We start from the raw sequence: 41,416 nt of genomic DNA, 5'->3' as shown, positions 1-41,416 counted from the left end.
GACCGGCGCTGCAGGACCGGCAGGTGCCGCAGGTGCTGACGGCGCCACAGGACCTACCGGCGCTACAGGTGCTACCGGTGCCACAGGACCGACCGGCGCTGCGCCTCCATTTAATGGCCTGTATGCGACCAATGTTCCCAGCCAGTCACCGGCTTCCGACGGAACTGCCCTTACCTTCGATACAAACCAGTTAGAGGAGGGCACCGCCGTCACCCACACAGCCAGCAGCGGTGATTTTACCATCAATGAGGCCGGCGTATATCTGATTTCCTATTCGGTTATCGGAACCAACACAACCGCCACCGGCGAGGCGAAGGTGGAGCTTCGGGAAGACGGCACTCAGATTCCTGGAAGTGCAAAATCAGGAACTATCGCCGCTACCAGCAACACAACCACCCTGGCAGCCTCCGTACTCATCAGCGTAGCCGCAACTGCTACAATCACTCTGGTTATGATTGGAACCGGCTTCTCCTTTACGGATGCCGGACTTCTGATTCAGAAGATATCAGATACACCGTAAAAACTGGATATGTACCCAGCGGAGGGACAGCCGCAGTACGCGGCTGTCCCTCCGATTTGCTCACCTGTCTGCAATGAGATTTGGCCGAAAGCATCCCCGGGGCAATCCATATCCACGGGACTCCTTCTATTTGAGGAAAAGAAATTTTCCTGTAAACTGAAAAAACCCCCGCACCTTCCGGTGCAGGGGGCTCTTTCAGTTAGGATTTTGGAATTTCAAAAAGGTTAAAAGGTTTATTACTTTTGTATCGTGCATTTATTATGGTTTTAGTATAACACGGTTCTCCCAAAAATGTTTGTATAGTCTTTAAATAAATTATGAAGTTTTTCTTAAGATTCCACCGCCCCATGCAATAAAACGGCAGTTTTCTGCATTATAGGGACTTTCATCCTCTGCTTTTTACGCCCTCTTCTTTCCCGGCTATCTCCTACAGTACTTTATTAAAGAGATCACAGAAATCAAAGGTTGCATAGTAATCCCTGGGCGTCTCTGCCCGGCGGATCATCTGGACGCTTCCATCCTCCCTTAAAAGGAGCTCTGCAGAGCGCAGCTTTCCGTTGTAATTATATCCCATGGAAAATCCGTGGGCTCCTGTATCGTGGATCACCAGCAGATCTCCTAAGTCAATTTTCGGAAGCATTCTGTCAATGGCAAATTTATCATTATTTTCGCAGAGGGATCCCGTTATGTCATACTTATGGTCACATGGTTCCTTCTCCTTCCCCATCACTGTAATATGATGGTAGGCTCCGTACATGGCCGGGCGCATCAGGTTCACAGCGCAGGCATCCACACCGATATACTCCTTGTGCGTGTGCTTTTCGTGGATAGCCGTTGTCACCAGGCAGCCGTAAGGCCCCAGCATAAAGCGTCCCAACTCTGTGTAAATTGCCACATCGCCCATCCCTGCAGGAACCAGAACCTCCTCGTAAACCTTTCTTACTCCCTCTCCAATCATGAAAATATCGTTTGGCTCCTGATCCGGACGGTAGGGAATTCCGATTCCGCCGGAAAGGTTGATAAAGGCTATCTCTGCTCCGGTCTCCTCCTTCAGCTTGACTGCCAGCTCAAACAGCACCTTTGCAAGCATCGGATAATACTCATTGGTCACCGTATTGCTGGCCAGAAATGCGTGAATTCCAAACCGTTTCGCTCCCTTTGATTTCAGAATCTTAAATGCCTCGAAAATCTGCTCTGTGGTCATTCCGTATTTGGCATCCCCGGGGTTGTCCATGATGTCATTGCTGATCTTGAAAAGCCCGCCTGGATTGTAGCGGCAGCTTATGGTTTCCGGAATATGGCCGATGGCCTTCTCAAGAAATTCGATGTGGGTAATGTCATCGAGATTGATAATTGCCCCAAGGCTGTCTGCCTTCTGAAACTCCTCAAGGGGCGTATCGTTTGAAGAAAACATGATCTTTTCTCCGTCATATTCCATGGCCTCTGCCATCATAAGCTCCGTCAGGGAGGAACAGTCCACTCCGCAGTCCAGTTTCTTTAAAATATCGATGATAAACGGGTTCGGTGTTGCCTTGACTGCAAAGTACTCCCTAAACCCCTTGTTCCAGGAAAATGCCCTCTTTAAGCGCTCTGCATTCTCCCGAATTCCCTTTTCATCATAGAGATGAAAGGGTGTCGGATATGTCTTAGTAATCTCTTTTAACTGTTCCAGTGTCACAAACGGTTTCTTATCCATTCTCTTTCTCCTTATCCTGTTAAAATCCTCCGGCGTTTCTGCAGTCTTTGCCTTTTTCTGTTCTCTCCTGCGCCTTTTATCCGGCATCCGCAAAAACGGCGCGGACTTTCACTGGGAAATGCCGCGCCGCATAAGCCGTTTATCTGATTTCAAAAGTCCGGCTCAGCCTTCCCTCCGGCCTGGCCATCCTGAAGCTGCCTGACTCCGGCCTTTTTATCTGATTTCTGTTGATCTCTATTGACTCCTATTCATTCCTATCGATTTCTGTCTTTAGTCCACCTCAACCACGCGCATGATATTGGTATTAGCTGCCGGAGAATGCCGGCTTGCATAAGTCACAACTCCGGCAGTAGCCACAACCACATCTCCTGCCTTTACGATTCCCTTTTCCTTCAGAATCTCGATAGAAGAGTATACCAGAACGTCGGTGGAATCTGCCCTCTTTGCGTGGAACGGCTTCACCCCCCAGTAGAGCTGCATCTGACGGACCGTTGTCATGCTCGGTGAGAGTCCCACAATCGTCGCGTTGGGACGCCATTTGGAGAGCATTCTCGCTGTAAATCCGCTGACAGAAGGCGCCACAATCGCAGCTGCGCCCAGATCATGGGCTGTGGCTACGGATGAATAGCACACTGCGTTGGAGATATTTTTCTTATTTTCCACACTGACCCTTCTCTGACGATAGGACGAATAGTCCAGATACTTCTCGGAATCTTCCACGATCTGAGCCATCATCTTTACCGCCTCCACCGGGTAGCGTCCCATAGCTGTCTCCCCGGAGAGCATCACTGCGTCTGTTCCGTCATAAACGGCATTGGCCACGTCTGTCACTTCCGCACGGGTTGGACGGGGATTCCTGATCATGGAGTCCAGCATCTGGGTTGCTGTGATAACCGGCTTACAGGCCTCATTGCACTTTCGGATAATCAGCTTCTGTATATGAGGAACCTTCTCTGCCGGAATCTCAACTCCCATATCACCTCGGGCAACCATAATTCCATCGCAGGCTTCCAGGATGGAATCCAGATTTTTGATACCCTCTGCATTCTCAATCTTTGCAATAATAAGCATATTGGAACCATGCTTATCCAGAATCTCACGAATCTCACGGATTGCAGATGCATTTCTGACGAAGGAGGCCGCGATCATGTCAAATCCGGCCGTGATTCCAAAGAGGATATCCTCCTTGTCCTTGTCGGTCAGAGCCGGGAGCTTAATTTCCACATTTGGTACATTGACTCCCTTCTTCTCCCCAAGCTCACCTCCATTGATGATTCTGCAGACAATATCATTTCCCCTTACTTCTTCCACATCCAGCTCAATCAGTCCGTCGTCAATAAGGATCTGATTTCCCGGCACCACATCAGCGGGAAGCCCTGCATAGTTGATAAAGCCTCTCCTGTCGTCACCCACGATTTCATCTGTGGTGAGCGTATAAAGTTCTCCCGCCTTCAGAGTGACCTTCTTTCCGTCCTTCAGATTTCCCGTGCGAATCTCCGGACCCTTGGTGTCAAGCAGGGCTGCGATTGGAAGCCCCAGTTCTTCACGCACACTCTCGAGGATCTTATAGCGGCCCATATGCTCCTCGTAATCTCCGTGGGAAAAATTAAAACGCGCCACATCCATTCCATTTAAAGCAAGCTGTCTCATAATCTCTCTGTCATTGGTGTTCGGGCCCATGGTGCAGATAATTTTTGTCTTTTTCATCCTGTTATATTCCTCCTGTATCTGTTCTCAGCCCCCTCTGGCTGAGCGTTGCAAGTTTCCCCCGTTTTTCCCCATATCTGCTTCGGCAGAAAAGCCGGCGGCTCTGATACTCTCCCCGCTTTAGTCCTCCCTGCGTTTCTCCAAATCCTCCTTTGTCACATGTTTATGCGTATAAAGGTGATCCATACAGTATTCCAAGCCCCCTTCACACTTGGAACAGTAACGGAACTCCAGATTCGGATCGTCTTTTTCAGTCCTGCCGCAGACTGCACAGCGGTGATGCCCAATCTTAATTTTCTGTGCATTGGCAGCCTTCACATTGGATTTGAATTTCTGTTTTCTCCGAATCTCGGAGGGACTGATCTTCCGGTAATTTCTGGTCATAAGGAAGAATACGACAAAATTTAGCAGTGACAGGCCGATACATATTTTGGACACAAACCCGCCAAAAATAAAGTCATACAGAAATTCTGCCCCGATAAAAATACCCAGCCACGATGCCTTGATCGGAATGACAAAGTACAGGCGGAACATCAGATTCGGAAATGTCACCGCAAAGGCCAGAAACAGGGAATTATTCAGGTAATAAGTGGTCAGCGGAAATGACAGAGGCACCCCGATCAGTGCCCAGGTGGCAAAATAGAGGATAAATGCCGCTACGATATGACCCAGAATTCCCATCAGGAAATACAGGTTAAAGCGGAAGATTCCCCACACCTGCTCCAGCGTCCGGCCCAGGAAGTAGTAAAGGCTCATGGCAATCGCGCTGAGCAGCACGGAAGTCATGGGATCACTGCTCATAGAAGGCGGACAGATCAAAAAGGTGACAATTCTCCAAATCTGTCCCTGAAGAATCGCCCCCACATCTAACGACAGATACTGAAAATAAATATTGGGGTTTGCCACATAAATGATGAGTCCCATTCCGTACATTATAATAATGTAGTACATCAGGTTGGGAATGGCATATCTCCCGAATTTCTTTTCTAGTTTTCTCAAAAAATTCATATATTTTCCTGCTCTCTCTTTTCTGATCCCTCTGTTGGAATCTTTAGTTCCTTATTATAAATTTAGCCGCCCTCTTTGTCAAATAAATTGTTTTTCCTTCCATACACTTTACATATGCTGATCCCTCTTTTCTCTTTTTTTCGTCCGCTGCTGCCTTCAGGAACCCGCCGAGGCACGATAAAAACAGTTCCTCACATCGGAATTTTCCTCTAGTGCAAAATTAATGATTCTAACCTTTTTTTTACAGCATTTTAACGCAAATAATCAATTGTATTCTTTCTTATTCTATGTTAAAGTATAGCCGAATAAACGTGTACTACAAAGGAGGGACGGGGATTAGCCCCGGTTAATATATGAAATCCTGTAAAAGACTGGGAATCGATATCGGTTCCACTACCGTAAAAGTCGCGATTATCGACGATGACAACCGCATTCTGTTTGCCGATTACGAACGCCACTTTGCAAACATCCAGGAGACCCTGGCCCTGCTCCTTTCACGGGCAGTGGAGGTTCTCGGAGACATGGAACTCTATCCCATGATTACCGGCTCCGGCGGACTTACCCTCTCCAGTCATCTGGAAGTGCCGTTTGTCCAGGAAGTCGTTTCTGTGGCATCTGCCCTACAGGACTATGCTCCCCAGACGGACGTAGCCATTGAGCTCGGCGGAGAGGACGCGAAAATTATCTACTTTACCGGAGGCATTGATCAGAGAATGAACGGCATCTGTGCAGGAGGAACAGGCTCCTTCATCGATCAGATGGCTGCCCTTCTCCAGACTGACGCTTCCGGACTGAACGAATACGCAAAAAATTACAAGGCCATTTATCCCATCGCTGCCCGCTGCGGCGTGTTTGCGAAATCGGACATTCAGCCTCTCATCAACGAGGGCGCTACAAGGGAGGACCTTGCCGCCTCCATCTTCCAGGCCGTAGTCAACCAGACCATCAGCGGACTGGCCTGCGGAAAACCTATCCGCGGTACTGTCGCATTCTTAGGCGGACCGCTTCACTTCCTGTCCGAGCTTCGGGCAGCTTTTATCAGAACCCTAAACCTTGGACCGGACAGAATTGTTGCCCCTGATCACTCTCACCTGTTCGCAGCCGTCGGCGCTGCCATGAATTCAAAATGCGAAGTCAGCATGAATGCATCATCCATGATTGAGCGCCTCAAAAAGGGCATCAAGATGGATTTTGAGGTCAACCGTATGGAGCCTCTCTTCGAAAATGAGGCCGCCTATGAGGAATTTAAAACGCGCCACGAGAACCACTGCGTCAAAAAAGGTGACTTGTCAACTTATAAGGGAAACTGCTTCCTGGGAATCGACGCAGGATCCACCACCACCAAGGTAGCCCTCGTCGGCGAGGACGGAACTCTGCTCTACAATTTTTACAGCAACAACAACGGAAGTCCTCTGGCCACAGCTATACGCGCCATGAAGGAGATCGATGAGAAACTCCCTGAGGGCGCCCACATCGTCTACTCCTGTTCCACCGGATACGGCGAAGCGCTTTTAAAAGCTGCCTTCATGCTGGATGAGGGGGAGGTTGAAACCATCTCCCACTACTACGCTGCAGCCTTTTTTGAACCGGATGTGGACTGTATTTTAGACATCGGCGGCCAGGATATGAAGTGTATCAAGATCAAGGACGGAACAGTCGACAGCGTTCAGCTCAATGAGGCCTGCTCCTCCGGCTGCGGTTCCTTCATTGAAACCTTTGCGAAATCTCTGAACTACAGTGTCATCGATTTTGCAAAAGAAGCCCTGTTTGCGAAAAATCCGACGGATCTGGGAACCCGCTGCACGGTATTCATGAATTCCAACGTAAAGCAGGCCCAGAAGGAGGGCGCATCTGTAGCCGACATCTCTGCAGGTCTCGCCTACTCCGTTATCAAGAACGCGCTGTTTAAGGTAATCAAGATCACAAACGCCTCCGATCTGGGAAAGCATGTGGTAGTTCAGGGCGGAACCTTCTACAACGACGCAGTGCTCAGAAGCTTCGAGAAAATCGCGGGCTGTGAGGCTGTCCGCCCGGATATTGCCGGAATCATGGGAGCCTTCGGAGCCGCTCTCATTGCCAGGGAGCGCTATGACGCCTCCAGGGAAACCTCCATGCTGCCGATGGAGAAAATTTTAAATCTCTCCTACAAGACCAGCATGACAAGGTGCCAGGGCTGCACCAACCACTGCGTTCTGACGATCAACCGTTTCGACGGCGGACGCCAGTTCGTAACCGGCAACCGATGCGAGCGCGGCCTCGGACATTCAAAGAAAAAGGAGGATATTCCAAACCTCTTTGATTACAAATTTCACCGGATGTTCGACTACGAGCCTCTGACTGCCGATGTGGCAAAACGAGGAACAGTCGGCATTCCAAGAGTGCTGAACCTCTATGAGAACTATCCGTTCTGGGCCGTATTTTTTAAGAAGCTGGGCTTTCGGACTGTCCTGTCTCCCCAGTCTACGAGAAAGATTTACGAGCTGGGAATCGAATCTATCCCCAGCGAGTCTGAGTGTTATCCTGCCAAACTGGCCCACGGCCATGTAGAATGGCTGATAAAACAGGGCGTCAAATACATATTTTACCCCTGTATTCCTTATGAGCGAAACGAAATGCCGGAGGCCGGAAACCATTACAACTGCCCGATGGTTACTTCCTATGCAGAAAATATCAAGAACAACGTGGAGGAGCTCCACGGAAACGAGATTCTGTTCAGAAACCCATTCATGGCCTTCACCAATGAGGAGATCCTGACAGACGCTCTCGTAAAGGAGTTTACAGAGCAGTTCCAGATTCCGGAAAAAGAGATACGCGAGGCGGCCGGTGAAGCCTGGAAGGAGCTTCTCGCATCCAGGAAAGATATGGAGAAAAAGGGAGAAGAGGTTCTCAGGTGGCTTGTGGACAATAACCGCCACGGAATTGTCCTGGCCGGACGTCCCTACCATGTAGACCCTGAGATCAACCACGGAATTCCGGAGCTTATCACCTCCTACGGCTTTGCCGTGCTGACAGAGGACTCGGTATCTCATCTGGGAAATGTGGAGCGTCCCCTCATCGTCACCGACCAGTGGATGTACCACTCCCGCCTGTACGCAGCCGCAAACTTTGTTAAAACTCAGGAAAATCTGGATCTCATCCAGCTCAATTCCTTCGGCTGCGGGCTGGATGCAGTGACAACGGATCAGGTAAACGATATTCTGACTCACTCGGGAAAAATCTATACCTGTTTAAAAATCGACGAGGTAAATAATCTGGGAGCCGCCAGAATCCGAATCAGGTCTCTGATCTCGGCGATCCGTGTCAGGGAGAGAAAGCACTATCAGCATGATGTGGTCACAAGCGCCTACAGCCGCGTTTTCTTCACCAAGGAGATGAAGAAGGACTACACCATTCTCTGTCCCCAGATGTCTCCGATTCACTTTGATCTGATCGAACCGGCAGTCAGAAGCTGCGGATACAAGCTTGAGGTACTCCAGAATTCTGACCGGACTGCCATTGACACAGGCCTTAAGTTTGTAAACAACGACGCCTGCTATCCGTCGCTGATTGTGGTGGGACAGATCATGTCTGCCCTGCTGTCCGGAAAATACGATCTGAACCGTACGGCCATCATTATGAGCCAGACAGGAGGAGGCTGCCGTGCGTCCAACTATATTGGATTTATCCGCCGTGCCTTAGAGCGGGCAGGGATGCCGCAGATACCTGTTATTTCCCTGAATGCCAACGGCATGGAGACAAACCCGGGCTTCTCTTTTACACTGCCGATGGTAATCAAGGCTCTGCAGGCTGTAGTCTACGGAGACGTGTTCATGCGGGTTCTCTACGCCACAAGGCCCTATGAGGCAAAACCCGGAAGCGCAGACGCTCTCCATGAGCAGTGGAAGGAGAGATGCATTGCTTCCCTGACAAAGAAAAAGCCGTCCATGAAGGAATTCAGCAGAAACCTTCGTGGAATCATCTCTGACTTTGACACACTCGCCCGGAGGAATGCGGTGAAGCCGAAGGTGGGAATTGTAGGCGAGATCCTGGTTAAATTCTCCCCTCTGGCAAACAATCACGTAGTGGACTTGCTGGAGAGCGAGGGCGCAGAGGCCGTGATGCCGGATCTGCTTGACTTCCTCCTCTACTGCTTCTACAACTCCAACTTCAAGGCAGAAAACCTGGGAGGAAAGAAGTCCACTGCATGGCTCTGCAATGTGGGAATCCAGATGCTTGAGTATTTCCGCCGCACGGCCAGAAAAGAGCTGGAAAAGAGTACGCATTTTATTCCTCCGGCGCGAATTCACGATCTGGCTGCCATGGCAAAATCTTACGTTTCTCTGGGAAATCAGACGGGAGAGGGATGGTTCCTTACCGGAGAGATGCTGGAGCTGATACACAGCGGCACGAAGAATATTATCTGCACTCAGCCCTTTGGCTGTCTGCCCAACCATATTGTGGGAAAAGGCGTTATCAAGGAGCTGAGGGCCTCCCATCCTGAGGCGAATATTATCGCCGTGGATTACGATCCGGGAGCCAGCGAGGTAAATCAGCTGAACCGGATTAAGCTGATGCTAGCTACGGCGCAGAAGAATCTGAATGCGGAGGCGGCCGCTGAAGCTGCTGCCGCCGGGGAGAGGGCTTAAAAAGGGCTGGCGTCAGAAATCAGAAAAAGGTAAGTTTTCCAGTTCCAGGAAAGTCACTGGAAAACTTACCTTTTTCTTCTTTGCGGCTTTCTTTTCCGGTCGGAAAAATGCAGGAGAGATGTGTTTTGAAGAGCTGTGCCTGGAAAGGAGGATCCGAATAGAAAAACCGGGGCATTTTTCCCCCTTCCCATGGCAGTTTTTTAACAGAAATACTGAATGGAGGAATGGAACGGTGGAGCTTGTAGTAAAACGTTTCAATGAACTGACCCTTTCGGAGCTTTATGATATTTTAAAGCTCAGGGTAGATGTATTTGTGGTAGAGCAGCACTGCGCCTACGGGGAGATTGACGGGAATGATCCGGATGCTATCCATGTGTTTTTCAGGGACAGCGACGGGATTGCCGCATACCTGAGAGTCCTTAACCGGGGAGTATTCTTTCCGGAACCGGCTATCAGCCGGGTGATCTCTGCCAGAAGGAGATGTGGCATCGGAAGCAAACTTCTGCAGGAGGGAATCAAAACGGCTGTGGAAAAGTTTGGAGCGACTTCCATCCGCATTGAGGCTCAGACCTATGCCCGCCCCTTCTATGAGGCTCAGGGCTTTCGCAAGGTTTCCGACGAGTTTCTCGATGCTGGGATTTCCCATATTGAGATGCTGTGGGAAAAGCCTGACTCCTTTTAACAGACTGCAAAAGCCTCATTCAGGCTGAAAAACGGCTGCTTCTGAGGCCCTGTTTTTCGGGGCTGACAGAAACTTTGAAGATTCTATGAATAATTGTTTAACAGCCTTTTAATAAGTCATTACGATTTTTTTAATGACAAACCGCAATTCTTGTGATAAAATAAAGAAGGATTGGAGGTTCTTACAATGGGTTTCAGAAATTTTGCCTGTACGCTTGTACTGACGTTTTCATTTGCCGGCACAGCTTTTGGGGCTGATGCTGCGGCAGTTCCGCAGACACTTTCCGCTGACATGGTAACGACTGCTTCTAACGAGGCGGTTCCTTTGACCGGTTCTAAGGTTATCACAGATGAATTTTCCTTCGAGGTTCCCGAACGGTGGGCCGGAGAATGTGTAATTATTCAGAATGATGAGGGACTGGACATGTATGACAAGGAGTCCTATGAAGCTGACGGTTCAGGACTTATGTTCTCCATTGTCCGCTGCAGCGACGACAGTTATACATCACTGGAAAGCTACTCCATTCTCGGATTTTGCGGAAGCGACACCTTTATCCTGGACACATCGGAATCAGAAAACGACAATAAGAGCTTAAAAAAAGGCTTAAGAGAGCTGCAGAGCAGTTTCGTCGCCGTAGTGGGCGAAGGACAGTAACACTTTTCCTGAAACCAGTGAGATACTTTCCATCTGCTCCCAAAATTATCAACAACCCTTTCTAATTTACAAGAGAAAAGGCCGCAGGAGGCTTGATAGGTTCCCCCTGCGGTCTTTTCTTTTACTCTCCTTTTCTCTTTATTTTCTTTATTTCTGACGTTTTATATGCCTTTGATCTCCCACCTGTACGCGGAGATGGCCTGGCTGAGGGCAATGGACGCGGCCTCTCTGTCCGCTTTTTTCTCCTGGTAGGAAGCCACTCCCTGAAGGTAATCCTGTCTGGAAATCATTCCCGACTGATACTTGGTCTCAAGGGCATCCCGCTCCTTCTGGGCGCTCTGGAATGCCTGACCGGCAGCATCATACGCCTCACGTTTTGCGATCATATCGCTATAGAGCGCATCCATGGTGGAATTTTTTTCTCCCTTCGCCTCCTCTATCTGCTGGGTCCTGAGGCTGCTGGCCGCGCTTCCTCCCGCCTGGGATTTTCGCAGTGCCTGAATGGATTCATCTGAGGTTATGGCGGTCTTTTTATCTTCCTCCAGCTGAAAGGTATCAATGACAGACGGATCAGGCTCCGGGAGCGTTCCTATCTCCAATCCTTCTGCGTTTCGTCCAATCATGGCCGCCAGCTGCCGTTTCAGACTGTCCTCGCTGTCCCTGGCCGACTGCAGAGAAATCTGGGCGCTCAGCAGACTCTGCTCTGCTGTCAGCAGTTCCTGCTGGGTTGTCATTCCGGCTGCATACATTTTCTGTGTCTTTTCATAAGCTGCCCTGGCGCTTTCTTCCTGTTTTTCGGCGGTCTCTCTCTGGGCCCGCATCTGGTTATAGCTTGCCATAAGGGTCTGAGCTGTCTTCACCATGGTGTTGACAGACTGGTTCAGACTCTTCTGACCGCTCACTCCCGTAAGTCTGCGGATTGTCCGATTCATCTGAGCGATGGAGGTTCCAAGCTGATCTGCATTTGACTCATACTGGGCGATCAGAGCATCACTTCCGTCCTCCTCCTTCAGATCCCCGGCATTTTCTGTCATCTCCTGCTTTGCAGCCGCCAGAGACGAAAGGGCCTCCTGATAGATCTCCAGATCGGTGTCGTAGGAGCCGATGGCTGCTTTTACGGTAGGATTTCCCCTCCTTATAAGCTCCTCCAGCTCTCCGTATTCAATCTGGCTGTCCGCCAGTTCCTCCTCTGAAAAAGCAGCTTCTTCTGCCTGGGAGCCGCTTTCAGTCCCGGAGCCGGCGGACGCATCATCCCCTCCTTCTGCTGAGACTCCAGGGCCGACGGCCAAAGCTTCCTCCTCAGTCTGCCCGTCGGCTTCACCTGCCTTCCCTTCTCCCTCAGCCTGCCGCTCCAGCTGCGTCTGTGTCACCTCCAGAGATTTGGCGGCCTGAACGGGCAGTGTCCAGACCACAGACAGCAGAAGGATACTTCCAGCCAGCCATCCCCCTTTTCCTCTTCCCATCACTTTGCGCATATGGCATTTCCTCCTAATCTGCGTCTATGAAGCGCTGGCCAGACCGTTCACTGCCCATTCATAGGCAAGCTGCGCACTCAGCAGGCTGTAGGCCGCTGTCTGCTTTGCCGTTTTCGCATCCTCATAGGAATAGACCTGTTCCTGGTAGCTGTTGGCACTGATCGTGCCGGCCGCCTTTTTCCGTTCTGCTGTCTGCATCTGCTGTTCAGAAAGAGCCAGCTGGTTTACGGCCTGTTCATACTTGTTTTTGGCCAGAAGAAGACTCTGGTAGGCGCTTGTCACATTGGACTTTATGGTCTGTTCCCCGCTCTTTACCTGCTCTGTATACGTTTCTTCATTTGTACTGGATCTGGAATTCTGCAGCTTCTTTTTCAGGATTTTCAGATCGTAGTTATTCTCCAGGGCCTTGTTCAGATCCTCTTCCAGGTTAACGGTCTGAACAGCGTCCAAATCCGGCTCCGGCAGCTCTTTAATCTCCACCTCATCTCCATAATTCCACCCCAGCATCCGGATTAGAGAGTCTCTCGTCTCATTCAGACTGCTCTGGGCGGAGGTAATGGATGACTGCGCTGTGAGAACCGCCTCACTGGCATTTAAAAGTTCCGTCTGTGTAGCAGTACCGGCAGCCACTTTGGCTGAAACTGTCTGTTCATTCTGCTTCGCCTGCTCCAGAGCGCGGTTCAGGGATTCCAGATTGGCAGTACTGCTCCAGTAGGAGATCATCAGGCTCTGGGCCTGGTTTACCAGGCTCTTCTCTGTCTTTGTATACCCCCACCTCACCGTGTCCTCATCGTCCACATTGTTGTCACCCCGCTCCACCATATTGTCCGCCTGCTGCTCACTGCTGATATAGCTGGAAAGGGCTGATGCATATCCCTCTGAGTCAGAATCCAGCTCCGGAAGGTTCCCATAGATTTCATCTGCAGAGTCGTAATATTCCTGTGCCACGTCATCCCTGTCTTTTCCCTGATAATCCTTATAATCAATGTTATTCTGCTTCACCGTACTGTTGTACTCATGGATCAGCTCGTCTATCTCTCCAAATTCCAGTGTGTCATCCCTGATAGACGCCCACTCCTCCTCCGTATAGGCAAAAGGGGGGCTATCCGCAAAAGCGCACATGGGAAAAACTGTACCTGCTAAAAGAGCCATTCCTACTGCCCAAAGCGCCGCTCTGTATCTGAATTTTCTCATAATTTATACTCCTTTTGCAGTGCCTCTGCCAGGACTGTACCGAGAAGCTTTTCCATCCTCTTTCTTCTGCCAGTTTCCGGTTCGTTCCGTCCTCTGCAGAGGCCATACCTTTTCTCACTGTTCCGTTTGTCTCATATTCAGCCGACACCGGCAAAGCCTAGTCAATATCCCAGCCGTTATATGCCTTTGGCTTTCGGTTCATCAGCGCGTAGTAGACAGGGAGCATGAAGAGGGCTACAAACAGTCCCACTGTCAGTCCTCCAATATCCACTACCGCAAGTCCCTGAGTCGTAGAACCGCTGCTTCCAATAGCCATTGCCATAGGCAGCATGCCAAGGATCGTAGTAAGGCTGGTCATCAGCATCGGGCGAAGCCTCGTAGCTCCCGCTTCAATCATGGCTGTCTCCATATCCATCTCCATCCGGTACTGGTTCACCGTATCCACATAGAGGATTCCGTTGTTTACAACCGTTCCCACCAGGATCAGAAATCCCAGGATGGAAGTCATACTCATGGTGACCCCTGTCAGCTTCAGAAAGCCAAAGGAGCCGATCAGGCTGAACGGAATCGTGGTCATAACCATAAAGGAGAACTTGGGAGACTCAAACTGCGCCGCCATTACAACGAAGAGCAGGAACACCGCCGTTGCAATCGCTGTATAGAGGGCTGAAAATTCTTCCTCCATCATCTGATCCGTGCTGCTCGTTCCCCTTTTTATAGTTCCTGTCAGATTCGGCGCAATCACCTCGCTGTCAATCTCTGCAGACACATCCTGGCCGGTGTAATCGCCGCTGATGGTTACCTGGTATTCTTTATCCTCCCTGCTGATGGATGACGGGCTGTCTTTAAAGATTACCTCTGCCACATCTGTCAGGGCAACAGAGCTTCCATCCTGTGCCGTCAGCGTAATATTTTTCATCTGATCAATGGTCCGGTACTCATCTTCCGGGTACTCAACCTTTACATCTATATCCTGCCCATCCACAGTAAGAGTCGTGGCTGTGGTGCCGCTCAGTGCATTGTTTACCGAAGAACCGATGGAAGAAGCGCTCAGACCATACTTCTCAGCCATCAGAGAATCTACCTTGATGGTGACAATGGGAGCATTGTTTTCATAGCTGGAATGGACGTTGATAATGTCGTCCCTGGCGGTGAGCTCCTCCACAATCTTGTCGCTGACTTCTTTCAGCTCGTCATACTGGGTTCCCTTAAGAATCACCTCGTAGCCGCGGCTTCTCTGCATAAAGCTCATAGAACTTCCCGCTGTGACGTCGATGCTGAAATTTTCAATGTCTGTCATCTCCTCCTGCCACAGATCTGCCAGCTCCTGGGTTTCCATGGTTCTGTCATCCTTCAGATAGGCTGTTACGCTTCCGCTCTGGTTATTATACCGAAGCATGTAGGAATCCACGTTCTCATTGGAAGATACTATCTGCTCGATCTCCTCGAGAGCCGTGTCTGCCTTTTCATCCAGAATGCCCGGACGGGCCTCAATGTCGATGCTGATCTGTGCCGTATCGTCAGCCGTGATAAGCTCTGTCTCCATTCCTGAGGCCAGATAGACAGTGGCCACAAGCATTGCCACAGATACAGACATAACCATCGCCTTGTGTCTTAAAAGTCTTTTCATGATCCTGCGGTAGAGGTCCTGCAGTCTCTCCACCGGCCTGGACAGGACAGCCCCCTCCTTCTCTCTCGGCTTATACACAACGTAGCACAGAGGCACGACCGTCACGGCAGAGAGCAGAGATGCTATCATACAGAATACTACGGTAAAGCCCAGAGGGCCGAACATCTGTCCTGACATTCCCTGAAGGGATGCCAGCGGAATAAATACGACACAGGTTGTAGCCGTACCGCCGATGATCGACGCGAACACCACATTGGTTCCCTGAAGAGCGGACTTTGCATAACCCACAATTCCCTTATCCCAGTTTTCTTTCGTAACCCTGAAGCAGCTTTCCAGAACGACAATGGAGTTATCTACCATCATTCCAACTCCCAGGGTCAATGCGCTCATGGTGATGACATTCAGCGAAAAGCCTGCCGAGGTAATCGCGATCAGCGATAACAGGATCGAAGTAGGGATAGAACTTCCGACAATCAGGGAAGCCTTCACATCTCCAAAGAACAGGAAAATAATAATCATCGAGATTACTACCGCCAGGATCATGGTTACCGCCACATCCTTTAAGGAGTCCAGGATCGTGTCCGCAGAATCATTTACAATCTCAATAGTCAGATCAGAATCATCTGCCGTCAGAGTTTCTATGGTCTCTTTTACGGCGTTGGAAACCTCCATGGCCGTGTTGCTCTGGTTTTTAGTGATGGAAATGGAGATTGTTTCCTGTCCGTCATATCGGGATATTCCTCCCTGCTCCTCCTTGGCCTCCGTAATGTTCGCAACATCCTGCAGCATAATAATCTCGCCGGATGAGGTTGTGATGGGAACAGTCTTTAAATCCTCCATCTCCTCTGTCTCCAGTGAGGTGGTGACAGACAGCTCCAGATTTCCCACCACTGTGTCTCCTGACGGAGATGACAGGTTTGCCGCCTCAATAGCCGAGGTGATCTGGGACATGGTTACCTTGTACTGGGCCATCTTTTCTGAAATCAATTCAACCTTGATATATTCCGACGAACCTCCTGTAGCCTCCACAGAGGCCACCGATGTGATTTTTTCCAGCTCAGGAACGATTTTCTGATCTACATAGTCATACAGATTGCTCTGTGTCCTGTGGCTGATGGACAGCATCATAGTGGTACTGGCATCCATACTCATTTCCATCACCGTCGGTTCCTCCGCGTCATCTGGAAGCTGTCGTTCAATGCTGTTCATCTTCTTTGTTAAATCGCTGTATGCCTCATCCATATCTGTGCCGTAGTCGTATTCCAGCATAACCATAGATGAACCGTCACTGGATGTAGAGCTGACGCTCTTCACTCCCTCCAGGGTACTGACCTCATCCTCTATGGGCTCTGTCACCAGCTCACAGATGTCCTCAGGACCCGCTCCGTCATAGCGGGTGCTTATAATCAGCATGGGAGTCTCCATCTCCGGCATCTGCTCCAGAGTGGCATTAAATACAGAAGAAATACCGAACACCAGCAGACAGAGCAGCGCCATAACGATCGTAACCGGACGTTTCAGGACAAATTTTGTAATTCCCATAATGGCCTCCTTTTCCTACCTTTCCTCTGCGTCCGCTACCGGTTCCAGGGGCAATGCGTCTGACGGGGAAAGCGGCTGTTCCCTGCCGTCTGTCTCTTTGTCCGCCGTCTCCTCTGTCTGCATATCCGCGTCTGTACCTGTGCCCTCGCTGTCATCTTTGAGCTTTACCGTACTTCCCTCATATAGCTCCGAGCTCCAGGTGCTTATCACCAGGTCATTTTCTGTGAGACCTGCCTTGATCTCTGCCAGTTCTGAATCGAAGATTCCCACCTCAACCTCTTTTTTATGTACCGTTCCGTCCTCATAGACATAGACGTTTCCTACGCCGCCGTCAAAGTAAACTGCGTCCACCGGGACCGTCATGGCATCGTGAACCTCCTCAGAAACCACATAGATTTTCACTGTGCTGCCTGTGGGGACCTCATCTGCCTGAGCCATGCTGGCCTTCACCTTAAACATTCCTGTGGCTGCGTCTACCATGCCGCTCACCTCTGTGATGAATCCTCTGTATTCCGCCCCGTCCTTTTCAATCCGTATTTCATCTCCCACTGACAGATTCTTTGCCACGCGCTCTGTCACACTGAAGGACACTCTCTGCTCCCCCTCGCCGGAAATAACACAGAGCTGCGCGCTCACATTCACATTGTCAAATACCTCCACATCACAGCTCTCTACCTTGCCGGCGATAGGAGCGGTCACAGTGCTGTACTCCACCTGGTTTTCATAATTCAGCTTTGCTGATTCATACTGCAGCCTGGCTGACTTTACCTGATTCTGATACTCTTCATACTCCTGGTCGGAAATATCGCCGCCCGCATAGAGAAGCTGCATCCTGTTCAGAGTGCTCTGAGCCTGATCATAGCTGATCTTTGCAGAATCCATGGAGTTTTTAGCTGACTCTACCTGTTTTGTGTCGATGGTCAGAAGCACCTGTCCGGCTTCAACTACATCTCCGGCCTTTACCTGCACAGAAGTGACATCGCCTGACTCCTGAGCGTATACATAGACAACATCTGCCGGTTCCACGGTTCCCGTGACAGCTGTTTCCAGCTTAATATCTCCGCTTTTGGGATACTCCGCAGAAACGGTTGCCACGTTGTTCATCTGCCCCATACCCATGGCTACCGGTGAAGAAGACTTTCCTCCTCTTCCTGCCAGAAAGGCAGCGGCAGCTACTGTAAAAATAGCCGCCGGGATCACTATCTTTTTTTTCCGTTTCAGCAAATCTGCCGCTGAATACAGTTTTTCTCTATTCATGTCTGTTCTCCTTCCTTCTCGCCTGCACTTCTGAAGGCGAGCCTGAGCCCCGTATTCTCTCTCGGTGACTGTTTGCGCTAAAGTATAGCACCTCAATTTTAAATGAACTTTAACCTTATATAAACTGAATGTGAACTTACATTTAAAATTCTGTGTTCTCCTGCTATTACAAAGTCCACGCAAAACACACCGCGATATGCTGTTTCGTTTAAAGAAAATTAATAATCCTGTGGTATACTTATGGTGAAACCGGCAGACAGCCTGGTGGGAAAGCGCTGATGGGAGACAGAAACTGCCTCCACCATGTTCAGCCTGACTGCTCTGCTGCCGGCAAAATGACTGTGATAAGAGGTGAATCCAATGTTTAATATTCTTGTAGTAGAGGACGATATGAAACTGAGAAATCTTTTCTGCACTGTACTGCTGAATAACGGCTACTGTGCCATCCCTGCTGAGAGCGGGCTTGCTGCTCTGAAAATTCTCGATACTGAGTATGTGGATCTGATTATCTCCGATATTATGATGCCCGGTATGGACGGATATGAGCTGATTGAGACACTGCGGGTCAGCGGCTACACCCTGCCAATTCTGATTATTACTGCCAAAGAGCGGTTTGAAGACAAACAAAGGGGCTTTCTGGCAGGCACTGACGATTACATGGTAAAGCCCATTGATGTCAATGAGATGGTTCTTAGAATCGGCGCCCTGTTAAAGAGAGCCAGGATCTCCACAGAGCGGAAAATTATCTGCGGAAAAACGGTATTAAATTATGATGCCCTGACAGTCACTTTCAACGGAGAGGAGCTTCTGCTGCCCCAGAAGGAATTTTACCTTTTATACAAACTGATGTCCTATCCCAACAAAATCTTTACCCGCCAGCAGCTGATGGACGAAATCTGGGGCGTGGATTCCCAGTCAGATGAACGGACGGTGGACGTACATATTAACCGATTAAGAGAACGCTTTAAGGACTGCGATGATTTTCAGATTCTCACAGTCCGCGGCCTGGGATACAAGGTGGTGAAACAGGAGCCATGAAACAGATAAAACAGCATACATCTCCTCTGAAATTTTATATTATCCTGATAACCTTCATCAGCACTGCCGTGACTCCAATGCTGATTGGGTGGATATTCCTTCTGATCAGTAACTGGAGCGGCGATTACGGCCCCAGCCCTTATTTTCCGCTCTTTACCATGCTGGTGGAAAGCCTGCTGGCCGGTATCGTTTTGACCCTCCTTGTGAACCGGCTTCTGCTGTCGCCGTTAGTGAGCTTCAGCGATGCCATCAAGAAGGTGGCAACCGGCGACTTCTCCGTGCGCGTTAAAACCGACTACTCGTTTCCGGAGCTTGGACAGCTGGCCGGACATTTCAACAAGATGGTTCAGGAGCTGGGAAGTATAGAATCCCTGCGCAATGATTTCGCAGCAAATATTTCCCATGAATTCCGGACACCTCTGGCAGCTATCGAGGGATACACCACCCTGCTCCAGGATCACTCTCTTACGGAGAAGGAACGCGATGAATATATACATATTATCATTGACAGTGTACGCCAGCTCTCCAGCCTGTCCGGGAATATTCTGGCCATGTCGCGTCTGGAAAAACAGGAGATTGTGACGAATAAGACGCGCTACTGCCTCGATGAGCAGCTGCGCCAGGCAATCCTCCTTCTGGAACCTCTCTGGGACGAGAAAAAGCTGGATCTGGACATTGATATGGAAACTGCCTGGTATTATGGAAATGCCGACATGATCATGCAGGTCTGGGTAAATCTTCTTCACAACGCCATCCAGTACACGCCAAAGAACGGAACGATCCGTGTCTATCTGAAAAATGAGGGCTCTCTGATTCGCGTTTCCATCCAGGACACCGGGATCGGAATGGATGAAGCTACCATAGCCCATATTTTTGACAAATTTTTCCGCAAGGATAAAAACAGCTCCTCCGGCAACGGCCTTGGCCTTCCCATGGTTAAGCGGATTCTGGAGCTGAGCCACGGCTTCATTACTGTGGAAAGCCGCCCGGATGAGGGTTCCTCCTTTACGGTCACCCTCCCTGTCGAAGCTCCTGCCGATTAGACGAAGCATGTCAATTTTGCAGAAACGAAAGAAGGGCTCTGATTTTGAAATGCGTCTCAGGGCAGATGTTTATTTCCGCCCCGGACTTGCCTTTTCATACAATCCGTATCTTTGCTGCAGGCAGGTTATCTTAAACAAAAAACTGTAACAATATGAGCGCCGCCGGCATAAAGCCTTCTTCAGGAAGGTATGAACCTGCCGTCCTCTCTCATATTATTACAGTTTTTCATTTTCTATATAACAGCGAAACCTGTCTCTTCGCTACTCCTTGGCTGTCTGTGAGCCATGCAGATAGGCAGCATACATCTGAGTAGTGGCCATATCCGAATGTCCCAGTATCTGCTGCACTGCCTTCATGTCTGCTCCGCTGCTGATCAGATGAGCGGCAAAGGAGTGGCGCAGCGTGTGAGGCGTGATGTCCGTCTGGATCCCCGCCTTTTCCCCGTAATATTTGATAATCTTCCAGAAGCCCTGACGGCTCATCTGTCCTCCGCTGCAGTTTACAAACAGCCAGTCTGACTCTTTCTTTTTCGTAAGCTCCGGCCTGGAATTTTTCAGGTAATCATCCAGCGCTTTTTTCGCCACGCGGCCAAAGGGGATCGTTCTCTCCCTGCCGCTGTCGCTGCAGGTAATAAAGCCGATGGTCATATTAATGTGATGCAGATTCAGGTTCATCAGCTCTGAAACCCTGATTCCTGTAGCGTAGAGAAGCTCCAGCATAGCCTTGTCCCGTATCTCCTTGGGGGTTCTGCCGCCCGGCTGGTTTAAAAGTCTCGTAACCTCCTCTACCGAGAGAATAGACGGAGCTTTCTTTTCGATTTTAGGCGCCCGGATCATCTCCGCCGGATTTCTTTTTATATATCCTTCTGTGCTTTCATAATGAAAAAACGCCTTGATCGATGCCAGCATCCGCGAGATAGTTGCGGCAGCCTTCCCCTCCCTCTCCAGAAAAAGAATGTAGGAATCCAGGCTGGTCTTTGTCACTTTTCCAGCCTCTGCCACTCCCCTGTCCGCCATATAGGATGCGAACTGCAGCAAATCACGCCTGTACGAGAGAATCGTATTCTGGGACATTTTTTTTACGTCCCGCAGATATCCTACAAACTTCTCCACCTCATCAAACATACTTTATCCCCTAATCGTTCCGTACTCTTTTGTCAATCCATACCTTTTTTGAAGCTGATAACAGAAACTGAAAAAAACAGAACGGCTTACCTCACCTCTTCCTTTTCAGTCCAAAGGCATGGCTGTGTGCCCCTTTCCATTTTGCTCCTGCCTCAGTCTTTCCTCATAAAACAAGGCAAAAATCCACTGGTATCTACCATTATATATACATTTTTTGATAAAATCAAACACATTTTTCCCACTTTCGACACCTCCTCCTGCTGATTTACATAAAAAATACAAGATATTGTCCTGCTGCATTTTAACAGGGCAATATCTTGAGAAAAAATTTTTTTCTGTTCTCGCAAATTCCATAAAAACCAGCCTTGTTCAGCCTGAAAGAGCTGCCACAACACTTCCTGCCAGTTCCATCCACACAGGATTCAGAAGGGTTTCCGTCAGAGCTCCTGCTGCCGTAAACGCCATCAGAATCAAGAAGGCGGCTCCGTGGGTACGCTTCTCTGTGCTGCTCCCCCACCGGAAAAGAACCAGGAGAACGGGAATATAAAACAGCCATTGTGGAAACAGCGACAGGATAAACAGAGGGAGAGCCAGAAAACCTGCCTGCATAGTCAGGGCGGAAAGTACGGCTGCCATGGAGAAGCCCAGGACTGCCGCCCCGAGACACAGCCCAGCCGTTCCAAACGATGTCATTCCTGCCAGCCACAGGACTGCTGCCTGAATGCATCTCTGAAACATAACTGGAACAGCCTGGGCAGGCTCCGGCTTCACTGAGTATCCTGACTGATGCAGCCATGCCTGCCCAAGAACCCCCATTTCCTCCTGTGTCTGACCGGGAAGCCCGTTCATCCACACACTTCCCGCCAGCGAGGCCGCTGCAAAGCAGAAAAAAAACAGCATAACCGGATGAAAGCGGATCATATCTGAAACACGTCTCATGTGTTAAACCCATTTCCTTTTTTTCATCCTATGCCGTTTTTTTCCGGTCTATGCAGTTTCCGTTTTTTCCTGTCTTCCTTCTTCCGGCACCGCTGGCGCCGCTATTTTCTCTCAGGTCCTCTGCCTCTGTACTTTACTGCGTAGGCCAGGATAGATGCCACTGTTTTTCCATCTGTCATCTTTCCTGCAGCGATCAATTCCAGAAGATCCTCCAGCTCCCATTCCTCCACCTGAATGTTTTCGTCCGGATCCAGATGCTGACGGGAGGGAATCAGGTTTCTCGCCACAAACACGTCGATGGCCTCATCGCAAAAAGCGATGGTAGTGTTGATGCTCAGAAGATATTCCAGATGGTCTGTCCTGAATCCCGTTTCCTCCTCCAGTTCTCTGTACGCGCAGTCAATTTTCGGCTCCTCCGGATAGTCCAGAGCTCCCGCGGGAATCTCCAGCGTATAGCGGTCAAGGGCGTTTCTGTACTGGCGCACCATCAGAAGCTTCCCCTCCTCCGTTACAGCTACCACGGCAGCGGCTCCATTGTGATGGATATAATCCCATTTTGCCTCGTGGCCATTTACCTGAACCGTATCCTGATAAACCTTCAGGATAGTTCCCTGGTATTTTAATTCCCTGTCTATCCGCCTTACGGGAATCTCTTCCTCCTTTGTCTTCTGATCCATCATGTCCATCTCTTCCTCTCCTTCCATTCCCTCATATCTTTTCTGCGGCAGGCTGCAGCCCGGACGATCCCTCGCTGCTTCGCAGAAGCCCGCTTCTTTAGGGCTCTGCACCTGCCTTTTCCTATCTCTTTTTATCTCTTTTTTATCTTAATCTCTCTTTTCCTGTCTCTTTTTATCTTGTATCTCTTTTCTTATCTCATATCAGTGCATTTCTTAAAGCAGGCATCAGCCGCCTTAATTACGGCATTCCTGAATCCGCATTCTTCAAGGGCTGACACAGCTGCAATCGTAGTTCCTCCCGGTGAGCATACCATATCCTTTAATTTTCCTGGATGTTCACCTGTCTCGAGAACCATTTCTGCGCTTCCCATAACCGTGCGGGCGGCCATGCGGTACGCAGTATCCCGGGGAAGTCCGTACTTGACAGCGCTGTCTGCCAGAGCCTCAATAAACATATAGACATAGGCAGGAGAGCTTCCGCTCACACAGACAACTGCGTTCATCAGCCGTTCCTCCACCAGTTCCATGGAACCGAAGGACTCAAAAAACTGACGGATGGTATCCCTTTCCTCCGCAGAAAAACGCTCTGCCTCATAGCACACCCCTGTCACCCCCATTCCAACAAGAGCAGGAGTGTTCGGCATAGCTCTGACAATTCTTCGATCCTGTCCCAGCTTTTCCTTTAAATCCTGGATCGTGACGGAGGGAGCGATTGAGATAATAATTTTTTCCTTTGTCACCGTATCTTTTATATCTGAGAGAACAGCATCATAATACTGGGGCTTAACGGCTAAAACCACATAATCAGCCATAGAGGCGCAGGCTGCATTGTCCGCAGCGCAGGCAACGCCTGTCTCCTCCGATATTTTCTCTGCACGTTTCCGATCCGCATCGGTAAGAAGCAGCACTTCCCTGTCAAATACCTGTAAAAGTCCCTTTAAAATGGCATATCCCATATTTCCCATTCCAATAAAGCCAATCCTTTTCATTTCCATTTCCTCCAATCGCTGTTTCTTTTTTCTGTCTTTCCATCCCCCTGTCTGATACAGGAGGTTTTGATCAGCTGTTTTCATTTTACCTCATATTCGTACCCTGTCAAGAATATGAACACATGAACCGGTTTTTCCCTGTACCCTTGCAGCCGCCCCTCTGAAAAGAAAAAGAGAGGGAACCGCGCTTTCCGGCATCTGCCGAATGAAAGCACGCTTCCCTCTCTCAGAATTAACTGCTCAGAACTCAATTTGCCTTTATCTACTTCGCGTAGTCCGTCACTCTTGATTCGCGAATTACATTCACTTTTATCTGACCGGGGTATTCCAGTTCTGTCTCGATTCGCTTGGAAATTTCCCTTGCCATCAATACCATACCATCGTCGTTTACCTGTTCGGGAATGACCATGATCCGTACCTCGCGTCCTGCCTGGATCGCGTAGGATTTGTCTACTCCCTTGAAAGAATTTGTAATATCCTCCAGCTGTCTGAGACGGTTCGTGTATGTTTCAAGTGTTTCTCGTCTGGCTCCAGGTCTTGCAGCCGAGATTGTGTCAGCAGCCTGTACAAGACAGGCAATCAGGCTCTGCGGCTCCACATCGCCGTGATGGGCCTCCACCGCATTAATCACTACAGCGGATTCCTTGTACTTTCTGCAAAGATCCACGCCGAGCTTTACGTGTGTTCCCTCCATCTCGTGGTCAACAGCCTTGCCTATATCATGTAATAAGCCTGCTCTCTTCGCCGTGCGGACATCTACTCCGACCTCCGCCGCCAAAAGTCCTGCAAGCTGTGCTACCTCTATGGAATGCTTCAGTGCATTCTGTCCGTAGCTTGTCCTGAACTTCATCTTGCCAAGCAGTTTGACAAGCTCAGGGTGAATTCCGTGAATGCCCACCTCAAGCAGTGCAGCCTCACCTTCCTCGCGCATCATGGTTTCTACTTCCTTCTGCGCCTTCTCTACCATCTCCTCAATTCTGGCAGGATGGATTCTGCCGTCTACAATCAGGCGTTCCAGAGCAATTCTGGCAACTTCCCTGCGGATTGGGTCAAAGCCGGAAAGGACAACCGCCTCCGGCGTATCGTCAATGATCAGTTCCACGCCCGTCAGCGTCTCAAGGGTCCGGATATTGCGTCCCTCACGTCCGATGATTCGTCCCTTCATCTCATCGTTTGGAAGCTGGACAACGGATACTGTGGTCTCGGCCACATGGTCAGCCGCACAGCGCTGGATTGCCGTTACCACGTAATCCTTGGCCTTCTTATCGGCTTCCTCCTTGGCCTTTGCCTCCATCTCCTTGATGAGCTTGGCCGTGTCGTGCTTTACATCCTCCTCCACGGATTTCAGAAGATATTCCTTCGCCTGCTCGGATGTAAGACCGGAAATTTTCTCCAGCTCCTGCATTCCCTTCTCGTAGAGTTCCTCAACCTCTGTGGTTCTCTTCCTCAGAGCTTCCTCTTTGGCGTTAAGCCCTGCTTCACGTTTCTCAATCGCTTCTGATTTCTTGTCCAGATTTTCTTCCTTGCTCAGTACGCGCCGCTCATAGCGCTGAAGCTCAGCTCTTCTTTCCTTTGTTTCTTTTTCAAGCTCATTCTTAGTCTTCAGTGACTCTTCCTTCGCTTCAAGGAGAGCTTCTCGCTTCTTTGTCTCTGCAACCTTTAATGCTTCATCTATTATTTCCCTTGATCGTTCTTCCGCACTGCCAATCTTAGCCTCGTATGTCTTCTGGCGGTAATTGACAGCCACAAACCAAGTAATAACAGCAACAATAACAGCCGTAATCAACGGAATTATTACTTGTGGCACAGGAGCACCTCCTTATTTAGTTTTCATTGTACATATCGATACAACACTACAATTTTAAACTGTTTTATACACTATGTCAAGTATAATAGGAAGTGTTTGCTCTTTTTCGTAACTATCTCACAAAGAAAAAAACGCGCTCTGCTCCTCTGTTTTTTGCCCGCAGTGCCAGAAATAGTGAAAATACAGTCAGTACAGATCCCTGAGCTCTGCAATCACCCTGCGCACCGTTTCATAGGAAAAGCCTCTGCGAATCAGGTACGCCACCTGTCTGGCTGTTTCCTTTGGATCGGCATTTTCCGGATCAAAACGCCGCTTTGCAAGGAGCTTTCGCACCTGCTCCTCCTCATCCACAGGGTTTTCTTCCAGCAGGCGGCTGACACACTCCCGGCTGATTCCCTTGCTTTTGAGCGCTGAAGCCAGCTCGGCCCGGCTTTTCCTCGTTCCGTTCAGCTCCACAAAATTTCTGGCATACTCCTCATCGTCAATATACCTGTACTTTTTCAGAAGCTTTATGGTATGATCCACTGCCCGCTCAGGATAATGGCCATCCCGCAGCTTTCTGCGAAGCTCCTCCTCTGTCCTGGCTGAACATTTCAGCCAGTAGACAGCCCTCTCTCTGGCTCTTTTAAATACAATCTCTCTAAGAATCGCTTCATACTGCTCGCAGGAAAGCTCTCCTCCCTCCTCTATGCGGTAGTGTCTGAGCTCCCCGCTGTACAGGGCAAAAGCAAACTCTCCATCCAGAAAAACCTTGCTCCTGCGCCTGTCTATGGGTTCTATCTTGTCAACCTTCATTCTCTTCTACGTTTTCTGTCCGGGCAGGCACCTCAGAAGCAGGCGGCCCGTTTCTCCCTCCCTTCTGCCCTTTGCCTGACTCCCATCCTACTCCTGCTCGTCTCCCAGATCAGGCATGGCCAGCTTTGGCTCCTGTGCATCAGCCTCACGCTCCGCTGAGCCTTCATCGGCAGCAGCTCCGTCCAGACCGTACTTGGCCCTCACCTTGGCCTCTATCTCCTGGCACAGCTCCTGGTTTGCCTGAAGGAAATTCTTTGCGTTCTCGCGTCCCTGTCCAATCTTGCTTCCATTGTATGCGTACCAGGCTCCGCTCTTCTCCACAATATTCTCCTTGGCTGCCAGATCCAGTATATCTCCCTCCTTGGAAATTCCCTTTCCGAACATGATGTCGAATTCTGCCTCCTTAAACGGAGGGGCGATCTTGTTTTTCACTACCTTGATGCGGACGCGGTTTCCCACCATCTCACCGCCCTGCTTGAGGGTTTCGATCCTTCTTACATCCATGCGGACAGATGCATAAAACTTCAGCGCCCGTCCTCCTGTGGTGGTTTCCGGATTTCCGAACATAACACCTACCTTCTCTCGGAGCTGGTTGATAAAGATCACGATACAGTTGGATTTGCTGATAATGGCAGTCAGCTTTCTCAGCGCCTGGGACATGAGCCTGGCCTGAAGTCCCACGTGAGAATCTCCCATCTCCCCATCAATTTCCGCCTTCGGGACGAGGGCTGCCACAGAGTCCACGATGACAATATCGACAGCTCCTGAGCGCACCATGGTCTCGGTGATCTCGAGAGCCTGCTCGCCGTTGTCCGGCTGTGAGATGTAGAGATTATCTATATCGACGCCGATATTCTTCGCATAGACCGGATCCAGGGCATGCTCGGCATCGATAAAACCGGCGATTCCGCCCCTCTTCTGAACCTCGGCAACCATATGGAGAGCTACCGTCGTCTTACCGCTGGACTCAGGCCCGTATACCTCTATGATACGCCCTCTGGGAACGCCTCCAAGTCCCAGGGCAATGTCAAGGCTAAGGGAGCCGGTGGGAACTGTCTCAATATTCATATTGGCTCCTGAGTCGCCCAGTTTCATAACGGAGCCCTTTCCGTATGCCTTCTCTATCTGCGTCAGCGCGGCGTCGAGCGCCTTCAGTTTTTCATCTCTATCCATATTCTCCTCCATAATCTCCAAAATACGAACAAATGTTCTGTTCTCGCTATACCTATCATATTATAGGCAAACTGAAATGTCAACTGTTATTTTAAGAATTTCCCCCAGATTCTGCCGCGGCAGACTATCTCCTCTTCATCGGATCCGCTCATCCCGTTTTCCCTCCTTTCCGGCCTCTTCTGCCTGCAGCAGCCGTCTCTTTCCGTATCTCTGCTCTCGTATATATCTTTTCTTTTCCGCTTGTCACAGCCGGGATAGGCGGAAAACGGAAACATATAAAACTGAATCTGAAAATCTGCCGGAATTCGGCCTTTGGATTGAAATTGAAAGATACGCAGCCGGAACCGGCTGGCGAAAGAAATCTCTGGCTTCTGCTCTGCAGTCATTATACCATATCCTTCGGATATGGCAGCCTCCGGCGGAATTTAGCGCCCGGCTTTCAGCAGTACATGCTGAAACCGGTATGCGCAGGTATAATGCCCGCTCTGCAGTCATTATACCATGCCGAGCTGTCTGGTGTCCAGAAGGGAGCCTGCGGTTTTGTAATTTTTGCAGTTTTAATGCCTGTTTTTCTGTACTGCCGGACTGTCTGCAAATTGTAGCAGGCTTTTAACGGATGTTCTCTTTTGTTTTGTTGACATTCCCTGATGTTCTATATATAATCGTTATGATTATCTGGATTTGCAGATACAATTTATTGTCTGAACGCACAGAGGATTTGACGTATCGGACACATGCTTACTATAAATAATACTAAGGAGTTCCGGCAATGTTAAGCAATAAGGTTTGGGCACTGACCCCGGCTAAAATTATTCTAGGCGGATTTTTTCTGATTATCCTGTGCGGCGGTATCTTGCTGTCGCTTCCGATCTCATCGAGAAGCGGGGAAATGACTCCCTTCATCGACGCTGTTTTTACAGCCACATCGGCAACCTGCGTGACAGGTCTCGTCGTCCATGACACCTCCACCTACTGGTCTGTATTCGGGCAGGCCGTGATTCTTCTGCTGATTCAGATCGGAGGAATGGGAGTTGTGACTCTGGCCATTGCCATCACCATTCTGTCGGGAAGAAAGATCGGTCTGAAGCAGCGTTTTGTCATGCAGGAGTCTATCTCTGCCCCGCAGGTAGGCGGTATTGTCAGGATGACCCGTTTCATAGTCAAATGCACTATCCTTTTTGAGCTTCTGGGGGCTCTCGTGATGGCTGTTCAGTTCTGTCCTCAGTTTGGCATTGTCAGGGGAATCTGGTACTCTGTCTTCCACTCCATATCGGCCTTCTGCAACGCAGGCTTTGATCTGATGGGAGGTACTTCAGGCCCTTACTCCTCCCTGACCAGCTACCGGACAAATCCTTTTATCACCATCCCTGTCATGGCTCTGATTGTCATCGGCGGCATCGGTTTCTTCGTCTGGGATGATATTTACAAACACAGGCAGTCCTACAAGTTCTACAGGCTGCAGACAAAGATCGTTCTCACTACCACCTTTCTGCTGATTCTGATACCGGCGGTTCTCTTCTTCCTGTTTGAGTTCACGCCGCAGCGGTGGGAAGGCTACACGCTTGCTGATCGGATTTATTCGTCAATTTTCCAGTCAGTAACACCCAGAACGGCCGGTTTCAACACGGTTCCTCTGGATCAGCTTTCCACTCAGAGCCAGCTTGCGACGATTATTTTAATGATCATCGGCGGTTCTCCGGGCTCCACAGCAGGAGGTATTAAAACGACCACTTTCGCCCTGGCGGTTCTGTGCATTCTCTCTGTATTTCAGAATCAGGAGGACATCCACTGTTATAAGCGCAGAGTCCCCTATGATATCCTGAGGAATGCGATTGCGATTCTGGTACTCTATCTGTTCCTGTTTCTGTCAGCCAGCTTTCTGATTACCCGGGCTGACGGAGTTTCCATGATGGAGTCCTCCTTTGAAGCAGCCTCCGCCATTGCGACTGTCGGGCTGTCCCTTGGAATCACAGAGGATCTTGGAATTTTTTCTAAAATTATACTGATCCTTCTGATGTATCTGGGCCGTGTGGGCGGTCTCACCATGCTGTACGCTCTTACCAATCACAGAAAATTTCCAGTCCATCTGCCCCAGGAACGCATCACTGTGGGGTGACAGACAGGTAATAAATGGAGGATTATGATATGAAGTCTATTTTGTTAATCGGCCTCGGCCGCTTCGGCGCCACAATGGCAATGAAGCTCTATGAACTCAAGCATGAGGTAATGGCTATCGACATCTCTGAGGAGCGCATCAATGCGATCCTCCCCTATGTCACCAGCGCGCAGATCGGCGACTGTACCAATGAGCAGTATATGGCCTCCATCGGGGTCAGAAACTTTGATCTCTGCGTGGTGGCTATCGGCGATAATTTCCAGAGTTCCCTGGAAACCACAGCCCTCTTAAAAGATCTGGGAGCCAAGTTTGTCCTCTCCCGCGCAAACCGGGATATCCACGCAAAATTTCTCCTCAGAAACGGCGCCGATCAGGTAGTCTATCCGGAAAAGGAAATGGCCATCCACTCTGCCGTCCGCTACAGCACAGACAATATCTTTGATTATATTGAGCTGACTCCTGATCACTCGATCTATGAGGTCCCTGTACCAGAATCCTGGGTTGGAAAAAGCATTGTTCAGATTAACGTCCGAAATAAATACAGTATTTCAATCCTGGCTGTCAAAATGGACGGAACTCTCCATCCTCTTCCAGGGGCCGCCTATGTATTCCAGGGGCCGGAAACCCTTGTTATCATGGGAGCCAACACAGACATCAAAAAATTCCTCTCACTGGGGAAATAAAAAGGAAGAGGGAAAACAGCGCCTCTGTTTTCCCTCTTCCTTTTTGCCGTCCTCTCTTCCCCTTTTCTTCTGATTTCAAAGGAAAATACTCTTTCCCGTCTCCAAAATCATGCATCTCTCCCTCAGGCGTTCTTTCATCCTCCCGATTGCATAGATTCCCGTGCAGTGGACAGGCATCAGGAGGGAAATCCCCATTGCATCCAGCGCCTCAATCGTCTTTTCAAGCCTATCCTCATTTACCCCGCCCAGGTGCATCCCAGCGAGAACACTGTAGATGGGACGTCCGGGAAACGAGCTCTGGACAAAGCTCAGGCAGTTGATAATTCCTGCATGACAGCAGCCTGCAAACACACAAAGCCCCTTTTCTGTGTCAATGACAAGAAGCTGTTCGTCCTCCATGTAGTCAGGGCGCTTTTCACCGCCCTCGTCAATAAAGAAAATCTCCGGCCTTTTTTCAAATGGAACCGTGTAGGGAATATTCCCCAGAACCCACACGCCCGGCGCAATCTCCTGTCTGTCCTCTGTCAGGATCTCCATTCCCTTCAGCAGCTCTCTTTTCCACGGAATCCCGAGAATCCGGTACGTCTTTTTGTCCTCATTGACAGCCTGCTTGTTTAAGAATGCATTTTTCCTCACATAAACCGGACAGCGGGGCAGTGCATCCCCAAAAAATTCCAGACCTCCGCAGTGATCAAAATGGCCGTGGCTCAGTATAATCCCGTCCAGCTGTGTGAGATCCTCTCCGAGCTTTTCAGCGTTGTGGAGGAATACGCCTGTCTGCCCTGCGTCAAACAAAAACCGTTTCCCGCCATGCTCTATCAGAAGGGAAAGCCCGTGTTCCGCCAGAAAGCCTCTCTTTCCGGCTGTGTTTTCATTTAGTACTGATATTTTCATCCTCTTCCTCCTCTGTCCCGGCAGCTCTGCCAGGACGTTTCCGTTACTCCACAAGCCTCTCCACGTCGAGAAGCCCCCACCCCTGCTGGTTTCTCGGAAGCCTCAGATCTACCGCCCTCTCCCTGAGCCTGAGCTTCACATCCAGGTTTGTCATTTCAGGATACTTTTCCAGCAGAAGGGCGACTGCTCCCGATACAAGGGGCGTGGACATGGAAGTTCCGCTTTTTCTGGTATAGGAGCCGCTCCGGTTGGCACAGCTCACAATGTTGGAGCCGGGCGCCACGATATCCGGTTTCAGAATGCAGGCATTTGTGGGACCGCGGCCGGAATAGTCAATCATCCTGTTTCCCGCCACATCCACCTCCTTGTAATCGTCAGAGCAGCCCACTGTTATCACCTTCCGGCTGATTCCGGGCGTTGTGATCGTGCGCTGCCCCGGACCATTATTTCCGGCAGCTACCACCACTACCAGACCGGCATCCCAGGCGGCATCCACCCCCTTTACCAGGGCGGATTCCTCGCTCATCCCCCGGCGGCTGAAGGAGCCCACCGATATATTGACGATTCTGATATTATACTCCTCTCTGTGATCCCGGATCCATTTCAGCCCTGCCAGCACGTCGGAGGCATATCCATTGCCCCGGTGATCCAGCACCTTCAGGCTGATGAGACTGCACCCCGGGGCAACTCCGTGGTACCTGCCCCCTGAGTCGATCCCCGCTCCTGCGATGATCCCGGCTATATGGGTACCATGTCCATTGTCATCATACGGCTCCTTTCTGCGCTTTACCATGTCCACAAACGCTGCCAATCTATCCTCAAAATCCCGATGCAGGAAGATTCCCGTGTCCAGGATTGCGACTCCCACTCCCTGTCCTGTCAGGCCAAGCCGATATGCCCCATCGCAGTTGATCCATTTCTTTGCCTGATCCATCCTGCTTTCCTCTCAGTGCTTTTTCTATTAGATTATTCAGAGGACAGTATCCGGGGCAATAAAATCTCAAAAGGACGCGGCCTCCCCCACATTTCCTTTCAAAAAGAAGACGCTATATGGTATAATAGCGAGAAAAGCGCATGCCATGCTTGCATGAGCATGCATTTGACGAGCGGTCCCATCGAGACGTAAGTCGAGATGGTATAATAGCCGCAGAGCGGTTATTATACCTGCGCCGAGCCGCTGGCGCCCGAAGGGAGCCAAAACACTACTGCGGCGAGTGCACATCCCGGTTTCAGCTCTCACCGCTTCAGCTCGGGCGTTCTATTGCGCCGGAACACAAAGGAGAACCTATGGATACTTCAAAAATTTTCTTTCTGGCCGCTGCGGCGGCCGCAGTTCTTTTGGTCCTTTTCCTCTTTTTTGGCAGCCGCAGGCACTATCCCTATAAGGCCAAGCCGATTCTCACCAAAAGAGAGTACTCGTTTTACCGGATTTTGAAGCGCGAAGCAGATGCCCGAAAGCTCCTGATCTGCCCTAAGGTTGGCCTGAAAGATCTCATGGACGTGACAAACCGCCGCCATTTTTTCCGATATTTCGGCAAAATATCTCAGAAGCATGTGGATTTTGTCATCTGTGACAGAAACCTGAACGTCCTGTTTGCGGTGGAGCTGGATGACCGGAGCCACGATACAGAAGATGCCAGAAAAAGAGACCGTTTTAAGGACAATGCCTTCCGGGCAGCTAAAATTCCGCTGAAGCGTATCCGCTATTTCAATGAAGAAAATATCCGGGATCTGTTTGACTGAGCATATCCGCTCCCTTACCCGGACTGCTTTTCTAAAATTTCATCAGATTAAGCCCGATTTCATCGCTCATCTCCCTCTCCACGGTTCCGTCCGCCGCAGTCAGAAACAGCTCCGCTGTGGCGCTGACCACCGCGCGCTTCAGGTGTCCGCCTCTGGCCATACCGTCCCTGCCGGCCACAGTGATATGGAGATGCTCGTAAGGCTTCTGTTCCTTTGTTGTGATATTGCCGGTCAGAGCAGTTATCTCCATGTCGCCTGTCCAGGTGTGGGAGATAAACTCCTTCTTCTCCGTGTCGAACAGGCCTGCCGTTACCTCTCCCACTGCTCCAATTCCAGTCACCTGGGCTACCTTGATATCCTTCCAGGCACAGAGCTTTAAGAGACTGTATACAATCTCCTCCCCCTTATCCAGACGCACCACATACTTATCTCCGAATTTTCTGTATTCCATCGAAATCCCTTCCTTTCTCTCACACCCAACACGCCTGCGTTTCCTCTCCGTTTTTCAAAAGCCCTAAGCCGGAGGAAAGCTGTAGGAAATAACTCCGGGAGCCGCTCCGCCCCGAAACTGTATCAGCTCGCTCACTGTCACAAGCTGGAAGCCCTGCCCGGTGAGAGCCGGAGCTATCTGCTCCACCGCCTGAGCCGTAGACGAATACAGCTCATGCATCAGCACAATATCTCCATCCTTTACTTTGCCGATTACAGCTGCAGCTGTCTGAGCTGCGTTTTTTGTGGCCCAGTCCCTTGTGTCAATGTTCCACAGGATAATCGGCTGGTGAATATTGGCCAGTACAGCTGCATTGTAGCTTCCGCCCGGCAGGCGCATCAGGGCCGGCGATACGCCGGTGACGGCAGCCACTGCCTGATTGCAGCCTTCCACCTCATTTCTTATCTGCTCAGCTCCCAGCTTCTGCAGGTACTTATGGCTGTAGCTGTGATTTGCTATCTCGTGGCCGGCTGCCTGCATCCGGCGCAGTTCCTCCTGGAAGGAATTGACGCGGTTTCCTACTACAAAGAAGGTGCCCCTTCCGTTATACTTTTCCATACAGTCCATAATCCTGTTTCCCACCGGGGCATACGGTCCGTCGTCAAAGGTAAGGGCAACCATGGGTCTGGACGGATCCAGAAGACGGCCATTGCTCATCACCATCCTGTCTGCCTGACCGGCTGTTTCTCCCTGAGCTCCATCTCCTTCCTGGCTGCTTCCCTCTGTCTGAGCCCCATCCCCTGTCTGAGCTGCGCCTCCCGTCTGACCCCCCTCTGTCTGCAGCGTATCTCCTGCCTGGCCGTCGCCTTCTGTCTGGGCTCCGTTTTCTGGCTGACTGCTTTCTGCGGACTGTGCACTTTCCATCCCAGGCCCCATTGGCTGAGCCTGCTCTTTTGAGTTCTCCGCTATCTCCGTGTCAGATGCCGGCCCTGACACTTCTGCCGCAAAGGAGGCTGTGCCTCCCCATGTACACAGGGCTGCCGCACAGACCATGGCAGCCAGAAATTTTCCTGTTCTGTATTTGATCCTCATAGTTTCTTCCTCTTTCTATTCTGATGAGTCTGAAAAGCATTTCCTGCCGTACAGCCATTATACCTAATTTTATGAAAAACACCAACCCCTTTATCACGAAACCCCTTTGTTTCTATTAATATTTATAATAAATGAATCCTATTGTCCATTTTACCTAATATATGCTAAGATAGAGTTGACTTTTGCGCTGTATGGCGTCAGAAAAAACAACTGAATTACACAGATTGAAAGGAAGGAAAAAATGGGCGGATTTTTTGGTGTAACCTCAAAAACAAACTGCACTTTGGATTTATTCTTCGGAGTAGACTATCATTCTCATCTTGGGACCAGACGCGGCGGAATGGCCGTCTACGGGCCTGACGGCTTCAACCGTTCCATTCACAATATCGAAAATTCCCCGTTCCGAACGAAATTTGAGCGAGATGTGGACGAACTGACGGGAAATATGGGCATTGGCTGTATTTCCGATATGGAACCGCAGCCGCTTTTAATTCAGTCCCACCTGGGCAGCTATGCCATCACCACAGTGGGCAAAATAACAAATGAGCAGGAACTGATCGAGGAGTCCTATGAAAAGGGCCATATTCATTTTCTTGAGATGAGCGGCGGAAAGATCAATGCCACCGAGCTGGTCGCCGCCATCATCAACCAGAAGGATTCCATTGTAGACGGCCTTCTGTATGCACAGGAGAGGATTCAGGGTTCCATGACAATCCTGCTTCTGACCCCGGAGGGCATCTACGTTTCCAGAGACAGGCTTGGAAGAACTCCGGCCATGATCGGAAAGAAGGAGGGCGCTTTCTGCGTATCCTTCGAGAGCTTTGCCTACATTAACCTCGGCTACAAGGACTGCCACGAGTTAGGCCCCGGCGAGATTGTATTTATGACTCCGGAGGGAATCGAAACGCTGAGCGCACCGCGGGAGGAGATGAAAATCTGTTCCTTCCTCTGGGTTTACTACGGCTATCCTACCTCCACCTATGAGGGAGTCAATGTGGAGGCCATGCGCTATACCTGCGGAAAAATGCTTGCCAGACGCGATCACTCCAAATCTGATCTGGTTGCAGGCATTCCGGACTCCGGTATCGCACATGCCATCGGCTATGCCAATGAATCCGGCATCCCATTTGCCCGTCCTTTCATTAAATATACGCCAACCTGGCCTCGTTCCTTCATGCCTACAAGCCAGAACCAGAGAAATCTGATCGCCCGCATGAAGCTGATTCCCGTAGACGCCCTGATCCGCGACAAGAGTCTTCTTCTCATCGATGACTCCATCGTCCGCGGTACACAGCTGGGGGAGACTACAGAGTTTCTCTACCAGAGCGGCGCCAAGGAGGTACATATTCGTCCCGCCTGTCCTCCGCTTCTGTTTGGCTGCAAATACCTGAATTTTTCCCGCTCCAACTCAGAGCTGGATTTAATCACACGACGGATCATCCGTGAGCGGGAGGGGGACGACGTCTCTGAGGAAACACTGGCCGATTACGCTAACCCGGACAGTGAAAACTACAAGGCCATGGTAGAGGAAATCCGAAAGAAATTAAACTTTACCACACTCCAGTTCCACCGCCTCGACGATCTGGTGGAATCCATCGGCATTTCCCCATGTAAGCTCTGTACTTACTGCTGGAACGGCAAGGAGTAGGAAAGAGCAGGCGAAATCCCTGCCCCAGGTTTTCTAAAAAAGAGAAAAGTGACGCATCCAGACGGCTGTCTGTGTGGATGCGTCACTTATTTTTTTCACCGATGGCTGATGCGCCATTTCACATGGAAGCTATGCTTCCCTTCCCTCAAACAGAGGGCTTTTTTCCCGATCCCCCACCAGCCAGAGCTCGTGAAGGGCGCGGGTGATTGCCACATACAAAAGCTTGGCGTCCTTTTTGTTTACGCCATAATGCTCCTCGTCCGGCTTCCAGAGAATTACCGCGTCAAACTCCAGTCCCTTTGTCAGAGTCACAGGGAGCACCATAACGCCGTTTTTAAACTCTCCCGGCGCAGTCTTTTCGAGTCCCAGCAGCATTCTCACCTCTTCTGCCTCTTCCTCGCACCGGCAGATAACGGCAATGGTTTCATAGCCGCGGCTCTTAACCTCCTCCACCGCCTCTCTCAGCGCCTTTTCAGGCTCCTGATGGGCCGTTCTGTCCTCTACCGGACGGCCGTGCCGGATCACCGGCTGGATCTTATAGGCTCCCTGGGATGCATGCTCCAGAACCAGTCCGGCCTGGCCGGAAATCTCTATCGTATTCCGGTAACTCTTGGCCAGCAGGTAAAAGCTGTCGTTCTCCTTCTCAAACATGGCCTCCTTAAGCCCCTCCCAGTCGTTCATTCCCGTCTCATAGCGGATATTCTGGGAGACATCGCCCATAATGGTGAAGTAGCAGCCCGGCAGCAGACGGCGGATCACATAGTACACCGTCTCTCCGAAATCCTGGGCCTCGTCAATGATGATCTGGCTGAACTCGTCCGTCTCCTTTTTTGCCAGAATCCGTTTCCATATCAGGGCAATGGCAGCCGCATCATACAGGTCAAACCGCCCTCTTTTCACAGCCTCTTTCGTCTCCTCTGAAATGCCGGCAGAGCCTTCCTCCGCAAGCAGGCCGAGAAATTCCAGGTAGATCTGCGTTTCCGTCCATTTATGTCTGGATGAGTCGAAATATTTTTTATACTCTGCCAGCTTTTCCCTCCTGAAATTCTCATCCTTTCCCGTACAGAGAAAGCGGATTCTTGACGCAATTCTGGCATTTAAGAGCTTTTCCAGCTGGTAAAGGGAGAGCCCCTCATTTCTCTCTGCCGTTTCTCTCAGGTTTTCCTCTGTAAATACCATGCCCAGCGTCTGGTCTCTGATATCCCCAAGGCTCAGAGAGCGCTCCCTCCATGTATCCAGAAACTGATCCAGCTTCCTTATAAAGGACAGGTGGCTTTTGGCCGGAGCATCCTCCCTGTCTTCTGTCAGAATATATTTCTTTTTCCACGCTTTTCCCATCAGATAGGGGATAAACACATCCATTCTCATCTGGCGCACATGGTTTACATCCAGCTCCGGAAGACCGCTGTTTATATAGTTGAGCAGCATATCACTGCTTCCGACAATGCAGAACTCCGACGGCTTGTATTCCTTGTCATAGTTGTAGAGCAGATAGGAAATGCGGTGAAGGGCAACTGTAGTTTTTCCGCTTCCCGCAACTCCCTGGACAATGATATTTTTATAAGGTATATCCCTGATAATTTCATTCTGCTCTCTCTGAATAGTCGCGATAATATCGCCCAGAACAGCCTCCTTGTTCTGAGAGAGATATTTAACCAGAAGCTCGTCATTGGCAGCCACATCGTCATCGTAAAATCCCAGAAGCGTATCTCCGTCTATATCGTAGGTTCTCTTCCTGTCCAGACAGATTTCCACAGAGCCGCTTCCCGGAACGTCATAGCTGCCCTCTCCCAGCTCATTTTCATAGTAGACATTGGCAGCCGGAGCGCGCCAGTCCACGATGATCACATCCGTCTGATTCTTTGTGATGCCGTTTTTTCCAATATAACAGGTTTCATTGACGCCAAAGGTTCTGTCCTCATAGTCAATGCGCCCGAAGTAGGCTTTTTTCAGCGCAGCTCTGTTTTTTCTGAGCGCATTCTGGGTGTGTTCCAGAATATTGCGCCCGGCAACCAGAAGGCCGTAGGAGTCACCTTCCCCCTTTTTCACCGACTGGTAGAGTTCCTTTACCTCCCGCTGATAATCTCTCTCCTTCTTTTTATAGAGAGAAATATTCTCCTCAATCACTGAGAGGCAGTTTTTCAGATGGCGCTTCTCCCCGTCCTCGTCCAGGGGAGCCTTCCATATCGCTTCGCTTACATGCTGTCCGTCTCTTTCCTTCACCGAACAATCCCTCACTTTTCCTAAATTTTTTTGTTTCCTGCAAAGAAATCCAGAGCAGGCGCCGTCTCTTGGCACCTTCCAGTTTCAGGGCACGTATAGTTATATCAGAAACGAATGAAAAAATACAGATCTATTTTCTCTGTCCGCTCTGAGTCTGCGAGGATCTACAGGCGTCTTTCCTTTTCCAGAACCATCATATACCGGTTGTATGCGTCCTTCATGCAGGCAATCAGCGGTTTCTGGGTCATGGCAAAATAGCGGCTTCTGATCTCTCCCTCCAGCAGCTCCAGATCTGTCCTGAGACTCTTTCCAATGAACATCTCTGCCACAAAATCACTCGTCACATGAAGAATGGTGTTGCACTCCACATTCAGAATTTTCCCGCTCTCCTTTTCCAGCACCAGGCTGATGTAAAATTCCCCGTGGAGGCTGTAGATCGCATCCTCTCTGCTGGGCTTGGCCTGGCCCACCACTAATATTGTACCTTTTCCGTATTGCATAGCTTTGTTCTCCCTGTCATTTTCCTGAAAAACCAGTCTGCCGGAATGCCTTCTTTTTTGAGGCAGACGGCTCTGTTTTGGCATCTTTTCGCCATCCATTGTTACTATTATAAGCAGGCAGTTTTCTTCCTTCAAGCAAAATTTCAGAATCACCTGGGTTTTTGAAACGGAGCCGTCTTTTAACTTGACAGGAGGGAGGAAACGCGTTAAGATAGGACTGAAAAAAGCATACGGATTCTTTTATTTATCGGGACTCCTGCCCGGATGTTCCCATCGTAAATAAGAGCCATGAATCTGAACAGGAGGAGTGGCTTTTTTTATTTGTTCCAACCGGGTCTGAACCCGGAAACAGGTAAAAAGCCCTCATAATGGGAGGATTTCATATGAATTTTTTTGACAAGCTGGATGCAGTGATGAAGCAGGATTTTGGCGGACGCGGCCTGCTTGGCTCTCTTCCGCCGTCCCCCTTATCACTGGCAGCCAAAGAGCTTTTCTGCGCAAGACGCGCCCTGATCCTTACGGGCTTTCCGGTTCTCTGTCCTGACGGAGCCGTGATCGGGGAGACGGACGGACCTCTGGGAGCCGCCGATCTGGCTTTTGCTCTGAAAGCAAACGGATGCCAGGTCACAGTGGCAACGGACGCGCACTCGTCCGAATTAGTTAAGGCAGCTCTCTCCGTGCGCTGTCCCGATGTGCCTGTCACCGTACTTCCGGAAGCGGGAACCCGCGCCTTTTCCGAGCAGCTTCTCGACACCCTCTGCCCTACCCACGTGATCACCTTAGAACGGCCCGGAAAGGCGGCAGACGGCCATTATCACAATATGCGCGGTGAGATTATTGACTTCATGACAGCCGACGCCGACTGTTTTCTGGAGCTGGCTGCCCGGAGAAATATCCGCACCCTCTCCATCGGAGACGGCGGAAATGAGATGGGAATGGGAGCCTTCCGAAAAGAAATCGAGTCCTTTGTTCCCTGCGGAGAAATCATCTGTACTGCCTCTTCTGCCGACTGCGTGCTGGCCGGAGGCGTGTCTAACTGGTGGGGAATCGGAGCAGCGGCACTGCTTTCCATGGAAACAGGAGCCTTCCTTCTTCCCAGCGAGGCCCAGGAGACGGAAATGCTTCGCCGCGTCATAGAAGCCGGCGGCGTAGACGGAACCACAAAGCTCAGAGAGATGACAGTCGACCATCTTCCTCTCTCTGTCCACCTTGAAATTCTCAGAGATGTTTCAAGCCTTGTAAGAAAGGCCCAGGAGGAGCAGGCGGCGTAAGCCAGAGCCTGCTCTTTTTCGGCTTTTTCTCCCTTCACCCTGTCTTTACTTCTCCCATTCTTTCAGGTATAATTAGGAACATCAAATCAATCGGATATCTTCGATATATCATTTTGATATAAGAATTGTGCAGATAAGGAGAAGCCATGGAAATCAACTACGATTACTACCGTATTTTCTATTATGTGGCAAAGTACAAGAGCTTTACCCAGGCCGCCAATATTCTGATGAACAACCAGCCCAATATTACGCGTTCTATGAACAATCTGGAGAATCAGCTTGGCTGCCGTCTGTTTATCCGCTCCAACCGGGGAGTTTCTCTGACGCCGGAAGGAGATCGTCTGTTTCACCACGTTTCCATCGCCTACAAGCAGCTTCAGATGGCAGAGTCAGAACTGGGCCGCGGAAAAAGCATACAGGATGGAACTGTGAGCATCGGCGCCAGCGAGACGGCTCTCCACGAGCTTCTGCTGTCCAGGCTCAGTGAATTTCACACCCTGTTTCCGGGAGTGCACATCCGCATTGCGAACTTCTCCACACCTCAGGCTGTATCCGCTCTCAAAAAGGGGCTGGTAGACTTCGCAGTTGTCACCTCACCTTCCGACACTTCCCCTCCGTTTCGTGAAACTCCATTAAAGCAGTTTCGTGAAATCCTGGTGGGCGGCAGCAGCTATGCGTTTTTATCTGGCAGCAGGCGGCGCCTGGCCGAGCTGACTGATTATCCCCTGGTCTGCCTGGGAAAGTCTACCAAAACGTATGAGTTTTACCACACGTTTTATCAGAGTCTGGGACTTACGCTTCTTCCAGACGTCGAAGCGGCTACTGCCGACCAGCTTCTTCCCCTGATCCGCAATAACCTGGGAATCGGCTTTGTCTCAGAAAACCTGGCCAGGGAAGACCTGGAAAGCGGAAAGGTGGTTCAAATTCCTCTGGATGAGAAAATCCCCCTCCGCTCTATCTGTCTCGTGGAGGATACCAGCCGTTCCCTGAACCCGTGTGCCTGCCAGCTGGTTAAGCTGCTCTGCAGGGAAGATTGAGAAAAGTACATGTTCCCCAGAGACCTTATATCAGATAAAATAGCGTATTTCAGGACATGACCGGCACAGCTGCCGGGCAGCAGTTCTTATCTGGCCGGCTGCACATCCCATCCCCAGCAAAGCCCTTTCTGCTCTGTCGGAATCAGATTGTGTCAATAGTTTTTCGCAAAATTAAAATCTTGCCGTTTGGCAGCCGGTAGTCA

32 protein-coding genes and 1 pseudogene are annotated in these 41,416 nt (G+C 50.2%); 12 read left to right on the top strand and 21 right to left on the bottom strand.

The genetic code is table 11. The annotated features are described in order from the left end of the window. Positions 1 to 520: pseudogene (locus DW757_RS14790) on the top strand (BclA protein); the annotation flags it as partial. 427 nt (positions 521 to 947) lie between these two features. On the opposite strand, the gene DW757_RS14785 reads toward DW757_RS14790, so the two are convergent. The 3 genes from DW757_RS14785 to DW757_RS14775 form a co-directional block, all read right to left on the bottom strand. Then, positions 948 to 2,216, bottom strand: coding sequence for a diaminopimelate decarboxylase (locus DW757_RS14785; protein WP_021966648.1), 1,269 nt, complete (start codon positions 2,214 to 2,216; stop codon positions 948 to 950). Positions 2,217 to 2,486: 270 nt separating this feature from the next. Continuing rightward, entirely contained in the window at positions 2,487 to 3,923 is a 1,437-nt protein-coding gene (pyk, locus tag DW757_RS14780; RefSeq protein ID WP_008398975.1) for a pyruvate kinase, read from the bottom strand. A gap of 120 nt (positions 3,924 to 4,043) precedes the next feature. Further along, positions 4,044 to 4,931, bottom strand: a complete 888-nt coding sequence (locus DW757_RS14775) for a membrane protein (protein ID WP_008398976.1) — start codon at positions 4,929 to 4,931, stop codon at positions 4,044 to 4,046. 353 nt (positions 4,932 to 5,284) lie between these two features. Here DW757_RS14775 and DW757_RS14770 point away from each other — a divergent pair, with 353 nt between their 5' ends. The 3 genes from DW757_RS14770 to DW757_RS14760 all read left to right on the top strand — a co-directional run bounded on the left by DW757_RS14770 (position 5,285) and on the right by DW757_RS14760 (position 10,892). Continuing rightward, positions 5,285 to 9,556: a 2-hydroxyacyl-CoA dehydratase gene (locus tag DW757_RS14770; RefSeq protein WP_118752102.1), complete on the top strand. Its 4,272-nt coding sequence runs from the start codon at positions 5,285 to 5,287 to the stop codon at positions 9,554 to 9,556. 232 nt (positions 9,557 to 9,788) lie between these two features. Continuing rightward, positions 9,789 to 10,238 (top strand): GNAT family N-acetyltransferase, encoded by a 450-nt coding sequence (locus DW757_RS17810; protein ID WP_021966650.1) that lies wholly within the window; start codon positions 9,789 to 9,791, stop codon positions 10,236 to 10,238. Between the two features lie 186 nt (positions 10,239 to 10,424). Beyond that, complete coding sequence (locus DW757_RS14760; RefSeq protein WP_118752100.1) at positions 10,425 to 10,892, top strand: hypothetical protein; 468 nt, start codon at positions 10,425 to 10,427, stop codon at positions 10,890 to 10,892. 161 nt (positions 10,893 to 11,053) lie between these two features. On the opposite strand, the gene DW757_RS14755 is transcribed toward DW757_RS14760, so the two are convergent. The 4 genes from DW757_RS14755 to DW757_RS14740 form a co-directional block, all read right to left on the bottom strand. After that, on the bottom strand, positions 11,054 to 12,367 hold the full coding sequence (locus DW757_RS14755; protein WP_118752099.1) for a TolC family protein: 1,314 nt from the start codon (positions 12,365 to 12,367) through the stop codon (positions 11,054 to 11,056). 24 nt (positions 12,368 to 12,391) lie between these two features. Beyond that, complete coding sequence (locus DW757_RS14750; protein ID WP_118752098.1) at positions 12,392 to 13,561, bottom strand: TolC family protein; 1,170 nt, start codon at positions 13,559 to 13,561, stop codon at positions 12,392 to 12,394. Between the two features lie 157 nt (positions 13,562 to 13,718). Continuing rightward, entirely contained in the window at positions 13,719 to 16,733 is a 3,015-nt protein-coding gene (locus tag DW757_RS14745; protein ID WP_008398982.1) for an efflux RND transporter permease subunit, read from the bottom strand. A 15-nt stretch (positions 16,734 to 16,748) separates the two neighbouring features. Further along, a complete protein-coding gene (locus tag DW757_RS14740) occupies positions 16,749 to 17,990 on the bottom strand; it encodes an efflux RND transporter periplasmic adaptor subunit (RefSeq protein WP_118752097.1) in 1,242 nt (413 codons plus the stop codon). A gap of 360 nt (positions 17,991 to 18,350) precedes the next feature. Between DW757_RS14740 and DW757_RS14735 the strand changes: the two genes are divergently transcribed. Further along, positions 18,351 to 19,028: a response regulator transcription factor gene (locus tag DW757_RS14735; RefSeq protein ID WP_008398985.1), complete on the top strand. Its 678-nt coding sequence runs from the start codon at positions 18,351 to 18,353 to the stop codon at positions 19,026 to 19,028. Next, the gene (locus DW757_RS14730; protein WP_118752096.1) at positions 19,025 to 20,071 is read left to right on the top strand and encodes a HAMP domain-containing sensor histidine kinase; all 1,047 of its coding nucleotides are present in this window, start codon (positions 19,025 to 19,027) and stop codon (positions 20,069 to 20,071) included. Before DW757_RS14735 ends, DW757_RS14730 begins: the two co-directional genes overlap by 4 nt. 261 nt (positions 20,072 to 20,332) lie before the next feature. Here the strand turns inward: DW757_RS14730 and xerA are convergent, their stop codons facing one another. The 8 genes from xerA to recA form a co-directional block, all read right to left on the bottom strand. Then, complete coding sequence (gene xerA, locus DW757_RS14725; RefSeq protein WP_008398988.1) at positions 20,333 to 21,196, bottom strand: site-specific tyrosine recombinase/integron integrase; 864 nt, start codon at positions 21,194 to 21,196, stop codon at positions 20,333 to 20,335. Positions 21,197 to 21,301: 105 nt separating this feature from the next. Beyond that, the gene (locus DW757_RS14720; RefSeq protein ID WP_008398989.1) at positions 21,302 to 21,550 is read right to left on the bottom strand and encodes a hypothetical protein; all 249 of its coding nucleotides are present in this window, start codon (positions 21,548 to 21,550) and stop codon (positions 21,302 to 21,304) included. 15 nt (positions 21,551 to 21,565) lie between these two features. Continuing rightward, positions 21,566 to 22,135: a stage II sporulation protein M gene (locus DW757_RS14715; protein WP_044931736.1), complete on the bottom strand. Its 570-nt coding sequence runs from the start codon at positions 22,133 to 22,135 to the stop codon at positions 21,566 to 21,568. A gap of 101 nt (positions 22,136 to 22,236) precedes the next feature. Then, positions 22,237 to 22,821 carry an NUDIX hydrolase gene (locus tag DW757_RS14710; RefSeq protein ID WP_347560000.1) on the bottom strand — a complete coding sequence of 195 codons (585 nt, stop codon included), beginning with the start codon at positions 22,819 to 22,821 and terminating at the stop codon, positions 22,237 to 22,239. A 182-nt stretch (positions 22,822 to 23,003) separates the two neighbouring features. Then, positions 23,004 to 23,885 carry a pyrroline-5-carboxylate reductase gene (gene proC / locus DW757_RS14705; protein ID WP_087381896.1) on the bottom strand — a complete coding sequence of 294 codons (882 nt, stop codon included), beginning with the start codon at positions 23,883 to 23,885 and terminating at the stop codon, positions 23,004 to 23,006. 178 nt (positions 23,886 to 24,063) lie between these two features. After that, on the bottom strand, positions 24,064 to 25,608 hold the full coding sequence (gene rny, locus DW757_RS14700; RefSeq protein ID WP_008398994.1) for a ribonuclease Y: 1,545 nt from the start codon (positions 25,606 to 25,608) through the stop codon (positions 24,064 to 24,066). Between the two features lie 186 nt (positions 25,609 to 25,794). After that, positions 25,795 to 26,403 (bottom strand): RecX family transcriptional regulator, encoded by a 609-nt coding sequence (locus DW757_RS14695; protein ID WP_118752095.1) that lies wholly within the window; start codon positions 26,401 to 26,403, stop codon positions 25,795 to 25,797. Between the two features lie 87 nt (positions 26,404 to 26,490). After that, on the bottom strand, positions 26,491 to 27,576 hold the full coding sequence (recA, locus tag DW757_RS14690; protein WP_021966657.1) for a recombinase RecA: 1,086 nt from the start codon (positions 27,574 to 27,576) through the stop codon (positions 26,491 to 26,493). 769 nt (positions 27,577 to 28,345) lie between these two features. Here recA and DW757_RS14680 point away from each other — a divergent pair. Both DW757_RS14680 and DW757_RS14675 read left to right on the top strand, forming a co-directional pair. Continuing rightward, positions 28,346 to 29,692, top strand: a complete 1,347-nt coding sequence (locus DW757_RS14680; protein WP_015572977.1) for a TrkH family potassium uptake protein — start codon at positions 28,346 to 28,348, stop codon at positions 29,690 to 29,692. Between the two features lie 29 nt (positions 29,693 to 29,721). Beyond that, entirely contained in the window at positions 29,722 to 30,375 is a 654-nt protein-coding gene (locus DW757_RS14675; protein WP_015572976.1) for a TrkA family potassium uptake protein, read from the top strand. A 75-nt stretch (positions 30,376 to 30,450) separates the two neighbouring features. On the opposite strand, the gene DW757_RS14670 is transcribed toward DW757_RS14675, so the two are convergent. Continuing rightward, positions 30,451 to 31,269: an MBL fold metallo-hydrolase gene (locus DW757_RS14670; RefSeq protein WP_044931738.1), complete on the bottom strand. Its 819-nt coding sequence runs from the start codon at positions 31,267 to 31,269 to the stop codon at positions 30,451 to 30,453. 43 nt (positions 31,270 to 31,312) lie between these two features. Then, the gene (locus DW757_RS14665; RefSeq protein WP_118752094.1) at positions 31,313 to 32,203 is read right to left on the bottom strand and encodes a S8 family peptidase; all 891 of its coding nucleotides are present in this window, start codon (positions 32,201 to 32,203) and stop codon (positions 31,313 to 31,315) included. A gap of 353 nt (positions 32,204 to 32,556) precedes the next feature. On the opposite strand from DW757_RS14665, the gene DW757_RS14660 reads away from it, so the two are divergent. Further along, positions 32,557 to 33,012 (top strand): DUF2726 domain-containing protein, encoded by a 456-nt coding sequence (locus tag DW757_RS14660; RefSeq protein WP_118752103.1) that lies wholly within the window; start codon positions 32,557 to 32,559, stop codon positions 33,010 to 33,012. Positions 33,013 to 33,043: 31 nt separating this feature from the next. Here the strand turns inward: DW757_RS14660 and DW757_RS14655 are convergent, their stop codons facing one another. Together DW757_RS14655 and DW757_RS14650 are read right to left on the bottom strand one after the other, a co-directional pair. Next, positions 33,044 to 33,463 (bottom strand): PPC domain-containing DNA-binding protein, encoded by a 420-nt coding sequence (locus DW757_RS14655; protein WP_015572973.1) that lies wholly within the window; start codon positions 33,461 to 33,463, stop codon positions 33,044 to 33,046. Positions 33,464 to 33,526: 63 nt separating this feature from the next. Then, positions 33,527 to 34,534 (bottom strand): polysaccharide deacetylase family protein, encoded by a 1,008-nt coding sequence (locus DW757_RS14650; protein WP_118752093.1) that lies wholly within the window; start codon positions 34,532 to 34,534, stop codon positions 33,527 to 33,529. Between the two features lie 241 nt (positions 34,535 to 34,775). Between DW757_RS14650 and DW757_RS14645 the strand changes: the two genes are divergently transcribed. Next, a complete protein-coding gene (locus DW757_RS14645; RefSeq protein WP_015572972.1) occupies positions 34,776 to 36,182 on the top strand; it encodes a glutamine phosphoribosylpyrophosphate amidotransferase in 1,407 nt (468 codons plus the stop codon). 129 nt (positions 36,183 to 36,311) lie between these two features. On the opposite strand, the gene DW757_RS14640 is transcribed toward DW757_RS14645, so the two are convergent. Continuing rightward, positions 36,312 to 38,405, bottom strand: coding sequence for an ATP-binding domain-containing protein (locus tag DW757_RS14640; protein WP_118752092.1), 2,094 nt, complete (start codon positions 38,403 to 38,405; stop codon positions 36,312 to 36,314). A 164-nt stretch (positions 38,406 to 38,569) separates the two neighbouring features. After that, positions 38,570 to 38,905: a DUF3870 domain-containing protein gene (locus DW757_RS14635; protein WP_044931764.1), complete on the bottom strand. Its 336-nt coding sequence runs from the start codon at positions 38,903 to 38,905 to the stop codon at positions 38,570 to 38,572. A gap of 383 nt (positions 38,906 to 39,288) precedes the next feature. Between DW757_RS14635 and DW757_RS14630 the strand changes: the two genes are divergently transcribed. Both DW757_RS14630 and DW757_RS14625 read left to right on the top strand, forming a co-directional pair. Further along, positions 39,289 to 40,176, top strand: coding sequence for a DUF4392 domain-containing protein (locus tag DW757_RS14630; RefSeq protein WP_182433321.1), 888 nt, complete (start codon positions 39,289 to 39,291; stop codon positions 40,174 to 40,176). Positions 40,177 to 40,322: 146 nt separating this feature from the next. Then, positions 40,323 to 41,213 (top strand): LysR family transcriptional regulator, encoded by an 891-nt coding sequence (locus DW757_RS14625; RefSeq protein WP_118752090.1) that lies wholly within the window; start codon positions 40,323 to 40,325, stop codon positions 41,211 to 41,213. Positions 41,214 to 41,416: the final 203 nt, after the last annotated feature.

Origin of the sequence: Clostridium sp. AM29-11AC (assembly GCF_003480545.1) — a bacterium.
Taxonomy (GTDB): Bacteria; Bacillota; Clostridia; order Lachnospirales; family Lachnospiraceae; genus Otoolea; species Otoolea saccharolyticum_A.
This window is presented reverse-complemented; position numbering and strand designations above follow the sequence as displayed.

Bases quoted from the DNA above. Each gene is read 5' to 3' on its own strand.
- DW757_RS14770 (WP_118752102.1), top strand. From the start codon at position 5,285: ATGAAATCCTGTAAAAGACTGGGAATCGATATCGGTTCCACTACCGTA.
- DW757_RS14720 (WP_008398989.1), bottom strand. From the start codon at position 21,550: ATGGAATTTGCGAGAACAGAAAAAAATTTTTTCTCAAGATATTGCCCT.
- DW757_RS14760 (WP_118752100.1), top strand. From the start codon at position 10,425: ATGGGTTTCAGAAATTTTGCCTGTACGCTTGTACTGACGTTTTCATTT.
- DW757_RS14755 (WP_118752099.1), bottom strand. From the start codon at position 12,367: ATGCGCAAAGTGATGGGAAGAGGAAAAGGGGGATGGCTGGCTGGAAGT.
- DW757_RS14675 (WP_015572976.1), top strand. From the start codon at position 29,722: ATGAAGTCTATTTTGTTAATCGGCCTCGGCCGCTTCGGCGCCACAATG.
- DW757_RS14680 (WP_015572977.1), top strand. From the start codon at position 28,346: ATGTTAAGCAATAAGGTTTGGGCACTGACCCCGGCTAAAATTATTCTA.
- DW757_RS14740 (WP_118752097.1), bottom strand. From the start codon at position 17,990: ATGAATAGAGAAAAACTGTATTCAGCGGCAGATTTGCTGAAACGGAAA.
- DW757_RS14625 (WP_118752090.1), top strand. From the start codon at position 40,323: ATGGAAATCAACTACGATTACTACCGTATTTTCTATTATGTGGCAAAG.
- DW757_RS14710 (WP_347560000.1), bottom strand. From the start codon at position 22,821: ATGGACATGATGGATCAGAAGACAAAGGAGGAAGAGATTCCCGTAAGG.
- DW757_RS14775 (WP_008398976.1), bottom strand. From the start codon at position 4,931: ATGAATTTTTTGAGAAAACTAGAAAAGAAATTCGGGAGATATGCCATT.
- DW757_RS14635 (WP_044931764.1), bottom strand. From the start codon at position 38,905: ATGCAATACGGAAAAGGTACAATATTAGTGGTGGGCCAGGCCAAGCCC.
- DW757_RS14655 (WP_015572973.1), bottom strand. From the start codon at position 33,463: ATGGAATACAGAAAATTCGGAGATAAGTATGTGGTGCGTCTGGATAAG.
- DW757_RS14645 (WP_015572972.1), top strand. From the start codon at position 34,776: ATGGGCGGATTTTTTGGTGTAACCTCAAAAACAAACTGCACTTTGGAT.
- DW757_RS14715 (WP_044931736.1), bottom strand. From the start codon at position 22,135: ATGAGACGTGTTTCAGATATGATCCGCTTTCATCCGGTTATGCTGTTT.
- DW757_RS14695 (WP_118752095.1), bottom strand. From the start codon at position 26,403: ATGAAGGTTGACAAGATAGAACCCATAGACAGGCGCAGGAGCAAGGTT.
- DW757_RS14785 (WP_021966648.1), bottom strand. From the start codon at position 2,216: ATGGATAAGAAACCGTTTGTGACACTGGAACAGTTAAAAGAGATTACT.
- DW757_RS14650 (WP_118752093.1), bottom strand. From the start codon at position 34,534: ATGAGGATCAAATACAGAACAGGAAAATTTCTGGCTGCCATGGTCTGT.
- DW757_RS14730 (WP_118752096.1), top strand. From the start codon at position 19,025: ATGAAACAGATAAAACAGCATACATCTCCTCTGAAATTTTATATTATC.
- DW757_RS14630 (WP_182433321.1), top strand. From the start codon at position 39,289: ATGAATTTTTTTGACAAGCTGGATGCAGTGATGAAGCAGGATTTTGGC.
- xerA (WP_008398988.1), bottom strand. From the start codon at position 21,196: ATGTTTGATGAGGTGGAGAAGTTTGTAGGATATCTGCGGGACGTAAAA.
- DW757_RS14735 (WP_008398985.1), top strand. From the start codon at position 18,351: ATGTTTAATATTCTTGTAGTAGAGGACGATATGAAACTGAGAAATCTT.
- DW757_RS14750 (WP_118752098.1), bottom strand. From the start codon at position 13,561: ATGAGAAAATTCAGATACAGAGCGGCGCTTTGGGCAGTAGGAATGGCT.
- DW757_RS14745 (WP_008398982.1), bottom strand. From the start codon at position 16,733: ATGGGAATTACAAAATTTGTCCTGAAACGTCCGGTTACGATCGTTATG.
- recA (WP_021966657.1), bottom strand. From the start codon at position 27,576: ATGGATAGAGATGAAAAACTGAAGGCGCTCGACGCCGCGCTGACGCAG.
- DW757_RS14665 (WP_118752094.1), bottom strand. From the start codon at position 32,203: ATGGATCAGGCAAAGAAATGGATCAACTGCGATGGGGCATATCGGCTT.
- pyk (WP_008398975.1), bottom strand. From the start codon at position 3,923: ATGAAAAAGACAAAAATTATCTGCACCATGGGCCCGAACACCAATGAC.
- DW757_RS14660 (WP_118752103.1), top strand. From the start codon at position 32,557: ATGGATACTTCAAAAATTTTCTTTCTGGCCGCTGCGGCGGCCGCAGTT.
- proC (WP_087381896.1), bottom strand. From the start codon at position 23,885: ATGAAAACAGCTGATCAAAACCTCCTGTATCAGACAGGGGGATGGAAA.
- DW757_RS14670 (WP_044931738.1), bottom strand. From the start codon at position 31,269: ATGAAAATATCAGTACTAAATGAAAACACAGCCGGAAAGAGAGGCTTT.